Below are 56,995 nucleotides of genomic sequence, written 5' to 3'. Positions count from 1 at the left end.
TTGAAACGGGCAACATCTTCGACCGGATGCTGCCCGGTGTTGCCCAGCCAGAGCCCTATGTCTCGCATTGGCCATGGATCGTGGACCTGCCCTATGCCGCCTTCGCGCGTCTGCTGATGCCGTTTGCCGGCTTCGAGCCGGCGCTGACGATGGCAAGCTTTGCCGTGCCGCTGCTGCTGCTTGCGCCGGCGCTCTATTTCTACAATCGGCTGGTGATCGCAGTGGGCTTTGCCAACCCGGCCGTTGCATTGCCGCTGGCTCTGATCTTTGCCGCACGCAGCTTTTTCGAATATGCCCCGGGACGGATCGACTACCACAATCTGCAAATACTGCTTCTGCTCGCGGCCCTGGTCTTGATGTTGTCGCAGAACCGCTTCGCTGCCTTCATCAACGGGCTGCTGGCGGCCTTGGCGCTTGCGATCAGCGCCGAGTTCGCACCGTTCTATGCGCTGGTGATGGCGGTCTATGCCTTTGACTGGATCTTCGGCCGCGAACGGGGTGCCGACAGGATCGCTGGCTTCGGGCTGGCATTGGCCCTTGGCGGGCTCGGGCTGTTCGCCGCGATCGTGCCGCCTTCAGCCTATTCCGCCGTCAGGTGCGACACCTATTCGACACCGCATGTGACGGCACTCGTAGCGGCCGGGCTTTCATTTGCCGTGGTGCCTTTGCTTGTCGGCCGGCGCGGCGGATGGGCGACGCGGACGGCAATCTTGCTGGTGTTCGCGGCCGCCAGCGCGGCGGCGCTGGTGGTGTTGTTCCCGCAATGCCTGGACGGCCCTTATGCTTCGCTCGACGCCTATGTACGCGACAACATGCTCAACAGGATCCCTCAGGAACTGAGCTTGTTCCGGCGCCCTGATTTCGTTTTGTCGGACAGCTTTCCCAGCATGGCGTTGCTGTTCGTCGGCGCGCTCGCCCCGGCAGTCATCTGCCTCAATCCGCGGAGCCGGAGCCGGCCGCTGGTCATCCTGTCGCTGTTCTCGCTGCTCTCGCTGGCGCTGGCGATCGGCTACTTCCGCTACTTTCGCTATCTTCCGGTCTTTTCCGGCATCGGTCTGACCTTCGTGCTGGCGAGTTTCCTGCCACCAGATGCGGGACTGGGGCGCTATTTGAAATCACGCGTGCCGGTGGCATCGCCAAGATACGCGTTGATCCTGCCCGGTCTGGTTTTGTCCGCGGCGATGGCGCTGTACCAGCTGTCGGCAAGACCATCGCATGCAGCCATTCCAGCCGGCGAGTTCGCCGACAGCTGCGATCTCAGGCACATTGAGCCGCGACAGGGTTGGCCGGCAGGCGCCGTCGTTCTGACGCCACCGTTGATCGGAGCGCATTTTCTTGCTCTTGCCGAAGGTCCCAAGGTGGTGACAATCCCCAATCACCCGTCGGCTCAAGGGATCGAACGCAGCTATCGCTTCCTTGATCCCTCGACCGCCGACCCGCGCTCGTTTCTCGATGCGTCCAAGGCGACGCATGTCGCCCTTTGCGGGTGGAGAGGCCCACCGTCGCCAGATCTCGAAACCACCTATCCATTCGCGGCAGCGCTGATGGAGGGCCACCCGCCATCATGGCTCAAGGAGTGTCCGACGGATGCTTCCTCGCCGCTGCGGCTCTACAGCTACCGCAACGCCGACGGATCGGAGGCCACCTGCCCTGTTTCGACGGCTTCTGCTCAGGCCCTGCCGTAGAGCGGCACCAGCGTTCCGCTCATCGCTTGATTGGCTGGCGAGGCGAGATAGGCAATGGCTTCGGCGGCCGCTTCGAGACTGACCCATCTGGTGACGTCGGCATCCGGCATATCGGCGCGGTTTGCCGGCGTATCGAGCGTCGATGGCGCCACGGCATTGACCAGAATGCCCCTGCCTTTCAACTCCTCGGCCATCGCCACCGTCATCGCCGCTACCGCGGCCTTGCTGGCGGCGTAGGCAACCATGCCGCTGCCGCGCCGCGGGTCGAGCCCGGCGCGCGCCGTGACATTGACGATGCGGCCCGCGATGTCCGACGCCAGCATCGAGCGCACCGCCGCGCGGCAGCACAAGAAGGCGGTGCGTGCGTTGGTGTCCATCATCTCGGCAAAGGATGCCGACTCGATCTTTTCCACCGGTGCCGCGGTGAAGCCGCCGGCCAGGTGGATCGAGCCCCACAGACCTGGAACCTGGCTGTAGAACGCCTCTACCTTGGCGGAGTCCGAGAGATCGACATTGTGCACCAGCTTGACGCGGTCATGCTCGGCAAAGGGGAAATGCCCGGGTGCCGCGGCATGGGCATTGGGCACATGGCAGATCGCGCCCTCACTCAGCAGTTTGCCGACGACCGCACCACCGAGCGCCCCGGTGCCTCCGGTCACGACAATGTGCCTGCCTTCAAGTGTTTCCGTCATCCTGGACCGCTCCTGTTATTCTTTTGATTGTGTCGCTTGTTACGCCGCCCGACGCAGAGCGTCGCGCCTTTCGCACCATCACTCAACTGATATCTCGACATGGCAGTTGTTGCGTCTTTGCATGCATCGGCCTGTCGGCCAGCCGGGTCCATGCCGGCTGAGGCACATGAAGCACGTTGCGCCGCCACTCTTCAGTCGACAGTGATTTCGATGACGCGCGGCAGCCCGGTTGCCCGGGCGCGTTTCAACGCATCCGCCAAGGCGTCGATATCGGCAAGCCGTTCGGCGCCAAGGCCGTAGGCTTCGGCCAGCTTGCAGAAATCCGGCGGCGCCGGCGACACGCCGACCGGCTCGACGCCGACATCGAGCATCGAGGTTTCGATCTCGCGGTAACCGCGATTGTTCCAGACGACGAAGATGACCGGTGCCTGGGCATCAAGTGCGGCGCCCAGTTCCGGTAGCGTGAACTGGAAGCCGCCATCCCCCGTGAGACAGACGACCGGCGCATCGGGCACGGCAAGGGCGGCGCCGATCGCCGCCGGCGGGCCGTAGCCGAGCGCGCCGAAGCCGGTGGCGGCATTGAACCAGCCGCCGGGGCGATCATGGTCGTAGTAGAGATTGGCGGCATAGATCGGCTGCGTCGAATCGCCGACGATGAGCGCGCCGGGTAGTGCGTCGCGGATCACTTCCACGGCGCGCACCTGCGACTGCATCGTCGAACTGATCTCGGCAAAGGCCGCCTCTCGTGCTGCGGCGGCGCGTGATGGTCCGCCCTCGCTTGCCGGGACATGGCTGATTTCCGGCAGCAGCGCTTCGAGCGCCTCGGCGCAATCGGCTTGAATCGAAATCGTCGCCGGGCGGCGAGCCAATTGGTCCGCGCCGATATCGATGCGGATCAGATTGGCGGGCAGGACGAACCCACCATCGCTGTAGCCGTCATAGTCGGTGGGGCCGAATTCGGTGCCGGCGGCAATGACCAGATCCGCTTGCGCCATCAGCGCCCGCACTGCCTTGAGACTTGGACTGGCCGGCACGCAAAGCGGATGGGCATGCAGGAGGCCGCGCGCATTGGCTGTCTCGACGACCGGCGCGCCCAGCTGTTCGGCCAGACGCCGCAATGGCGCTTCGGCGCGTTTGGCGCCGCCGCCGGCCAGGATCAACGGAGCGCGCGCGGCGGCGATGAGTTTGGCCGCGCTGGCAATTGCCGCGCCGGACGGCGCAGGCGGTGCTGCATTGCTCAGCATGGCGGTGATGCCATCCGCCGGCTTGACCATGACGTCGGTCGGGATTTCGATATGCACCGGACCGGGCCGGGCCGATGAAAACAGCGCGAAGGCCTGCGCCAATGCGCCAGGCAATTCACTGGCCTCGGTGACCCTGAGCGAAGACAGCGCCACCTTCTCCATCATGCCGCGCTGGTCGGGCAGTTCATGCAGATGGCCCAGGCCCTTGCCGAGCGTCGGCGTTGCGTTGACGCCTGAGATCACCAGCATCGGCACCGAATCGGCACGCGCCTGCCCCATGGCGGTGATGGTGTTGGTGAGCCCCGGTCCGGTGATGACGAAGGCGACGCCCGGCCTACCGCTGGCGCGCGCATAGCCGTCGGCCATGAAGCCGGCGCCCTGCTCGTGACGCGGCGTGACATGGCGGATCTTCGAGCGCGCAAGCCCCCGGTAGAGTTCGACTGTGTGCACGCCGGGAATGCCGAAGACCGTGTCGACGCCATGGGCTTCGAGCAGCGAAATGAGCGCCTCGCCGACAGTCGTCCCTATGGTGTTCCCGGGGGTGGTCTCAGTCGTGGTCCCAATGGTGGTCATTGGCGCAGCACCGGTCGCGTCAGGCAGGTCGGGCCACCCTCGCAAGCGATGCACAGCGCATCCGCCTCGAAGGTGGAAACCGTGCAGCCAGCCGCCTGCATGGCAGCCGCCGTCCTGGGGAAGCCGGCGACGGCGATGACCTGGCGCGGGGCCGTCGGCAGCACATTGAGGCTGAGCCCGTTGGAGGCATAGAACTCTTCGGCATCGCCTTCGACCAGCGTGATGCCGCGGCCCTTCAGCATCTGGTAGAAGGCGGCCGGCAGCAGAGGCGCGTAGACCAGTGCCAGATCGTCGGCAAGCGGACTGATCACCGACATCAGGTGCAGGCAGGCTTCCTCGCCGTGCCAGAGCGGCAGATCGAAGCCAAAAACCGAAATGCCCCTGGGCGAAAGCAGGTTGGCGAGCTGCTGGATGCCGTCCTGGTTGGTGCGCACGCCACGGCCGACGGCCAGCGTGTTCGCATCCACCCAGACGCAGTCGCCGCCTTCCACCTGGCCCGGATCATCGATGCGGCCGAGGATGGGAATGCCCAGGCGCTTGTAGGCGGCTTCGTGCAGGCCGGGCTCAGTCCGGCGCAGCGCCTTGCCCATGGCAAGAATGATCGCGCCGTGATCAGTCATCAGCGAAGGATCATGGGTGAAGACCGAATCGGCCAGCCCGTCGTTGGCATCCGTCAGCCATTCGACCTCCGCGCCGGAGGCCGAAACCAGCTGCGTCAATCGCTCATGCTGGGCAGCGGCTCTTCCCGGCTCGAAGCCCGGGCCGTAGTGCCACTCCTGCGCCCTGGCATCACGCATGGCGCTGGCGGCGGACCGCATAAGCACGCGTTTCAGCGGTCCGGCCATGGACTGCGACCCGTATGATTTGCCCACTCAATTCTCCCGACACGTCCGTTGCCGCCACTAACCACTACGGCAAGCTGTGATCAATAGTCCAAAAACCATGGTTGACGGAGGCAAGCGGAACGGTCCATCTTGAGAACGGGAACTCTGTCTAGTGACGGGTAATGGGTAAAAGAATCCAGCAGCGACGGGCTCGACCACTCCTCGGAGCGTCGAAGGGATGATGGCGCAAAGCGCCGTCCCCATACTGAAACACACGGCGCAGGGCGGCGCCGCCGAAGCCATCCATGTCGAGAACCTGCACAAGCGGTTCGGTGAGCTGCATGTGCTGAAAGGCGTCTCGCTGTCGGCCCGCGACGGCGAGGTCATCGCCATTATCGGCGGCTCGGGCTCGGGCAAATCGACATTGCTGCGCTGCATCAACTGCCTGGAGAACCCAACCAGCGGCATCATCCGGGTCAATGGCGAGGAGATCAAGCTGAAGGCGGACAGCCACGGCCACACGGTTCCGGCCGACCGCAAGCAGATCGAGCGCATCCGCTCCAAGCTCGGCATGGTGTTCCAGAACTTCAACCTGTGGAGCCACATGACGCTGATCGAGAACGTCATCGAGGTTCCCGTGCACGTGCTTGGCATCCAGCGCGATGTGGCGATCCGCGAGGCTGAGAAGCTGCTCGCCCGCGTCGGCCTGGCCGAAAAGCGCGACGTCTATCCGGCCTATCTGTCGGGCGGCCAGCAGCAGCGTGCCGCGATCGCCCGGGCGCTGGCCATCAATCCGCGCGTCATGCTGTTCGACGAGCCGACTTCGGCGCTCGATCCCGAACTGGTCGGTGAAGTGCTGAAGGTGATCGGCGACCTGGCGCGCGAAGGCCGCACCATGGTGCTGGTCACCCACGAGATGAAGTTCGCCCGCGAGGTCGCGACGCATGTCGTCTATCTCTACAATGGATTGGTCGAGGAAGAAGGACCGCCGGAGCAGATCTTCGGCGCGCCCAGATCCGAAAGGCTCAAGCAGTTCATCCGCAACATCGGCTAGGACAGGCCGAGACGGAAGAAAACCGGGAACCAACAACAAACTGGGAGTCGTGAAATGAAGACTGTTCTGAAGACATTTGCCGCAGCGCTGCTGCTGGGCGTCGCCGCCATGGGCGTGGCCAAGGCCGATCCGGTCAAGATCGGCGTCGCCGCCGAGCCCTATCCACCCTTCACCTCGCCGGATGCTTCGGGCAAGTGGGTTGGCTGGGAGATCGATTTCATCGACGCCGTCTGCGCCGAAGAGAAGCTCGACTGCGTCATCACCCCGGTTGCCTGGGACGGCATCATCCCGGCGCTGACGACAAAGAAGATCGATGTCATCGCCAGCTCGATGTCGATCACCGCCGAGCGCCAGAAGACGATCGACTTCTCCGACAAATATTACAACACGCCAACCGCGATCATCGGTCCCAAGGACCAGAAATTCGGGCCCGCGCCCGCGGACCTCAAGGGCAAGGTGGTCGGGGTTCAGGTGTCGACCGTGCATGCCGTCTACGCCAAAAAGCACTTCACCGAGGCGGCCGAGATCAAGGAATACCAGACCCAGGACGAGGCCAACAACGATCTTGCCGCCGGCCGTCTCGACGCGGTGCAGGCCGATTCCATCGCGCTTGGCGAATTCCTCAAGTCGGATCAGGGCAAGGCGTGCTGCGACCTCAAGGGCATGGTGGCTCCGGACGATGAAGTGCTCGGACCGGGCGTCGGCGCGGGCGTGCGCAAGGAGGACACCGAGCTGAAGGACAAGATCAACGCCGGCATCAAGGCCATCCGCGCCAACGGCAAGTATGACGAAATCTCGAAGAAGTACTTCGATTTCGACATTTACGGCGGCCCGACGCAGTCGAACTGACGTCGTCCACGCATGAGCAACAACCGCACGGCATCGCGCCGTGCGGTTTCGCCGGAACCTGTCCACGCACGCTTTCCGCTGACGAGAATTGACAGCGGCTGACGCCAGCAATTCGGGGACGACGCTGATCGACGCACTTCTTTCGGCCTCCGCGGCCGGCATCATCGAGCTTCTCTCGCCCTACCCGCCGGGCTGGGGCGGAGCTCTCTTGGTTGGATTGCTCCATTCGATCGAGATCGCGCTGGGCGCCACGTGCCTCGGCCTTCTGATCGGCACCGGAGGCGCCTATGGCAAGCTCTATGGCGGGCCGGTGGTACGCGATCTCCTGGCCGTCTACACCACCATCGTGCGCGCCGTGCCCGAACTGGTGCTGATCCTGCTGCTGTATTATGCCGGAACCGACCTGATCAACCAGGCACTGACGGCAATGGGTTATCAGCGCGTCGACATCAGCGGCCTTGCCGCCGGCATCGCCGTGCTCGGATTTGTCCAGGGCGCTTATTCGACCGAAGTGATACGCGGCGCGATCCTGGCCATTCCGCAAGGCCAGATCGAAGCCGCCCGCGCCTATGGAATGTCTCCCGGCCTACTGCTGCGGCGCATCACCTTGCCGGCCATGCTGCCCTTCGCCATACCGGGCCTCGCCAATCTCTGGCTGATCGCCACCAAGGACACCGCGCTGCTGGCGGTCGTCGGCTTCTATGAACTGGCGCTGGCAACGCGGCAGGCCGCGGGCGTCACCAAAGCCTATTTCACCTTCTTTTTCGCCGCCGGCGTGCTCTATCTGCTGCTGTCGCTGTTTTCCAATCTGATCATCGGCCGTATCGAGGCCTGGTCGCGGCGCGGCATGCCTTCGCTCAAGGAGGCGCGCTGATGACCGGTGAAACGGCCATTATCAATATCGTCGCGCGAACGTCGCTGTGGTTGCAGCCGCACCGCATTGTGCTGATCCTTGTGGCGTTGGGGCTGGTTCTGGGAGCCACCTTTTTCATGCGGTGGGACTGGCTGCCGCAGTATTATGAAATGGGAATGCTGGGCATCTGGCGCTCGCTGTGGATCCTGGCCGTCACCTGCGTGCTGGGCTTCCTGCTCGCCGTGCCGCTCGGGCTGGCGCAAGCGACCGGCTCCTTCTGGTTCGCCGCACCGGCCAAGGTCTTCTGCACGGTAATCCGGGGCACGCCGCTGCTGATCCAGCTGTGGCTGCTCTACTACGGCCTGGGCTCGCTGTTTCCGCAATACCCGTGGATCCGCGAATCCTGGATGTGGCCGTATCTGCGGCAAGCCTGGCCTTATGGCGTCCTGGCATTGACCTTGTCTTTCGCCGGGTATGAGGGTGAGGTGATGCGCGGCGCCTTTGCCGGTGTTCCCAAGGGCCAGCTTGAGGCCGCCCGCGCCTTCGGCATGACCCGATGGAAGACATTTCGGCGCATCTGGCTGCCACAAGCGTTCTATCGTGCGCTGCCGACGCTGACCGGCGAAACCGTGCTGCAATTGAAGTCGACGCCGCTGGTGGCGACGATCAGCGTCATCGATATCTTCGCCGTCTCGTCCAAGGTGCGGCAGGACACCTACCTGACCTACGAACCCTTGCTGCTGCTGGCGCTGATCTACATGACGATCACCGGCATCCTGGTCTTCGCCTTCAGCAGGATCGAGGCGCGGATCCCCAACAAGATCGGCTAGCGAGCAGCCAGCAGCGAATAGCGGGTAGAAGCGGCGCGCCGCATCCTCTATTCACTAGCCACCACACCCTACTCGCTTAGAGGCAGCCATGATGCAACTCAGTCTCGACCAGGCAAAAGGACTTTGCCGGATGGCGGCGCTTGGCGCCGGAGCCAATGAGGAAGCGGCGCAATCGCTCACCGCTTCGATCATCGCCGCCGAGTCGGAAGGACTTTCGACCGTCGGGCTGTCGCATTTCATCGATTATCTCGAGGCGCTCGAAGCCGGACGCATCGACGGCAATGCCGACCCGGTGATCACCCGGCCGGCGCTGGCGGTCTATCTCTCCGACGCGCGCGGCGGGCTGGCGCATACCGGCTTCGATCGCACCATCGACGACCTCGCCAAGGCGGCAAAGCTGTTCGGCGTCGCCATCTTCTCGCAGAAGAACGCCTATACATGCGGCGCGCTCGGCTACTTCACCGGCAGGCTGGCCGAACTCGGGCTGGTGTCGTTCGCCGCCACCAATGGCCCGGCGGTGCTCGCCGGCTCAGGCTCGGTCAAGCCGGTCTACTGCACCAACCCGATGTCGTTTGCAGCACCTGCCGCCGACGGCGCGCCGCTGGTCATCGACCAGTCGTCGAGCGCTACCGCCTTCGTCAACATCCGCAAGGCGGCGGAAGACGGCAAAAAAATCCCCGAAGGCTGGGCGCTGGATGCGAGCGGCAACCCGACCACCGATCCGGCCGCCGCCATGAAGGGCGCCATGCTTGCCTTCGGCGGCCAGCGCGGCGCCAACATCGCGCTGATGGTCGAAGTGCTGGCGGCTGGCCTGTCGGGCGCCAACTGGTCGCTCGACGCGCCATGGTTCACCGGCGGGCCGGACAGTCCAGGAACCGGGCTGTTCGTGCTTGCCGTCGAGCCCAAGCTGCTCGATCCCGATTTCGAGCAGCGCATGAAGGACCAGCTCGACCGGCTGCGGCGGCGCTTCGGCGTGCATGTGCCAGGGCGTGCCCGGGCCGAAGCCGCCGAGAAGGCACAGGCGCGGGGCATCACCGCGCCAAAGGCGGTGGTGCAGCGCATTTCCGAATTCGCCGCACGTTATTCTTCCTGAATAATCCGCTTATTTATCAGCTAGTTATCTGAAGACTGCCCGCCCAAGGCGAGCTGCGGTGCAAATTTTCTTTGCGTGCTGCTGAACCTTTCAGCGCATCGCAGCGACCCAGCTATGTCCAGGGCAAGGCGAGCTTGCCCGATCCACACCGAGGGGAACAGCAAACCGAAAGCGAAAGCCTGTTTCACGCAGGGGATGTCCCTTTGCGCCTCGAAAACCCACCCAAAATCAAAAGGAAATTGCCATGACCAACACCAAGCTCACCATGCTGACCGCCGTCCTTCTTCTCGGCTCGTTCATGGGCGCCACACAGGCTGCCTCCTTGAAGGCCGCGCCGGTCAAGCCGTCCGCGCCCGGCGTCATCACCGCTCCGAGCGGCGGCGCCACCGAGGATCATTACTGCAAGAACGGCCATGCAAAATTCGCCAACTGCAGCGCCGATTTCATCGCGGCCTGCAAGAAGGTTGGCGGCACCATGTCGGATGTCCAGGGCTGGGGTGGGCGTACTTGCTTCACGCCCTCCTGATACCGTCTCAGGTCAGGCCGCTCCGTCGGCCCCTGGCTTCGCATGATGTCACCCGGAAAACCCCGCTGCGGCGGGGTTTTCTGTGTTTCGTTCTATGGCCCAAAACATGATGATGAAAGTTAACTTTTGTTAACTTGACTTGATGGAGCCATCGGGCGTTTGCAAGGGACTATCACAAAAACAGGAGCTACGATGTCCGTGACCACTAACGCCTCCCGCGGCAAGCTGATCGTTCCAGTGCTTGGCCGCCTGTATTCGTCGCTGCATGACGCCGGTGAAACCGTTCTTCGCGTCGTCGCCGGTGCGTTCCTGGCCATCCATGGCTCGCAGAAGATCACCAATCCTTTCGGCGCCGCCGAAATGGTCGAGGGCCTCGGCTTCTATCCCGGCGCCTTGTGGTCGTTGCTTCTGGCCTGCACGGAATTCTTCGGCGGCATCTTCATTGCCATCGGCCTTTTGACGCGGCCGGCCGCCTTTGCTGGCCTGTCTGTGCTGCTGGTCACGGTCTGGTTCCACTGGGTCACGATGAGCCAGGGCTTTTCGGGTGCCGAGAAGTCGCTTCTGTGGGCCGCGATCCTGCTCTTCTTCGTTATTCGTGGCGGCAACCGCCACTCGGTCGACGCCCGCATCGGCAAGGCGTTCTAACAGATCGAAACAAGGGCGGCAGCGACCACGCGTCGCCCTTTGCCTTTGGCGCGAAACGGATTATGAAACGGCTTCAGCCAAGCTTGCGAGCGCCGGAGCCAGCCATGACCGAAATCCTGCAGACCCCAAAGCTCGTCGTCGTATTTGGCGGCTCAGGCTTTGTCGGCCGCCATGTCGTGCGCGCGCTGGCCAAGCGCGGCTATCGCATCCGGGTCGCCTGCCGGCGGCCCGATCTCGCCGGCCATCTGCAGCCGCTCGGCAATGTTGGCCAGATCCAGCCGGTGCAGGCCAATGTGCGCGTCCGCTGGTCGGTCGACCGCGCCGTGCAAGGTGCCGATCATGTCGTCAATCTGGTCGCCATCCTGCATCAGAGCGGCCGGCAGAAATTCTCCACGGTGCATGAGTTCGGCGCCCGCGCGGTGGCTGAAGCGGCGCGCGCCGTCGGCGCCGGCCTCACCCATATTTCAGCGCTTGGTGCCGATCTAGACTCCGGATCGGACTACGCACGCACCAAGGCGCTTGGCGAAAAGGCCGTCCTGGAGACGATCAGGGACGCCGTGATCTTCCGGCCGTCGATCATTTTCGGGCCCGAGGACAGTTTCTTCAACCGCTTCGCCAACATGGCGCGCTATTCGCCGGTGCTGCCGCTGATCGGCGGCGGCCAGACCAAGTTCCAGCCGGTCTATGTCGGCGACGTCGCCGAAGCGGTGGCACGCTCCGTCGACGGCAAGGTCGATGGCGGCCATATCTACGAGCTTGGCGGCCCCAAGGTGCTGACCTTCAAGGAATGCATGGAAGAACTGCTTGAGGTCACCGAACGCAAGCGCCTGCTGGTGCCGGTGCCATGGTGGGTGGCGAATATGCAGGCCTCGATCCTCGGCCTCCTACCCAATCCGCTGCTGACCAAGGACCAGGTGATGCAGCTGCGCGAGCACAACGTCGTTTCGGACGCGGCGGCCAAGGCCAATCGGACATTGGCCGGGCTTGGCATCCAGCCGCAATCGATCGCCACGATCCTGCCCAGCTACCTCTGGCGCTTCCGCGCCGCCGGCCAGTTCCAGCAGCGCAAGCCCGCAGCATAAGTCAATGCACGCGCGTAGCGCTTTCCCTTAGGGAATTGCGTCAAAACAAAGAGTTAGAGCCGTTCGCCGTTTCCGTGAAACGGAGAGCTGCTCTAACGCGGCGTGACCTGCATCGGCAATCCGCCTTGCGGCTGGGTGGTCAGCTTCTGCACCGGCCAGGGTTTCGTCTCGGCCGTGGTGTCGAAGCGGAAGCGCGACAGCATGATGGCGAGCGCGATGATCGCCTCCTGCATGGCGAAGCTGGCGCCGATGCAGACGCGTGGGCCCGCGCCAAACGGCAGATACTGGAAGCGATCGATCTTCTCGCGGTTTCCCGGGTGGAAGCGCTCCGGCATAAAGGCGTCGGGCCGGTCCCACAGTTTCCTGTGGCGATGGACGACCCATGGCATGACCAGCACCGCAGCGTATTTCGGGATGTAAAGATCCTTCCACATTTCCGGCTCGATCGGCTCGCGGTTGATCGACGGCGCCGGCGGATAGAGCCTGAGCGCCTCGTCGAAAGCCGCACGTGTGAACGGCATGGCATCGAGCCATTTCGTCGAATCGGGCTCGCGCGCCAACACCCGGTCGATCTCCTGCTCGACCCTGTCGCGCTCCCATGGCGATTCCGCGAGACAGTAAAGCGTCCAGCCGAGTGCACGCGCCGTGGTCTCGTGGCCGGCGCCGATGAAGGTGATGATGTTGTCCTCGACCTCGGCCCGCGTCAGCCCGTCAGGCCCCTCGGCCTTGAGCAGGAGCGTCAGGAAATCCTGCGGCACGGCCTCGGGGTCGCGCTTGAATTTCTGTTCGCGCAGCTTGACCGTGTCGGTGACGATCTTGCGGAAATAGGCCATGGTCTTGCGACCACGGATGCGGGTGAGCCGTGGCAGCCAATCGGGCGCGCGCAACAGGTCGAGCGGATCGACGCGGCCCATGGTCTCGAACAGCCGGTCGATCTCATTGGCAAAACTGCCCGGCTGGCCAGCGATCTCGCCGGAAAATAGCGTCTCGGCCAGGATGTCATAGGTGAGCAGCGTCATGTCATGGGCGATGTCGGACGTGCCGCCACCCTCGTAGCGGGCGACGAACTCTTGCGTGCGCCTGAGCATCGGCTCGGCGAAGCCGAAGATGTGGCGCGGTGTGAACACCGGCGCCATCGCCTTGCGCGAACGCTTCCAGACCTCGCCCTCGGCGGTCAGCAGGCCGTCGCGCAGGATCGGCCGCAGGATCTTCTGGCGCACCGTCGCCATCTTGTAGTTCTTGGCATTGTCGACCAGCACGTGGCGGATGAGGCCGGGATCGTTGGCGACGACCAGATGTCCACCAATGCCATTCACCGAAATCCAGGGCTCGTTGTAGGTATGCTCGCCCCACAATTCGAGCGGATTGCGGTAGACGATGCGGATCATCTCCAGCGTCGAGGGCGGCGTCGTGCGCGGCTTTGGCGCCGGGGGAACGAAGGGGGCGGGCTGGACGTCCATCGGGTGCTCCGCTGATATCTCAATGTAGTGGCTGGCAATCCAGGCGTCCATGTGACCGAAGCGCAGCCTGAAATGCGAAGGCGGACAGTCTGTTCAGCCAATTGTGACCGTTCCCCCTGAGCTGCCGCCTTGTCCGCAGCGCTGCTCTGCCGTAGGTCGCAGTCACCAACAGATACTGCCCATCGAAGGAGCCCGCCTTGAAGCACCAGTTGAACATCATCATCGGCAGCACGCGGCCCGGCCGTGCCGGACCGGTTTTCGCCAAATGGCTGGAGGCATTCGCACGCAAGCACGGGAAATTCGAACCGGTGCTGACCGACATCGCCGCGTTCAATCTGCCGGTTCTGGACGAGCCGCATCACCCCAAGCTCGGCAACTATCAGAACGACCACACCAAGGCCTGGTCGAAGGCGATCGATGCCGCCGACGCCTTCGTCTTCGTGGCGCCGGAATACAATTATTTCGCCGCTCCGGCGATCATCAACGCGATCGACTATCTCGCACGCGAGTGGAAATACAAACCCGCCGCCATCTTCAGCTATGGTGGCGTCTCCGGCGGCCTGCGCGCGGCGCAAGCGCTCAAGCCGCTGCTGACTTCGGTGGGCGTAATGCCAATCTCCGAAGGGGTTTCCTTGCCGCTCTATCAGAAACTGCTCGAGCATGACGGCTCTTACCGGGCCAGCGAGCAGGTGCAGGGCGCAACCACGGCCATGCTGGACGAGCTGTTGCGCTGGAGTGAAGCCCTGAAGCCGATGCGGACGGCCTGAAGGAGCCGGTTTTCGGCCCAAAAACCCGGCTTGCTCGCGCCATAAAGAGGTGGAATGGTTGGCGAACGACTGCGCCGGGGGCGGTTCGACTTGCGCTTGCTGTTTGCCTTGCTGCTGATGCTTACGACCACCGCCACCGCGGTGGCGGAGCGGCGCGTGGCGCTGGTCATCGCCGACGACGACTACCGTCTGGTCCGGCCGCTCGCCAATCCCATCAATGACGGCGAGGCGATGGAAGCGTCGCTGAAGAAGCTCGGCTTCGAGGTCGTTCTCGAAACCAACCGCGATCTCCGACGCATGCGCCGCGCGCTCGACGATTTTCGCGAGGATGCGAAAGGCGCCGACGTGGTGCTGGTCTACTTCTCCGGCCATGGCGTCGAAATCTCAGGCGACAACCGGCTGCTGCCGATCGATGCCGACGCCTCTTCGCTCGATGCGCTGCAGAAGACCAGCCTGCCGCTGGAGGAAGTGCGCGACACGGTCGCCGCCACCGCAAGGGTCGGGCTGATCGTGCTCGACGCCTGCCGCAGCGATCCCTTCTCGGGAAGCAGCGGCCAGGGGCGCGGCGCGACCTCACTGGCAAAGGATGTTGCCGACAAGGTCAAGCCGGGACTTGGCCGCATTGGCCGCGCGGAAAACATCCTGTTCGCCTTCTCGGCCGCCCCCGGCGAGACGGCCGCCGACGGAACCGGCCAGAATTCGCCGTTCACGACGGCACTGACCAAATATCTCGGCACCGACGGTCTCGAGATCCGCTCGGTGCTGACTTTGGTGCAGCAGGAGGTCTATGACCTGTCGCGCGGAAAACAATTGCCTTACGTCGAGAGCGGCCTGCCCAAACTGTTCTTTGCCGCGGCGGCCAAGGAACAGCTGCCGGAGCGCGAACGCCTGCTGCTTGCCATGGCCGACGTGACGCCGGACATGCGCGGCCAGGTCGAGCAGATCGCCAGCGACGCCGACATGCCGCTGGCGCCGCTCTATGGCGCGCTGATCGGTTCCGACACTGGCAATTTGTCAGCGGACAGCCTGAATACCCGGCTGCGTGAAGCGGCCGACGCCTTCGTCAAGGTGCGCAGCGAGATGAAGACGCTCGCGGCCGATGATCCGCGAGTGACGGAATTGCGTCGGCAGGCCGAAGAGCAGCTGTCGCTCGGCGCCTTCGAGGCAGCGCAGGCAAAGCTGGCGGAAGCGGCCAATATCGACGAGGTGTCGCGCAACGCGCTGAAGGTGAATTTCGTCGACCGCACGCTGTCGCAGGCCGCAACGGTATTCCTGTCGGCAGGCGCGGCGCGCGCCGACCTGAACTATGCGGCAGCCATCAACGGCTACGAATTCGTGCTGGCGCTGTATGGCGAGGCCGGGCAGACCTCGCTCAGCCTGGAACAGGCCGACCGCCAGAGCCGCACGCTGGAGGAACTCGGAGTTCTCTATACGACGGTCGGCAATATCGACGCGGCCGGCCGCGCCTTTTCCGCACTGTTGGCCAACCTCGAGCAGCGATCGCTTCAGGAAACCGATCCCAGCGTCAAGCGCGATCTCGCCATCAGCCATATAAAGCTCGCCAACACAAGGATGGCGCAAGGCGACCTGCCAACCTCCCTGGAAAACTATGAGGCGGCCAGGGACATGCTGCAGGACCTGACCACAAGCGTGCCGGACAAGAAGGACTGGCTCGGCGATCTTGCCATGGCCAACGACAAGATCGGCAACGTTCTGGCGACGCAAGGCGATGTGAGCGCCGCGGCCCAAGCCTATCAGCAAAGCCTCTCGATCAAGCAACAGTTGGCCGATGCGGAGCCGGGCCGCGCCGATCTGCTCAATGATCTGACAATCACCTATGACGAAATCGGCGACCTTGCCCGTACTGCCGGTCAGTTGGATGGCGCCCAGACAGCGTTGGAAGAGAGCCTGAGAATTCGGTTGGCGCTGGCCGAGAACAAGCCCGATGACACGCGGCGCCAACGCGCTGTCTCAGTCAGCCAAACCAGGATCGGTGATCTGCTGCGGGAGCGCGGCGACGCCGCCGGTGCGCTCGTAGCCTTCAACAAGAGCCAGGCGATCGCCGAAGACTTGGCACGCCGCGACCCCAACAATACCGACTTGAAGCGCGACCTGTCGATTGGTTACTCCAAAATCGGAAATGCTTACAGCGACCAGAAGGATTGGCCGCTCGCGCTGGGGGCCCACCAGCAGGCGCTGGCCACGGCGCGCGACCTTGCCGCCATCGATCCCGGCAACACGGACTGGCAGCGCGACCTGTCGGTGTGCCTCGAGCGGGTCGCCGAGGTGCTTAGGGTGCAAGGCAATGCCAGCGGCGCCCTGCAAAACTATCAGGACAGCCTTGCTATTGCCGACCGGCTGGCCAAGCTGGATTCTGCCAATTTGAACTGGCAACGCGATATTTCGATCACCCTGCAGAAGATCGGGTATCTGGAAACCGACCGACGTCACTTTGAGGGTTCCAAGGCGGCCTTCGAGGCCAGCCTCGCTATTGCCCAGAAATTGGCCCAGTCCGATCCGAACAATGCGATCTGGCAAATCGATCTGGCGCGCGCCTACGTCGCCTATGCCTATGTGGCGAGGGATCCGAAGGCCGCGCTGACCACGGCGCTCAACCTAACGCTGGAGCTCGACCGCACGGGGCGGCTGGCGCCCGGAGACAAATTCATGATCAAACATTTGCGCAGCCTTCTCGCCAAATCCGGCGCTCGAAAAAAATAGCCGGCTGCCGGCTCGGGATTCACCCCGGAAATGCCTGCAAACCTTGGAAAAACCGCCTTTAGCGCCTATATCTAGACAATATCAGAGGCGCGATTCGGTGCCGATTTTCAGCACCGTGCAAGCGGCATCCAGACAACAGGTTTTCATGAGCGATCAGATCGACAACAACAACGGCGCTGAAGCCGAATACGGCGCCGATTCCATCAAGGTTTTGAAGGGGTTGGATGCTGTCCGCAAACGCCCCGGCATGTATATCGGCGACACCGACGACGGTTCCGGCCTGCATCACATGGTCTACGAGGTGGTCGACAACGCTATCGACGAGGCCCTGGCCGGTCATGCCGACCTCGTCACGGTGACGCTCAACCCCGATGGTTCGGTCACCGTGATCGACAATGGCCGCGGCATTCCGACCGATATCCACACCGGCGAAGGCATTTCCGCGGCCGAAGTGATCATGACGCAGCTGCATGCCGGCGGCAAGTTCGACCAGAATTCCTACAAGGTGTCGGGCGGACTGCATGGCGTCGGCGTCTCGGTGGTCAACGCGCTTTCGGCATGGCTGAAATTGAAGATCCGCCGCAACGGCCAGATCTTCGAGATGAGCTTCACGCACGGCAATGCCGACGCGCCGCTGAAGGCGACCGGCACCTACGAGCAGCACAAGGTTGCCGGCACCTACGAAGGGCGCAGCGGCAGCGAGATCACCTTCTTCCCGTCGGCCGAAACCTTCACCATGGTCGAATTCGACTTCGGCACGCTGGAACACCGGCTGCGCGAACTCGCCTTCCTCAATTCCGGCGTGCGCATCGTTTTGACCGATGCCCGCCATGCCGACATCGTGCGCCACGAGCTGCATTATGATGGCGGGCTGGAAGAGTTCGTCAAATATCTCGACCGCGTCAAGAAACCGCTGATCGACAAGCCGGTCGCCATCAAGGCCGAGCGCGACGGCATCACCGTCGAAGTGGCGATGTGGTGGAACGACAGCTACCACGAGAACGTGCTGGCCTTCACCAACAACATCCCGCAACGCGACGGCGGCACCCATCTGGCCGGTTTCCGCGGTGCGCTGACCCGTCAGATCACCGGCTATGGCGACTCCTCGGGCCTGACCAAGAAGGAAAAGGTCTCGCTGATCGGCGACGACTGCCGCGAGGGCCTGACAGCGGTGCTGTCGGTCAAGGTACCCGATCCAAAGTTCTCCTCGCAGACCAAGGACAAGCTGGTCTCTTCAGAGGTCCGTCCGGTGGTCGAAGGGCTGGTCAACGAAGCGCTCGGCACCTGGCTGGAAGAACACCCGAGCGAGGGCAAGGTGGTCATCGAGAAAGTGATCCAGGCCGCGGCTGCGCGCGAAGCCGCGCGCAAGGCGCGCGACATCACCCGCAAGAGCTCGCTCGGCGTCACCTCGCTGCCCGGCAAGCTGGCCGACTGCCAGGAACGCGACCCGGCGAAATCCGAAATCTTCATCGTCGAGGGCGATTCCGCCGGCGGCTCGGCCAAGGGCGGCCGTTCGCGCCAGAACCAGGCGATCCTGCCGCTGCGCGGCAAGATCCTCAATGTCGAACGGGCTCGCTTCGACCGCATGCTCGGCTCCGACATGATCGGCACGCTGATCACAGCGCTCGGCACCTCGATCGGCAAGGACGAGTTCAACGCCGACAAGCTGCGCTACCACAAGATCATCCTGATGACCGACGCCGACGTCGACGGCGCCCACATCCGCACCTTGCTGCTCACCTTCTTCTTCCGGCAGATGCCGGAACTGATCGAGCGCGGCCATCTCTACATCGCCCAGCCGCCGCTCTACAAAGTGACGCGCGGCAAGAGCTCGCAATACATCAAGGACGAGAGCGCCTTCGAGGAGTTCCTGATCGGTTCGGGGCTGGAGGAAGCATCGCTCTCGCTGGGCTCGGGCGAAGTTCGCACCGGACAGGATCTGCGCAGCGCCATCGACGATGCGCTGGCGGTGCGGCAGCTGATCAACGGGCTGCACACACGCTACAACAGAGGCGTGGTCGAACAGGCGGCGATCGCCGGCGGGCTCAACCCCGACGTCTTCACAGATCTCGGCCGCGCCGATGCCATGGCGGAGCGGATTGCAAAACGCCTCGACATCATCGCCGAGGATACCGAGCGCGGCTGGACCGGCCGCATGTCGACTTCGAACGAAGGCGTCGGCGGCTATGTGTTCGAGCGTACGGTGCGCAGCGTCAAGGAATACGCGCATCTCGACCTGGCGCTGATCAATTCGGCCGATGCCCGTCAGCTCGACCGCTACGCACAGCGCCTCAGCGAGGTCTACGGGACGCCGCCGGTGCTGCGCCGCAAGGATGTCGCCGAAACCATCTCGGGGCCGCTGGCGCTGCTCAACGCCGTCTTTGCGACCGGCCGCAAGGGGCTGACCATGCAGCGCTACAAGGGTCTCGGCGAGATGAACGCCGAGCAGCTCTGGGAAACCACGCTCGACCCGAACGTGCGCTCGCTGCTGCAGGTCAAGGTCAATGACGCCACCGACGCGGACAGTCTGTTCTCGCGGCTGATGGGCGACGAGGTCGAGCCCCGGCGCGAATTCATCCAAGACAACGCGCTGTCGGTCGCCAACCTGGATATTTGATCTCCCTGGATATTGATCTCCGGCCTTGGCGCGCTGCGGCGCGCCAATTTGTTCCATCCGAGGTAAACAAAATCATTTCATAACCCGCCGGAACGGAAGTTCCCGAGGGACATTGTGACAGTATCGATCACAATTTCTCACAGGAGGCCTTCATGGGACGCGGTATCTTGCTCTGGCTACTTGGAATCCCGATTCCAATCATCATTCTGATCATGCTTTTCGTACGGTAGGGGGAAATTCATGCAGTCCACCCTATCGGCTGTCGACGTTTCCGCTTCCACTGAATCCTCCACTCCTGCCGTCAGCTGGGGACCGATCATCGCCGGTGCCTTCGCGGCCTCGACGTTGACCTTGATCCTGATGCTGCTCGGCTCAGGGCTAGGTCTCACCATGGTGTCACCCTGGTCGGGCTCAGGCGCGTCGGTCACCACCTTCGCGGTGTCCACCGCGATCTGGCTGATCGTCGTGCAATGGCTGTCCTCGGGTGTCGGCGGCTACCTTGCAGGGCGCCTGCGCACCAAATGGGTCGGCATCCATACCGACGAGGTCTATTTCCGCGACACCGCCCACGGCTTCCTCGCCTGGGCGTTGGCCACCTTGCTCGTCGTCGGGGTGCTTGGCTCGGCCCTCTCCGCTGCGCTGGGGTCAGGCGTGCAGGCGGTCTCGACCGTCGCTTCGAGTGCCGCCATGGGCGCGTCGGCGGGTGCTTCCGCCGGCGGTGTTTCGACCGACAATGCGACATCGTATCTGGTGGATTCGCTGTTCCGCCCGGCCGATGCAAGCAAGCTTGCGGCGACCAATACAGAGAGCGATGCCGCTGCGGTCGGGCAAGCCTCGCGCATCCTGATCACCGGCGCTGCGGCAGGCGAGATTTCGGCCGACGACAAGACCTATCTGACGCAACTGGTCGCTGCCCGCACCGGCCTTTCGGAGGCAGATGCCAAGGCGCGGGTCGACGCGATCCTTGCCAAGGCTCAGGACGCCAAGGTCAAGGCGCAGCAGGCTGCCGACACCGCCAGGAAGGGGAGCGCGACCTTTGCGCTGCTTGGTGCGCTGTCGCTGGCCATCGGTGCCTTCATCGCAAGTGCTGCGGCGGCCCTCGGCGGCAGGCAGCGCGACGACGAGGAGGCGGTGTTTCTGACCGGCCGCTGATTCTGGGGCCGAAGCAAAATCAATCCACTCCGGGCCAAGCCCGGAGTGGATTTCTGTTTGAATTGCCATGCAGCGCGGTGGGACCTCTCTGTTCTTATCGTTTGGCAGTCGCCGGCGCTTGGCTTGGCTCCAGCTTACGGCCAAGATCCACAGCGTCGCGCAGCACGGCAAGATGCGTGCGCGGCACAACGCCGGCCGACGCGGCGACCTCGACGCCGGTTGCCGCCAGCGACCAATAGAGCGTGTGCGTGAAGATGCGGCCGAGGGAGCCGCGCAGCTCGACCTGGACGTTCTCCACGCCGGGGCCGAAATTCTCGGTCATCGGCCCGGAAATCGGGTCGCCGGTCAGCCAGCCATTGCCCCTGTCGAAGATGTTGGTCCATCGCGTTGCGGCAAACACCGCGCCATGATGCACCGCCCGTTCCGGTTTGCCTGACGGACTGCGCCCTTCCTGATAGAGGATAGTGCCTCCGGCTGCGGTCCCTTCGGCGATTGGCGGACAGGCTGAGAGCAGGCGCTCTGCGATGCCGCGCTGGAACTCGGTGAGGTCATACGTCACCAGAAACTCGCTGTGGGTCAGCGGACTGCCGAGCGTGACGAAATCGCTGATCTTCCATGGCAGCGGATGGTCGGCATCTTTCGCGCGCAGCTGTCGGTAGAGCTCCCACTGATCACGCCGCAAACCGGCGAGGTCGTCCAGCCTATCGGGCCACGCGGAACCGTCGGAACTGAGCGTCGCCTTGTCGATGGCGCGGATCGCTTTGAGTTTCGCCTTGTCGCGGATGGCCTCCAGTTTTCGGGGCCTGAAATCGGCCCACAATATCTGCAAGAGATCATAGGCGATCATCGATCCCAGACTGTGCGAGACGAGCACGATCCGGTCGTAGGTATCGTCCAACATCAGGCGCTTCAGCAGCCTGAGGCCACGCTCGCGGATCAGCGCGCGCTTCTCGACTGTCGCCGCTTCCGCGCGCACATAGGCGGCGACATCGCCGAAATAGGGAAGGCCGAACCGGTCGACCGACCAGATGACGAATGAGGCCAGGATCGTGACGAGCACGCCGGCGGCCCACGACATGTAGCCTTGCCAAACCGACGTCGCCAGCGCCAGCGTCGCGCACAGGACGACGATGACGGCAAAAAGGGTGACGAGATACAGCTTGCGGGCGTCGGCCGGTATGTCGGCGGGCTTGCGCCACAGCAGGTTCGTCACCCAGGCGGCAAGCCGGCCCCGTGTCGTGCCTTGCGTGATGTCGGCCCAGTAAAGCTCGTAGAAATCGGTGCGCCGGCCATCGACATCGTAAGGCGTCGTAATGCGGCGAAGTTCGTACGAATTTGTCCGGCTGTCGGGTGTGATCCAGCTCTGGTTGATCTTCGCGCCAGCGGGGTCGACCGGATCGGCGACATGGGCATAAAACGGCGCACGGGCGGGGTCATGGCTCCAGACCGCCTGAACAAAGCCCCGCAGCGTATCCATGGGCCGCTGTTCGCCCATGCCATGCACGATCACCACCGCCTGGCTGAGCTTGCGCGGCGCTTTTGGGGTGGCCTGCGATGCGATGGGGTCGGGCACCAACGTCTCCGTTGACGACAATCCCGTCGACGGGACGGGCATTCGTCATCGTAGCCCCGAAACCGCCGTCAAGCCAAGAAAAAGCCCGGCGCGAGGCCGGGCGTTTCTTGGCGCATCTCAGTGCTGATCCCCTGATCAGTGATCCATGGCCTTGACGATCTCCTCGGTCATCTTCTTGGCGTCGCCGAGCAGCATCATGGTGCCGTCCTTGTAGAACAGCGTGTTGTCGATGCCGGCATAGCCGGAGCCGAGCGAGCGCTTGACGAACAGGCAGGTGCGGGCCTTGTCGACGTCGAGGATCGGCATGCCGTAGATCGGCGACGACTTGTCGTCGCGGGCCGAAGGGTTGGTGACGTCGTTGGCACCGATGACGTAGGCGACGTCGGCCTGCGCGAATTCGGAGTTGATGTCCTCGAGTTCGAACACCTCGTCGTAGGGCACGTTGGCCTCGGCCAAGAGCACGTTCATGTGGCCAGGCATGCGGCCGGCGACAGGATGAATGGCGTACTTGACGTCGACGCCATTGGCCTTGAGCTTGTCGGCCATTTCGCGCAGCGCATGCTGCGCCTGGGCCACCGCCATGCCGTAGCCGGGCACGATGATGACCTTCTGCGCGTTCATCATCAGATAGGCCGCATCGTCGGCCGAACCCTGCTTGACCGTACGCTCGATGCCGTCATCCGCCGCTGCCGCCGTCTCGCCGCCGAAGCCGCCGAGGATGACCGAGATGAACGAGCGGTTCATGCCCTTGCACATGATGTAGGACAGGATCGCGCCGGACGAGCCGACCAGCGCGCCGGTGATGATCAGCGCCAGGTTGCCGAGCGTGAAGCCAAGGGCGGCCGCTGCCCAGCCGGAATAGGAGTTGAGCATCGAGACGACGACCGGCATGTCGGCGCCGCCGATCGGAATGATCAGCAGGATACCCAGCACCAGCGATGCGGCGACGATCAGCCAGAACACCAGCTTCGATTCTGTCGTGACCAGAAGCACGATCAGCACGATCAGCGCGATGCCGAGTGCGGCGTTGATGAAGTGGCGGCCGCCGATCATGATCGGCTTGCCCGACATGCGGCCGTCGAGCTTCAAGAAAGCGATGACCGAGCCGGTGAAGGTGATGGCGCCGATGGCAACACCAAGGCTCATCTCGATCAGGGCCTGGGCGTGGATGTCGCCATTGGTGCCGATGCCGAAGCTTTCCGGTGCATAGATGGCTGCGGCGGCCACCATGACGGCGGCAAGGCCGACCAGCGAGTGGAAGGCCGCGACCAACTGCGGCATCGAGGTCATGGCGATGCGGCGCGCGGTGATGGCGCCGACGCCGCCGCCGATGGCAAGGCCAAGCACGATCAAACCGAAACGGCCGGCCGACGGAGTTGCCAGCGCCAGCGTGGTGGCGATGGCGATGCCCATGCCGATCATGCCGTAGAGGTTGCCCTGGCGGCTGGTGGTCGGATGCGACAGGCCACGCAGCGCCATGATGAACAGGACGCCGGAGACCAGATAGAGGAAGGACGCGAAGTTGGCGTTCATGGCGCTCTACTTGTCCTTCTTCTTGTACATGGCCAGCATGCGCTGGGTGACGAGGAAGCCGCCGAAGATGTTGACCGACACCAGCATAAGCGCGACGAAGCCGAAGCCGGCGGCAATGCCGGAGGCGGCGATGCCGACGGCAAGCAAGGCGCCGACGACGATGACCGAGGAAATGGCGTTGGTAACGGCCATCAGCGGCGTGTGCAAAGCCGGGGTCACCGACCAGACGACGTAGTAGCCGACGAAGATCGCCAGCACGAAGATGGCGAAGCGGAAGACAAAGGGATCGATGGCACCACCCGACAGGGCGTGCGCGGCATCACCCGCAGCTTCAGCGCCGCCGGGCGCCGTCGCCATGTTCTGTACCGCCAGCCGAACGGCGGCGGAGGCCTGGTCGAGCTGGTCGAGGGCTTTCTGCAGGGTCTGATCCATCACGCAATGCCTTTCGACTTCGACGAGGGCGACTTGGGTGCGGCCGGTTTCTTGGGCGCGGCCTTCTTTGCAGCCGGCTTGGCCGAAGCATCGGCGACCATGGTGGTGGCCGGGATCGCGGCCGGCTCGACATGAGGCTGCTGGTCGGCCTTGGCGAAGGCCGGATGGACCACCTTGCCGCCATCGGTGAGCATCGTTGCCTTGACCAGGTCGTCATCGCGGTTGATCGCAAGCGTCTTCGTCGTCTTGTCGACCAGCGTCTCGAGGAAAGCGAACAGGTTCTTGGCGTAAAGCAGCGAGGCGGATGCGGCGACCCGGCCCGGCACGTTGAGATGGCCAACTATCTTGACGTTGTTGGCCGTGGTGACGACCTTGCCGGCTTCAGCGCCCTCGACATTGCCGCCGCGCTCAACCGCCAGATCGACGAGCACCGAGCCCGGCTTCATCGAGGCGACCATGGCCGCCGACACCAGCTTCGGCGCCGGCCGGCCGGGGATCAACGCCGTGGTGATGACGATGTCCTGCTTGGCGATGTGCTCGGCGGTGAGTGCCGCCTGCTTGGCCTGATATTCCTTCGACATTTCCTTGGCGTAGCCGCCTGCCGTCTCGGCCGCCTTGAATTCGTCGTCCTCGACCGCCAGGAATTTTGCGCCGAGCGAGGCGACCTGTTCCTTGGCGGCGGGACGCACGTCTGTGGCGGTGACGACCGCACCGAGGCGACGCGCGGTGGCGATCGCCTGCAGGCCGGCGACGCCGACGCCCATGATGAAGACCTTCGCCGCCGGCACCGTGCCCGCCGCCGTCATCATCATCGGCAAGGCGCGATCGTATTCCGAAGCGCCGTCGATCACCGCCTGGTAGCCGGCGAGATTGGCCTGCGAGGAAAGCACGTCCATCGACTGGGCGCGGGTGATGCGCGGCATGAACTCCATCGAAAAAGCGGTGACACCCGCTTTTGCCAGGGCCGCCACGGCGGCATCATTGCCATAGGGATCCATGATAGCGATGACAGCCGTACCGGGCTTGTAGCCCTTCAGCTCGGTATCCGTCGGCCGGCGGACCTTCAGCACCACATTGGCCTTGGCGACATCGCCGGCCTTGCCGATGGCGGCACCGGCCTTGGCGAATTCCTCGTCGGGGATGCGCGACCTCGTGCCGGCACCGGTCTCGACGACGACATCGAAGCCAAGCCCCGCCAATCTTTTCACGGTGTCGGGCGAAGCCGCTACGCGCGGCTCGTTGGCATCGAGTTCACGAGGGATGAAAACCGTCTGTCCCACCGCATGATCCTTTCGGCCGGAAGCTGTTTCCCGCAAGACGCCGACCGGCCTCGCGGCGGCGCCGTGGACAAGGTGTCGGAAAAATCTATCGGAGGATAAAGGCGCCGGCGGCCAGAATCAGAATGAACAGGATGGTCGCCGAAAAGAAGCCGCCCGCAAAGAAGCCGAAAGCCATCGCCAGGAGTATGGCGCCGCAAAAGAGCGATCCGTATTTGGCCAGCATGAGAAAGCCCGCATAGGTGCGGTCATGCTCGGCATAGTCCATCTTCGCGCCCAGTTCGACAGGACCGGTCGGCGTGTGATCAGCCATAGCAATACCCCTTCGAAGACATCTTTCAGGCACATAGCGAAAAGCCGGGCCGAGAGCAATGGCGCTATTGCCGCATCGCAGCCGACAACTGCCTCAAAGAAAAATTGAAGCCGGCTCCCCGGAGCCCGACCGCGATCGTCGCCGCGGCGCTGCGTTTCTTCGCCGGCTGACGGACCCTTCAGCCGGCAAGATGCGGGAAAAGCCCGAGCAGACCGACGACGATCAGATAGAGCGCGACAATGTAGTTCAACAGCCGAGGCATGATGAGTATCAGCACGCCGGCGATCAGCGAGATGAGCGGCGTGAGCGCGAGCTGCGAGATGTGCATGTCGGGTTCCTTCAAAGACTTCGCGGCGATGCCCGGGGCGCGGCAGCGCCCTTGACGTCATCCAGAACGCAGAAGTGGCCGGAAAGGTCCAGGCGCTTCGCGAAAATCGCGCGGTCTCAGGCGGCTTCGCGATAATATTTCGCTGTCGGCACGATGGACAAGGGTGTCAGTCGGTTGATGGCCGGATTGGCAAACATCAGCCGCTGTTCGGTCGGCGTCGACCTGAAGAATGGGAACCGTTCGAGTGTCAGGCGCATGTTTTCGCCGGCAGGGATTTCGAACAGTGCGATCGGAGTAAGAACGCCAGGAAACTCTTTGCCCTCAGTCCTCTGCACGGCATTGAAGTAACGGGCATAAAAATTGGAATGCTCGATCTTGACCGGCGTAAGGACCGAGTCCTGGCCAAAGTAGCGCGAGGCCACCATGGCAAGCCTGAGTGTCAGAAAAGGCAGCACTCCGGGCGCCGGCGCGCTATCGGGATCGGTTGCGAACCGGGTTCCGTCGATGAAGGTTTCTCCGCGGGCAAGTCGCTCGATCAGTATTTCCGGATAGGCATCGACGGAGGGCGAATACGGGTGCTCGCTGGAAATGTAATGGAAGCGGATCGTGCTGACCAATTCGCCATAGCAATAGACACCGAACCGGTAGGAATTGGGAAGATTGTCCCAGCGGTCCTCGAACATACCGCTGGCGATCGGACCGCACATGCCTGAGCGCAGGTAGGATTTATAGCGAAGTCGGTAGATCGCCTCCAGATCCTCGCCTCCTGTAATAAGGCGATAATCGACATGCTCCAGCAGTTGCATGATCGATCGGTTCAACACCGAATCCCCAGCCGTGCTGACCCCGCCAGACGCACTCCCTACAGCCCGTGCAGCATCCATTGTCTGTCCTCGAAAATCCCGCCTGCGGATAGGCTATTCGAGCTGAAATGAGACACAAGCTGAAATTCCGATATTGTTCATTTACCTTCTGTTAACGTTAACGGCCGGGCGTCCGTTTGGAAATGTCTACTGATGAATAACTCGAGTGAGGAGGAGGCTGCCAAGAGCCAACTTCGAAAAGCAGGATACTAACTGGCTGTCCGCTTGCCGGTGAGACGCAGATCAGCGACGAATGGCCAGGTGGCACTCGACATCGTCTCGATACCCGACGCACTAAGCGCGGCGCCGAAGAGGAAGCCTTGCACGAGATCCGGTTTGACCTGCAAAGCCAGGATCTTGAGCTGTTCGAAGGTCTCGACACCTTCGACGGTCACGGAAAGTCCGAGCGGCCGTGACAGATTGACAATGCCCTTGAGCAGTTCGAGCGAGCGGCTGTTCTGAGTGACGTCTATCAGGAACGAACGGTCGATCTTGATCTTGTCGAGCGGCAGCTTGTGCAGGTAGCTCAGGCTCGAATAGCCGGTGCCGAAATCGTCGAGCGCAATGCGCACGCCAAGCTGCTTCAGCTCCTCGATGTACTGGCGTGTCAGCGACTTGTCGTCGAGCAGCGCCGTTTCAGTGACCTCGATCTCCAGCCGGCCGGCGGCGAGGCCGGAGCTGGTCAACGCATCACGAACCTTCTGGACGACGTCGCGGCTGCGGAAATCCTTGGCGGAGAGATTGACCGAGACGGTCGTCTGGTCCGGCCATTTGGCGCATTCGGTGCAGGCCGCCTGCAGCACGAAGGTGCTGATCTCGGAAATGATGCCCATTTCCTCGGCCAGCGGAATGAAGATGCTGGGCGAGATCGGCCCGAGATCTGGATGATCCCACCGGCACAGCGCCTCGCAGCTGGCGATACGCATGGTGTTCATCGCCACGATCGGCTGATAGACCACGCGCAGGACCTTGCTTTCCACGGCAGTGCGCAGATCCGCCTTCATCAGCTGACGGTTGCGGAAGGCGGCATCCATCGAGGCCTCGAACAGCCGCCAGCTGTTCTTGCCGAGCTCCTTGGCCTTGTAGAGCGCCAGGTCCGCCTTGACGATCATGGCGTCGACATCGGTATCCTTGACCCGCGACAGCACCGCGCCGCCGCTGGCCTGGATGCGCAGTCCGTGACCGGCGACGTCGACCTCTCCCTGCAGGCCGGCGAAAATCTCGTCGAGCTGGCCGGTCAGATGGCTCTCGTCCTCGACGCGGTCGAAGAAGACCATGAATTCGTCGCCGCCGAAACGGCTGACCGTGATGCCTTGCCCGGCAATGGCCGCAAGGCGCTCGGCGACGGCGTAGATCAACCCGTCGCCGATCGGGTGCCCAAGCGTGTCGTTGACGCTCTTGAAATCGTCGAGATCCAGCACTGCCAGCCCGCAGAGACGGTCGCCGTCGCCGGACGCCATGGCCTCGCCGACCAGTTCGTGGAAATAGGCGCGGTTGGGCAGGCCGGTGAGGTTGTCGTAGCGGGCCATGAAGCGGATCTTGTCTTCCGCCTCGACGCGGGCGGTGACGTCCTCGAAGGTGATGACGCCCAGCTCCTGGCTGCCCTCGCGAGCCGAGAATTCATAGTGCTGGCCGTTGGCGAGGGAAACCAGCACCTTGCGGTCGCGGCCCTCGCGCAGGGCGCGCGTCAACTGGGCCTCGATATAGCGGCAATCCTTCGGCGCTAGCATACCGCCTGCGACACCGCGCATCAACAGACCGTGGATCGACCGCCCGAGCAGCGCATCCGGCGACTTGAGCGACATCAAATGCGCGGCCTCGGCATTGGCCACCGCCACGCGGCCGTTGGGGCCGAGCATGACAAGGCCGTGCGACATGGTGTTGAGGGCGCGATCGAACCTGAGGGCGAGCTTCCTCGCTTCCTTGTGGCCAATGACGGCCGAGAAAAGCACGTTGCGGACGTGATCGGCGCTGTTGATGGTGATGAAAGTCAACGGGATGATCATCAACCCGAGAACGACCGAAGGGACATCCATGCGCAGCAAGAGTGCAAGTGCCGCCGGACCAATGAAGGTCACGGAAAAAATCCGCACCATGCGCGGAGATCCGTAGTTCCGGCCAACAACCGTGACCAGGGTAGCAATGGCCAGCGACGTCGCGGCCAGTTCGGCAAAGGGATCAGGGTACACATAGATCGAAATGAAGCATAGCGCGCCCAACCCGAGGCCCTGCAGGCTGCCCTTGAGGATGTAGTTGCGCTCCCACCGCCGCGCCTCGTCGACATTGGCTATGACACCGCCCGCCTTGCGGAAGGCGCGAATGCCGAAGTAACGGAAAAGACTGATGGACAGTAGAGTAAAAGAGAAAGCCAGGAACAACGGATTGTGCGTGCGAAAGTAGATCATGAATCCGAGGATCCAGTAGCACACGCCGCCAATCACCAGCATGTGGGCGTTGTCGAACAACGACCGCACAAACTGGATATAAACATCCGGTGGGATGTTTTCGGTCTTTGTCCTGCCCATATTGTCGGCCCAACGCTAAGCCCTGTCATGCCACGTCCGCCTTAAGAAAGGCTTAGAACAGTGGTTTCGGCTCGGTTGCCGAGGGCGCGCAGATGCAGGATCGGCTGGGAAACCAGACTTCAGGTAAACAAGGCGTATCGATCATTCGGCAGCTTGAAGTTTCGGCTGTGCCGGCGTGTTCGACAGACGTTCGAGCAGCCTTTTGCGTTCGCCGGCCGCCTTTTCGGCGCTGGCCCGGCGGACGTGGCCATAACCGCGAATGAGAGCCGGCACCGAGGCAAGGGCAATTGCCGCATCGACCACGGCCGGCGCCAGCGATCTGGCGACGAGGTCCAGATCCACCTCGTACTGCGCAAGAAGCTGCCGCTCCATGCGCCGCTCGGCCGTGTAGCCGAACAGGTCGAAGGCGGTGCCGCGCACGCCTTTCATCGCCGCCAGCAGGCGAAAACCCTTCATCATCCAGGGGCCGAAGCTCGATTTCCTCGGTGTGCCGTCATTGCCGCGGCGGCCCATGATCGGCGGGGCGAGATGGAATTCGAGTTTCTCGTAACTCTGGAACTGCTTGCCCAATTCGGCGGCAAAGGAGCCATCGGTATAGAGCCGCGCCACCTCGTACTCGTCCTTGATGGCCATCAGCTTGAACAGGTTCCTGGCGGCAGCCTCCGACACCGCGGTCGAACCGGGCACGGCCTTGGCTTCGGCGGCGCGCAGGACGGCGATCCTTTCGGCATAACGCCTGCCGTAGGCGGCATTCTGGTAGGCGGTCAGGAAAGCAACGCGGCGGGCAATGATGTCATCCAGCGTCTCGGCGATCGCAGCGGCCTGCCCGGTCTTGCCCGGCTGGGCGACGAGGCCGCGCACGAAATCCGGCTGATGGGCGGCACGGCGGCCCCAGCGGAAGGCGGCGATGTTCATCGCCACGGCTTCGCCATTGAGCTCGATCGCCTTCTCGACAGCTTCGGCCGAAAGCGGCAAGCCGCCGTGCTGGAAGGCAAAGCCGAGCATGAACATGTTGGCGCCGAGCGAATTGCCGAACAGCGCGGTGGCGGTGCGCGTGGCGTCGAAGAAATGCGCCTTGCCGTCGCCGGCGGCGGCGCGGATTGCCTTCTTCAGGCGCTCGATCGGCAACGAGAAATCGGCCGACCGGGCAAATTCGCCGGGCATGATCTCGGCGGTGTTGGCGAGAAAGATGGTGTGGCCCTCGCGCACCGCCGTCAGCACTTTCTTGGCGCCCGACACGACGAGATCGCAGCCAAGCACGAGATCGGCCTTACCGGCCGAGACGCGGATGGCATGGATGTCGTCCGGGGTGCGGGCGATGCGGACATGGGTGAACACCGAGCCGCCTTTCTGGGCAAGGCCGGCCATGTCGATCATGCCGCAGCCCTTGTCCTCGAGATGGGCCGCCATGCCGAGCACGGCACCGACGGTGACGACGCCGGTGCCGCCGACGCCATCGATGATCGCCGCCCAGCCCTGCTCGCCAAGCGGGAACTCGGCGGGCGTCGGCACGCCGTCGAGCGGGTCGGCCTTGCCGGCCGTCCCCTCGGCCTTGCGGATCTTGGCGCCGTGCACGGTGACGAAGGACGGGCAAAAGCCGTTGACGCAGGAGAAATCCTTGTTGCAGCTCGACTGGTCGATCCTGCGCTTGCGGCCGAACTCGGTCTCGACCGGCTGGATCGAAACGCAGTTCGACTGCACGCCGCAATCGCCGCAGCCTTCGCAGACCAGTTCGTTGATGAAGACCCGCTTGTCGGGATCGGGAAAGGTGCCGCGCTTGCGGCGGCGGCGCTTTTCGGCCGCACAGGTCTGGTCGTAGAGCAGCACCGACACACCTTTGACGCCGCGCAGCTCGCGCTGGACGAGATCGAGGTCGTCGCGGTGATGGATGGTGGCGCCGACCGGGAATTCGGCCTTGCCGGCATATTTGTCCGGCTCATCGGTGACGATGGCGATGCGGTCGATTCCTTCGGCGCGCACTTGCCTAGCGATCATGTCGACGGTCAGGCCGCCTTCGTGCGGCTGGCCGCCGGTCATGGCGACGGCGTCGTTGTAGAGGATCTTGTAGGTGATGTTGGCGTCGGTCGAGAGTGCGAAGCGGATCGCCAGAGTGCCGGAATGGTTATAGGTGCCGTCGCCGAGATTCTGGAAGATGTGGTCGCGCTTCGAGAACGGCGCCTGCCCGACCCATTGCGCGCCCTCGCCGCCCATCGCGGTGAAGCCGAGGGTGTTGCGGTCCATCCACAGCGCCATGAAGTGGCAACCGATGCCGGCAGCGGCGATCGAGCCGTCCGGCACCTTGGTCGAGGAATTGTGCGGGCAGCCGGAACAGAAGAACGGCGTGCGCGAGCCGATGTCGGTGGCATCCGCCAACATCGCCTGGAACTGGCGTAGCTTTGCCACCCGCGCCGAAATCTCTTCAGACGGACCGATGGTCCGCACGATCCTCTCGCCAAGCGCGATGGCGATCTCGTTGGGGTCGAGCGCGCCCTTGGCCGGAAACAGCCAGTCGCCGCGCTCGTTCTTCTTGCCGACGATGACCGGCTGCGAGGCGGTGCCGTAAAGGCTTTCACGCAGTTGCACCTCGATCAGCGAGCGCTTCTCCTCGACGACGACGATGGTGTCGAGACCGCGGGCAAAGTCGGCGATATGCTGCAGGTCGAGCGGCCAGGGGCAGCCGACCTTGAACAGCCGCACGCCAATGCGGTTGGCGGCCGCCTCGTCGATGCCGATGTCCTCCAGCGCCTGGCGGACATCGAGATAGCTCTTGCCCAGCGTGATGATGCCGAGCTTCGGGTTGCGGCCGCCCGAATAGACGATGCGGTTCAGCCCGTTGGCATGGATAAAGGCGGAGGCAGCGGCGCGCTTGTATTCATGCAGCCGCTCTTCCTGGCCGAGCATGTCGATCTCGTGGCGGATATTGAGACCGCCGGGCGGCATGTCGAAATCGGGCACGACGATGTTCAGCCGTTCGAGCGAGGCATCGACCGAAGCCGTCGATTCGATGTTGTCCTTGACGCATTTGATGGCCGCCCAAGTGCCGGCAAAGCGCGACATGGCAAAGCCGTAGAGGCCGTAATCGATGATCTCCTGGACGCCGGCCGGATTGAGGATCGGCACCATGGTGTCGACGAACAGGAATTCGGTGGCGTGCGCGTTGGTCGATGATTCGGCCATGTGGTCGTCGCCCATCAGGGCGAGCACACCGCCATGTTTGGACGAGCCGGCGAGATTGGCGTGGCGGAACACGTCACCCGAACGATCCACGCCCGGCCCCTTGCCGTACCAGACCGAAAAGACGCCATCATGGGTGCCCTCGCCCAGCAGTTCCGTCTGCTGCGATCCCCAGCAAGCGGTGGCGGCAAGCTCCTCGTTGAGGCCGGGCTGGAAGACGATATCGGCTTGGCCGAGCTGCTTCTTGGCCTTCCACAACTGCATGTCGAGGCCGCCGAGCGGCGAGCCGCGATAGCCGGAAACGAACCCCGCCGTGTTGAGGCCGGCGCGACGGTCGCGCTCGCGCTGCATCAGAAGCATGCGGATGACCGCCTGCGCACCGGACAGGAAGATGCGGTCCTTTGCGAGGTCGAACTTGTCGTCGAGCGCGACATCGTGCAGCGTCATCAGGCATTTCCTCTGCGGAGGCCGCGTGGGAGCAGGCAGCCAACGTTCGGAGTCGGATGACGCATCCTTTCTCCCCTTGCAAGGCAGGTCAAACAAAATCGAAGGTGCCAGGCAACGCGCAACGAACGGTCCGAGGCGATCTCGGATCGGGTGTGGAACCACTCTACGGACGCTGCCTAGCGCACTAAAATTTCTGCGCGTCAGATGCCATTGGAGCAATTCGGCTTCGGTTCGCCCGGCAACTTGCCGTCGGGATGGCCGACGAGATCGGGATTGGCCGTGTAGAGCTGATCGATGACCAGCGGCCGGTCGGGCAGCACCGACTGGTCCTCCGTCGACATCAAGGTGGTGTCGATCTTTTGCAGGATGGCGCCATCGGCGCCCTTGATGCTGATGGCGATCGCATAGGGTTTGTTCTTGACGACGCAGGTCAGGGCCGGGCTCTCAAGGGTCACCTTGTCGAGCTTCGGCCAGACCTTCTGCTCGACCACCAAAGGCGCGCCGCCGGCGGGATCCTGGAAGCTGGCGACAGCCACCTGGCCGTCTCCCATCGGCTGCAGTGGCCGTAGCGTGACGACATAGGTTGCCCTGGCGAGACGGTAGTTGAAGACGAATATCTTGCCGGAAATCTCGAACAGCTTGCCTTCGTCGTTGCCGGTATCGCGGCAGGCCCCGAGCGCAACGGCGGCAATCAATGCAGCGCCGACAACGATCGAGCGGGAAAGACTTCTAAGCATCCTTGACCTCATTGGCCGCCATGCGGCGGCGACGATAATGACGACTTGCCTTCTGACGGTTGCCGCATACCGCCATGTCGCACCAAAGACGGCTGGAATTGCGGCTTCTGTCGACGAACAGCCAGGTGCAGTTGGGACAGATCCTCAGCCTTGCGACGGTGTCGTCGCGCAGCAGCGACAGGGCGGAAACCGCCAGCGCCGCCTCGAAGGCGATCGGCGTCACCGGGTCCCCGAACGGCCTTCCCGGCGCCCCGATTTCGGTCCGGCTGCCAGCCAGCCCCTCGGCGCAGGCGCTCAGGAACCCGGGAAGATCGGCGGTGGCAACCGCGCCTTTCGACACCGCGCCACGAAACAGCCGGTCAGTCGCCTCGCGGATCGACAGCACGACGGGCGCGATTGCCACGGGCGACGATACGGCCAGTTGCCGGTCGCCCAGCTCTGCGGCGCGAAAGGCGCTCGCCGCGTCGGCAAAGCGGGCGATCTCGGCCGGATCATCGAAGCGGTCGAACGTTTTCTCCAGATCGCCGCGCAGCACCACGGTGTTCGCCGTGTCGAGCGCAAGCAGGCCGCCGGTGAAGCGGTGCGGGGTCCAGGATACCGTCATGCCTGAAATCTAACCGATAAATCGCATTTGACAAGTTAGATTCCGCGATGCAAACCTTCGCAGGGATGCGGCCCCCCGCAGCCTTTTTGAACATGTCGTCGTCAAAACCGTTGCTTCGGGACGGCATGATCCGAGGGTTTTGCATGCTCTATTTCTTCCAGCAGGTGCTGAACGGGCTGCATTCGGGGGCGCTCTACGCGCTGCTCGCCTTCGGCTACGTGCTGACCAACGGTATCCTGCACCGCACCAATCTTGCTTATGGCGCGCTGTTCGCGTTTTGCGGCCAGACGATGATCCTCACCGCGGCTTTCGGCTATCAGGTGCTGTGGCTGACGCTGCTGGCTGCGGTGACACTCGGCGTCGCCGCGGCTTTCCTCTATTCCGCGCTGGTCAGCTACGTGCTGTCGCGCAGCGTCTTCGAACCGTTGGCCGACCGCTCGCCCAATGCGATCGTGGTGACGACGCTCGGCATCCTGCTTTTGTTGTCGGAGGCGAGCCGTATCGCCGCCGACACGCATGATCTGTGGCTGCCGCCGATGCTGGCGCAGCCCGTCGTTTTCGCGCAGGACGCAACCTTCAAGGCAACGCTGACGCTCATCCAGCTCATCGACTGCGCGGTGGTGCTGGCGGCAATCGTGCTGGCTGCGTGGGCTTTTGCCCGCTCGAGCTTCGGCCGGCGCTGGCGCGCCGTCTCCGACGACCCCAAGGCGGCCGCCATGTGCGGTGTCGACGTGCGCGCGGTGTTCCGGCATGCGGTGCTGTTCGGCGGTTTCTGCGCTGCACTGGCCGGCGTCATGGCCGGCCTCTATTACGGCAACGTCAGCTTCGGGTCAGGCCTGGTCTACGGCTTGAAGATCCTGTTCGTGACCGCGGTCGGCGGCTATCTCTCGCCGCCGCGCGCAGCGCTCGGCGCGGCCGCCTTCGGCATGGCCGAATCGCTGTGGGCCGGCTATTTCCCGGTCGAATGGCGCGACGCCTGGATGTATCTGTTCCTGGTCGCCATCCTGGTGCTGATCGGTGCCGGCCGCGACACCGCCAAAATCGCCTGAAACCATCAGACTTTGGTTGCATGACGCCGGGGCAGACGGCCAGTATCCGGACCTGCCCGCCGATGCGATGACCTTTGCTGCCTCCATCCTTGTTGACCCGTCAATCCACGCGCGGCATACCGTTGGACCACACGGCGTGACGGACCTGAGGGGGAAGCCGGAACGCCTCCGGCACAGGGAGGAATGCATGGCAGGGCTTCTCGCTCTATCCAGGACCATTGATCGCGCTAACGAATTCATCGGCAAATGGGTGTCGTGGCTGATCCTGCTGGCGATCCTGGTTAGCGCCGCCAACGCCATCATCCGCAAGATCTTCGACATATCCTCGAACGCCTGGCTGGAGCTGCAGTGGTATCTGTTCGGCGCAGCCTTCATGCTGGCTGCCGCCTATACGCTGAAGCAGAACGAACATATCCGCATCGACATCGTCTACGGCATGTTTTCGCGCCGCGTGCAGCACTGGATCGACCTGCTCGGCCACATCCTCTTCCTGATGCCGTTCGTGACGCTGATGGTGATCTATTTCGTTCCCTACGTGTCGCTGTCGTTTCGCAGCGGCGAGATGTCCAACAACTCCGGCGGACTGATCATCTGGCCGGCCAAGGCCATCCTGCTGGTCGGCTTTTTCCTGCTCGCTCTGCAGGGCATCTCCGAGATCATCAAGAAGATCGCCATCATGCGCGGCGATATGGACGACCCCAATCCGTTCATATCGGCACATGAGCAGGCCGAACTCGAAGCCAAGGCGCTGGCCGAAGAGGTGCGTTCATGATGGAGTTGATCGCCCAGAACATGGCGCCGATCATGTTCGCCTCGCTGATCATCTTCCTGCTGATCGGCTACCCCGTCGCGTTTTCGCTGGCCGCCAACGGCTTGATGTTCTTCTTCATCGGCGTGCTTCTCTCGCCCTATTCCGGTGGATCGATCAATCTCGCCTGGCCGCTTCTGCACGCCCTGCCGGATAATTTCTACGGCAGCCGGGTGATGTCGAACGACACGCTGCTTGCCATTCCGTTCTTCACCTTCATGGGCATCGTGCTCGAGCGATCGGGCATGGCCGAAGACCTGCTCGACACGATCGGCCAGCTGTTCGGACCGATCCGCGGCGGCCTTGCCTATGCGGTGATCTTCGTCGGCGCGCTGCTGGCAGCAACCACCGGTGTGGTGGCGGCATCCGTCATCGCCATGGGCCTGATCTCGCTGCCGATCATGCTGCGCTACGGCTATGACCGCCGGCTGGCATCCGGTGTCATCGCCGCATCCGGCACGCTCGCCCAGATCATCCCGCCGTCGCTGGTGCTGATCGTGCTGGCCGACCAGCTCGGCCGCTCGGTCGGCGACATGTATGCGGGCGCGCTGATCCCGGGCCTGGTGCTGACCGGCCTTTACGCGCTCTACATCCTGATCATGTCGATCGTCCGGCCGGCATCGGTGCCGGCGCTGCCGCTGGAGGCCCGCACGCTCGGCCACGGCGTTCTGTCGCTGCTGGCGGCATTGCTGGTCACGTTGGCGGTTTCCTACGCGGCGTATCGCTATCTCGCGCCGGCGCATGGCGACAATGCCGACATTCTCGGCGCCACCGCCGGCGTGCTCTTCATCTACGTCGTGGCAATTGCCGACAAACGCCTGAACTTCAACATGATGTCCAGGCTGGCGCAGCAGGTGATCATCGTGCTGATCCCGCCATTGGCGCTGATCTTCCTGGTGCTCGGCACCATCTTCCTCGGCATCGCCACCCCAACGGAGGGCGGCGCCATGGGTTCTGTCGGCGCCTTGATCATGGCGGCGGCAAAGGGGCGGCTGTCGCTGGACGTGGTCAAGCAGGCCTTGACCTCGACGACGCGGCTGTCGTCCTTCGTCCTGTTCATCCTGATCGGCGCGCGGGTGTTCTCGCTCACCTTCTACGGCGTCAACGGCCACATCTGGGTCGAGCACCTGCTGACCTCGCTGCCGGGTGGCGAAGTCGGCTTCCTGATCGGCGTCAACATGCTGGTCTTCTTCCTGGCGTTCTTCCTCGACTTCTTCGAACTCGCCTTCATCATCGTGCCACTGCTGGCGCCGGCCGCAGACAAGCTCGGCATCGACCTGATCTGGTTCGGCGTGCTTCTGGGCGTCAACATGCAGACCAGCTTCATGCACCCGCCCTTCGGCTTCGCGCTGTTCTACCTGCGCTCGGTCGCTGCGCGCGTGCCCTATCTCGACCGCATCACCGGCAAACAGATCGCACCGGTCACCACCGGGCAGATCTATTGGGGCGCGGTGCCCTTCGTCTGCATCCAGGTGATCATGATCGGGCTGACCATCGCCTTCCCGCAGATGGTGATGCATTACAAGGGCACGGTGGTCGATCCCGGCACGATCGACTACAAGGTGCCGGAAGTCCCCGGCCTGTCGCCGCTTGGCACACCGCCGGCCGACGGCGGCTCGGCGCCGGTCGCTCCTGCCGCCCCTGATCTGTCGCAACCACCGAGTTTCGGCGACACGCCGCCGGCCAAACCGGCGGCACCCCAGCCGGACCTGTCGCAACCGCCAAGCTTCAACTGAACCCGGCATGGCCACGATCATGAAAGCGGTTCGGCTGGAAGCGGTGGGCAGCATCGCGCTGCGCGAGGTCGACAAGCCCAGCATCGGGCCTGATGAGCTTCTGGTGCGCGTTGAAGCCTGCGGCGTCTGCGGCACGGACCGGCATCTGTTCCACGGCGAATTCCCGTGCACGCCACCGGTGACGCCCGGGCATGAATTCTCCGGCATCGTCGAGGCGCTCGGAGAATCCGTCTCCGGCTTTGCCGTGGGCGACCGCGTCACCGGCGACCCCAACATCGCCTGCGGGCGTTGCGCGCACTGTCATGCAGGGCGGGTCAACCTCTGCAGCAACCTGCGTGCCATCGGCATTCATCGCGATGGCGGCTTTGCCGAATACCTTGCCTTGCCGCAGAAGCAAGCCTTCATCCTGCCTGCCGACCTGAAGCCGACGCATGGTGCCTTCTGCGAACCGCTCGGCTGTTGCCTGCATGGCGTGGATCTGGCCGAAATCAGGCCAGGCAGCTCGGTGGCCGTGCTTGGCGGCGGCGTGATCGGCCTGCTCACGGTGCAGCTGGCGCGCTTGGCCGGGGCCACGACCATCATCTTGTCGACCAGGCAGGCCTCGCGGCGCGGCCTTGCCGAAGATCTCGGGGCCACGGCGACGGTCGATCCGACCGCCGCCGATGTCATCAATGCCGTCGCCGGACCAACGGGCCTGGCGCCAGGCGGTGTCGACGTCGTCTTCGAATGCGCGGGCGTGCGGGAGACCGTCGAGCAGTCGATGCGGCTGGCCCGCGCCGGCGGCAAGGTCGTCATCGTCGGCGTGACGCCGCAAGGCATGAAAGCGGAATTCGAGCCTTTCGACCTGCTGTTCCGGGAATTGAAAGTGCTCGGCTCCTTCCTCAATCCCTACACGCATCGCCGCGCCGCCGAACTCATTGCATCGGGCGCAATCGAGATCGACCGGCTGATCTCCAGGCAAGTGGCGCTCGAAGACGCGGCAGCGGTGATCGCCAATCCGCCGGCCCCCGGCGAGGTCAAGGTGCTGGTGGTGCCGCGCGCGGGCTGAGCGGCTGCGGCTTGGCCGTGCGCGCTTGCCGGCAACCCATCGATCGGTTATTGGGTGCGCGCCGAAAAAGACATGACCGGTTCGGTAGTCCGGTCTCTTCCGTTGTTGAACGGAGGCCCGTTCACCGCATGATTTGCGGGAGAACCCACGGCCGGCAAGCGAGGCCAAAGCCCGCGAGCCGGTTGGGTCATGTCCGGATTTCCTGATGCCACGGCCCGCCGGTTCACAGTCTGCAGCCACGCCTGTCCGCGCTTCAATCAACGACAGGACAAAGGACCATGAAACTGAACCATGCCAATCTCATTGCCACCGAAGTCGCGGCTCTTGCCGGCTTCTTCACCAGCCATTTCGGCTTCGAGCTTGTCGCTATGCGCGGCAAGGATGCCTTCGCGGTTCTACGCGGCACCGACGGTTTTTCCCTCAACCTGATGACACCAGGCAAGGGACGGGCAGCCAGCTATCCCGATGGTTTTCACGTCGGCTTCTTCGTCGGCAAACCGGACATTGTGCACGCAAAGCAGGCCGAGCTTGCCGATGCGGGCCTCGCGCCTGGCGAAGTCCAGGAGCTGACGCGAGGCGGCGTCAATTCGACCACCTTCTACTGCCTTGCGCCAGGCGGAATACTGATCGAGGTGAGTTCCTCGCCAGCCTGAAAAGAAAGACCCCGGGCGAACAGGCCCGGGGTCCTTGAATGAATACATTGGAGTGGTTTACAGGGGCTAAAGCTTGCCGTTGCGCTGCTGGACCATCATGAAGGTGTCGTAATTGTATTCGGCCACCTGCGCCCAAAGATAGTGCTCCTTGCGGAAGCCCTTGATCGATTCCCAGATCTTCTTGAACGGCGCATTGGAGGCTTCCATTTCGGCATAGACCTCGTTGGCCTTTTCGAAGCAGGCGGACATGATCTCCTGGCTGAATGGGCGCAGCTTCGCACCACCGGCGACAAGCCGCTTCACCGCTGCCGGGTTCAGATAATCGTACTTCTGCAGCATGTTGGCATCGGTAGCCTGGGCGGCGGTGCGCAGCAGTGACTTGTAAGCCGGCGAAAGCTCGTCGTATTTCGCCTTGTTGAACATCAGGTGGACGGTCGGACCGCCTTCCCACCAGCCGGGGTAGTAGTAGTAGGGCGCCACCTTGTAGAAGCCGAGCTTCTCGTCGTCATACGGGCCGACCCATTCGGCGGCGTCGATGGTGCCTTTTTCCAGCGCCGGATAGATGTCGCCGCCGGCGATCTGCTGCGGCACGACGCCGAGCTTCTGCACCACCTTGCCGGCAAAGCCGCCGATGCGCATCTTGAGGCCGGACAGGTCGGCAACCGTGTTGATCTCCTTGCGGAACCAGCCACCCATCTGCACGCCGGTGTTGCCGCCCGGCAGGCCGAAAAGGCCCTGCGTGGCGAGAAACTCGTTGAACAGGTCGATGCCGCCGCCATGGTAGTGCCAGGCGTTCATGCCGCGCGCGTTGAGCGAAAAGGGAACCGCCGCACCGAGCGCCCATGTCGGGTCCTTGCCCCAGTAATAATATGCCACCGTGTGGCAGGCCTCGACCGTGCCGGCCGTGGTGGCGTCGGCGGCCTGCAGGCCGGGCACGAGCTCGCCGGCGGCAAAGACCTGGACCTGGAAGTTGCCATCGGTGGCTTCCGACAGCATTTTGGAGAACACCTCGGCGCCGCCATAGATGGTGTCGAGCGACTTCGGGAAGGACGACGCAAGCCGCCACGTCACCTTGGGATTGGACTGGGCTATTGCCGGCGCCGCGAGCGTGGCCGCCGCCGCCGCAGCACCGACGCCAGTAACACCAGCCTTGCGAATGAATGAACGACGATCCATGAAGTTCCTCCCTTTTGGACCAGACAGACCGACGTTCGGAAAATCCTCGCTTCCGTGTCGGTTGGCGCGAAACAATACACAGGCAAGAGGTCGAGTCCAGCGCGGCGGCCCGATTTGACGGCGAAGCCCAGCCGCCTTGCAACTATAGTCTAACAGGCTGTTTCGTGGCCCATGCGACACGTGAAACTTGTCATGGAAAAATGGCGGCGGATCGCCTATTTTGGAGGCAGGACATCCTTTGCAGATGGAAAACAGAGCCAAAATGCATCAGCCGCTCGTCGCCATATCGACCGACGTACGTCAGTTCGACAACTACACCTGGCATGCCGCCCCGCAGCAATATCTGGAGGCGGCGATTGCCGGTGCCGGCGTGTTTCCGGTGCTGGTGCCATCGTTCGGCGACAGGCTCGACTTCGACGAACTTCTCTCGTCGGTCGACGGGGTCATGGTCACCGGGTCGAAATCCAATGTGCACCCCTCGCTCTATGGCGGCGACGCCAGCGAGGCCAATGGCCCCTACGACCCGGCGCGCGACGCCACCACGCTCCCGCTGATTCGCAGGGCGATAGAGCGCGGCGTACCGCTGCTCGCCATCTGCCGCGGTATCCAGGAAATGAACGTGGCGCTCGGCGGCACGCTGGGCACCGAAATCCAGGAGCGCGAGGGTTCGTTCGACCACCGCGCGCCGGTGAGCGACAATCAGGATGAGCGCTTCGCCATCCATCAGACCATTTCGATCAAGCCGGGCAGCTGCCTGGCCGGCGTGTTCGGCGCCGGAGACATCAAGGTCAATTCGTTGCACCGCCAGGCGATCGACCGGCTGGGCTCGAAACTGCAGATCGAGGCGGTCGCCGGCGACGGCACGGTCGAGGCGGTTTCGGTGCGCGACTCCCGCGCCTTCGCCGTCGGCGTGCAATGGCATCCGGAATATTGGGTCAACTCGGACAGCAACTCGGTCAAGATTTTCCGTGCCTTCGGCGATGCCGTGCGGCTGCACGCCGTGGCGAAAGCCGGTGCGCGCGCCGCAGCGGAATAATCAGTCCCTAAAATCACCTGTCGCCGCCAGCGACAGCAATGGTGCGGCCGGCGCATAGGATTCGTAGCCGTCACCGTCAGCAACCGCGAAGGTGACGATCGGATCGACGCCATTGGCGCTGAAGGCGACCGTGCCGTCCTGTTCCTGGCGCCAGAACTTTGCCCGCTCGATGCCGGGCAAGAGCCGGCGGCAGTTCAGCCCCATCGTCAACAGCGACAGGTCATCCGAAACCGACGCACCGCGCGTGACCGCGCAGTTGCCTTGGTCGCCATTGGCCACCAGCCTGTAGCTATTGGATGGTGCGACCGCATCGGCGGCACTTTCACCGCCGCCGTCGTGAAGCAGATGAAAGCTCCCAAACAGCGCGGCGGTAGCTGTCACGAGGGAAAGCGTTTTTATCATTCTTCATCCTCGAACACGGACAGGATGAAGAATGATTTCAGATGGTTAAGCGGACGTTAATAAGTGTGGCAACCTGCCGCCTGTCCGGACGGAAAGGCGCTTCACGCTTTTCCTGGAATAGCTTTGGCCTTCACATTCACAGTCTCCGGCACCGGCGTCAGCGGCCGCCGTTCGGTGAACCAGGAGACCAGATTGTCGACGCACAGATCCGCCATTGCGCGCCGTGTATGGTCCGAGGCCGAGCCGACATGCGGCAACAGCGAGGTGTTCGGTGCGTGGAGCAGCGCCTTGGGCACGTTCGGCTCGTCGGCAAAGACATCGAGCCCTGCGGCGGCGATGGTGCCATTGGCGAGCGCTGCCGCCAGCGCTGTCTCGTCGACCGTGCTGCCGCGGCCGATGTTGACGAAGACGCCGTTGGCGCCGAGCGCCGACAGGATTTCGGCATTGACCGCCTTCTCCGTCGAGGCGCCGCCGGGCGCCACCGAAATCAGCGTGTCGACCGCTTCGGCGAGGCCCTTCAATGTCGGGTGGTACTGGTAGCTCAAGCCTTCGACCCGGCGCCGATTGTGATAGGCGACCGACAGGCCAAAAGCTTCCAGCCGCCGGGCAACCGCTTGGCCGATGCGGCCCATGCCGAAAATACCGACCTTGCGGCCACGCAAGGTCAGCCGGCTCAGCGGATAGTTGCCCTTGCGCAGCCAGCTGCCGTCACGCAGCCAGGTCTCGGCGCGCGGCAGGTCGCGGATGGTGTTGATCAGCAGCCCGATGGTGGTGTCGGCAACCTCTTCGGTCAACACGTCGGGCGTGTTGGTGACCATGATGTTTTTGGCGGCCGCATATCCGACATCAACCGAATCATAGCCGACGCCGAAGGAGGCGATGAGTTCGAGATTGGGCAATGCATCCATAATCGCCGCATTGATGCCGGCGAACGAGGCAATGCCACGCACGTTGCTGCGCATCTCGTCGGTGACCAGCGCCGGATCGGCTCGTTCGATCTTGACTCGCTTGAAGGTGCTGTCGATGCGCTTGATGGCATGATCGTTGAAATCGCCCGGCACCAGAATGGCGACGGTCTGCAATTGCTCGGCCTTGGTCATGCACGCTCCACCGGCTTGCCGGTCGACTGGCGCACATGCAGTTCCGGCTTGATCAGTTCCTGCGACGGCCGCACCGTCTGCCCGTTCAACTTGTCCAGCAGCGCGCTGGCGGCGCGGCGTCCAACCTCGCGCTGGCCGTTCCAGACGGTGGTCAGCGCAGGCGTCGCAATTGCCGCCTCTTCGAGATCGTCATAGCCGGTGACCGAGATGTCGACGCCCGGCACCAGGCCGGCACGCGCGATGCCGTTCATCAGGCCGATGGCGACAAGGTCGTTCCAGCAGCAGGCGGCCGTCGGCTTGTCCTTCAGCGCTAGGAACTGCCCGGCGGCCTCGAAGCCGGCTTGCTTGGTGCGTGGGCCGGCGATGCGCCAGGACGGCCTGACCTCAAGCCCGGCCGCCTCCATGGCGTTGACATAGCCCTGGTAGCGATCGCGGCCGGTCGAGGTCTGGTCGGTGCCGCCGATCATGGCGATGCGCTTGTGGCCGAGCGAGATCAGATGGTTGGTGGCGAGCCCGGTGCCATAGGCATCGTCGCCGCGAAAGACCGGCACATCGGCACCCTCGACCGTGCGTGCGATCAGCACCGCCGGCAGGCCGTTCTCCTCGGCCATCAGGATGTCGGAAGCCGGCGTGCCGATGGCCGGCGACATGATGACGCCGTCGGCGCCCAGCTGCAGCAGCGTATCGATGAAGGTGCGCTGCTTCTCGAGCTGGTCATAATGGTTGGACAGGATGAAGGTCTGGCGGCTGCGGTCGAGTTCGCTTTCGATCGAGCGCAGGATCTCGGCGAAGAACGGATTCATGATGTCGTGGACGACGACCCCGACAATGCCCGAACGCGAGGTGCGCAGGCTGGCGGCGCGCCGGTTATAGATATAGCCGATGGTGCGGGCATGTTCCTTGATGCGGTCGCGGGTGGTGCCGGCGACCAGCGGACTGTCGCGCAGCGCCAGTGACACCGTGGCCGTGGAGACGCCGAGCGCATCCGCGATCGTCGAAAGCTTGATTTTCTGTGCCAGCGACCTGTGCTCCCCGACCGGCTTCAGTCCCTATGCATGTCGTTGTCCCGAAACCGGTTCCCACATGCATTAAACAGTTTAAAGGCGGCGTTATGCCATCGATCGGCAGTAAATCAAAGTTTTTTTGCCAACGCCTCCGCTTCGACATCGGAGGCCGCGCGGCTCTGCAGCCGAAGCCGATGCTCGCGATGAACGATGTAGAGGCCGCTGGCGACGATGATCGCGGCGCCGACCAATGTCCAACGGTCGGGAAACTGCTTGAAGACGATCCAGCCGGAAATGATCATCCACACCATCTGCGAATAGGGATAGGGCGCCAATGCGGTGGTCGTCGCAAGCCGGTAGGCCTGGACCAGCAGCCAGTGGCCGACGCCGCCGAACACGCCAAGCATGAGCAGGACGAACCAGTGCCAGCCATCATGCGGCAGGGAAAACGAAAACGGCAGCAGGGGCAAAAGTAGCACCGCCGGCGCCAGTGCCGAAAACAGGATCAGGCTTTCCGACGTCTCCCTCGCCGACATGCGGCGCGTCATGATGACGTAAAAGCAGTTCGACAGCATCGAGCCGAGCGCGAAGAGATGTCCGATGCCGAAAACGCCGACGCCTGGCCGGGTGATGATCAGAACCCCGGCGAAAGCGGTCAGGATCGCCAGCCAGCGCCGCCAGCCGGCCCATTCGCCAAGCAGCGGGCCGGCAAGTGCGGTGATCACCATCGGCCCGAAGAAATAGATCGAGGTGGTTTCGGCCAGTTGCAGGGAGCGTAGCGCCAGGATGTTGAACATGGTCGAGCCGAACAGGAACAGACCGCGCAGGACATGGGCCGGCAGGTTGACCGGGCGAAACCGTACCGGTTGGCGCCAGCCGCGCAAAAGCGTGCCGACCAGCACCACATGCACGGCAAATCGCACCCAGGCGACGATCAGTACGGATACGCCGGCCAGGACGAGATATTTGCTGCTGGTGTCGAGGAAGGTGAAGAAGATGTAGGTGGAAAGCATGCAGAGGATCGCCACCGGGGGCGTTGCGCTTTCTGGATGTCTTTGGGAAGCACTCACTTGCAGGCCGGATGGGAAGCTGGGCTGGAGCCCACCTTTGCGGGAAATGCCGCTTGCCGGCAAGCCAATTGTCGGCTGCCACCACGCCAAAGCCGGCTGGCACAACAACAGCGCCCGGCAGGCTTAGTCTTTTGGAGCGAAGGTGCGTCGAAACCCCCGATCAGGCCGGCATATTCAGCGCACCCTAGTCGTGCATCCGGGCGCCCTTGGTGATCTTGTCGACCACCTTCTTCTCGGCGCGAAGCGCGATACCGACCACCTTTGCGTCTTCAGGTGCGAATTCGGCAAAGACTGCACGGTTGGCCGCGTCGTGGCCGGTCGCGAACATCTCCTCGACATAGAGCGAGGTTGTCACGCCACGCTCCAGCGTGCGCCGGTTGATTGCGGCCAGCGTTGCCTGGTCGGCGGACAGCACGATGACCGGCTGGATCGACAGCGGATTGTAGAGATTGCCGGCGCGGTCGCGGTAGGGTTCGCCGATGATGTCCGGGAATTGGGCGACGATGCCGCTGGTCAGGAAGGCGGTGACGTTGAGTTTCTGCCAGACCGGCAGATCCTGCCGGAGCACGATTGCAAATTTCGTATCGAACATGAGACATTGACCATTCGAGCTGTGCCCCGATACGAGGCTGAAGGAGAAGATGTCGCACGATCTAAACAGCCAGGCCTTCGAGGGTCTTGGACGTTTGTGCGTTGACGCGGCGGAGAACCGCATCATCTCCGCCTCCGACCCTGCCGGCATGGAGCGGATCGAGGCGCGGTTCCATGGCAGCGCCTTCGACCTGCATCGCCACGACACCTATGCGATCGGGGTGACGCTGCACGGCGTACAGCGGTTTCGCTACCTCGGCGCGACGCGCCACAGCCTGCCTGGCCAGATCATCGTGCTGCATCCCGACGAATTGCATGACGGTGGTGCCGGCACCGAGGACGGATTGCGCTACAGGATGCTCTACCTGGAACCGTCGTTGATGCTCGACTGCCTTGGCGGCGCGTCTTTGCCCTTTGTCAGGGACGGCGTGCTGACGGACGATAGCTTCTGCACGACGCTGCTTTCGGCGCTGGGGCCGCTGGAGGAGGAACTCGACGAGCTGTTCGTTGCCGACTTCCTCACCCAGTTGATGCAAAGCCTGACCCGGCATGCCGGCCAGCCGGCGAAGCCGATTGCCAGGACGGCGTGGCGGGCGGCTGCGCTGGCCCGCGACTATCTCACGGAGAATTTCGGCCGCCCCGTCTGCTCGGGCGAACTGGAGGCGATCACTGGGCTCGACCGCTATGCCTTGTCACGGCATTTCCGGGCCGCCTTCTGCACCAGCCCGCATCGCTTCCTGGTGATGCGCCGGCTTCAGAGCGCGCGGCGGATGATTGCCGCCGGCGAGCCCTTGGCGCAGATCGCCATCGAGGCCGGCTTTAGCGACCAAAGCCATTTCATCAGGCAATTCAAGAAGGCGTATGGCATGACGCCGGGACGCTGGTCGTCGCTGATCCAAGGCACTGCAACGGAGGCGGCTTGATTGTTGCGCCGGGACCAGGCGATCAGTCGTCCGTCTCGGCGTCGTCGTCGATCAACACCAATTCCTCATTCGAGAGGTTGGCCTCGATACGGGCAAGCAGCTTGAACAGTGCCTTCTGGTCCTTCTTGTCGAGGCCCTTCAGCGCCTGCTTTTCGGTCTTCTTCACCGATTTCTCGATAGCGTGGATGATGTCGCGGCCCGTGTCGGTGAGGAAAATATGGGCCTGGCGAGCATCGGCCGAGGAGGCGCGCTTTTCCAGAAAGCCCTGCGCCTGCAGGCGGTTGATGGTTTTGGTGATGGTTGGCGGGCGCACGCCGAGGCGTCCGGCGAGATTACCCGGCGTCTGGCCGTCTTCACGGTCGAGCGCCAGCATGATCTGGTCCTGGCCGGCATAGAAGCCGTGTGCCAGAAGCCGCGCCGCAAGCGCGGTTCTTGCCAGCCTTGCTGCCGAATGCAGCCGGCTCATTGTTGCAGTCTTGTCCGCCTTGGCCATGGTCATCCCTCTTCGGCCGTACCGGTGCGGTCAGCATAGACTCAGCCGGCCGGTTGGCAATCGACTATCAAAAAGATTCCGGCGCTCCAAACAGCTTTGCCGGCAAGCATTGCGGTGTCCGCGGTGGCTAATGCCAGATGTTTATTTCAGTTAGATGACAAACGACTTTTCGCGAGCGGAGTTTTCGCCGCGGACCAGATGCGTGAGGGAATGTCGCTCAGCCGGGCTTCACTGCCACGATCATCAGTGCTTGATAGGCATCCTCCACCTCGTGCAGTGCGGCCCGCGACAGCGGTCCGGCCTGCCTGGCGATGCCGTCGCCGGCGTTCGAGGTGTCACGCTTGCCGGGCCTGTCGTTGTATGGCGCGACAGTGGTGAAGATCTGGTCGCTGACGCTGTCGGGGAAGAACAACTGCCCGGTCATCACCGAATTCTCATCAGGGAAGACCTTGAAATGGATATGGGTGGTGCGGCCGTGATACCAGCCGGGATAGATGGTGGCGAAGGAAACGATGCCGCTTGCATCGGTCTTCTGCCAGCCACGCAGGAACGTCTGGCCCGACGTGTCGACATCACGGCCGTCACCTTGTCCCGGGTAGCCCGAATAGGCACCTTGCGCATCGCAATGCCAGATGTCGACGCGGGCGCCGGCAAGCGGGCGGCAGGTCGCGTCGACAACCTGCAGCCTTACAGTGAGGGCAACGCCCTTTTTGCCTTCAGTGACATCGGCACGTTCGAGTTTCGGGTCGAAATAGAACGGCCCTTCGGTCACCTCGGGCGTGATGGCACAAACGCCGGCGCCGGATTGGAACAGGGTCAGCCCGGCATAGGACGAAGACTGGGCGGCGATTGCCGCGGCCGGCAGGAAGGCACCACCTCCGGCAGTCACCGCGATCAAGCCGAGCGCCTTGCGCCGGCTCAATGAGATGGAGAATGGCTTTCCGGACATATCGTGCCTCTCGAATTGGCCCCCGTCTCCTGATCTAGGCTGTGACGGCGGCTCCCGCCAATGAAAATTCGGCAATGCCGGCAAGCCGGTTTGGCCCATCGGTTTGCCTCGTGCAAAAGCCCGGCACACGTCCTATATGGAGCCGACAATCCCTTTTCGAGGCCTTTCAAGGCCCAGATTTTTCGAGGCAAGTCATGAGCGACGCACAGACGCAGATCCCCGTAACCGTTCTCACCGGCTATCTCGGCGCCGGCAAGACGACGCTGCTCAACCGCATCCTGTCGGAAAACCACGGCAAGCGCTACGCCGTCATCGTCAACGAGTTCGGCGAAATCGGCATCGACAACGAACTGATCGTCGAATCCGACGAGGAAATCTACGAGATGAACAATGGCTGCGTCTGCTGCACGGTGCGCGGCGACCTGATCCGCGTCGTCGAAGGCCTGATGCGCCGGCCCGGCCGTTTCGACGCCATCGTGGTCGAGACCACCGGCCTCGCCGATCCGGTGCCGGTGGCGCAGACCTTCTTCATGGACGACGATGTGCGCTCCAAGACCAGGCTCGACGCGGTGGTGGCGCTGGTCGATGCCAAGCATCTGCCGCTGCGGCTCAAGGATTCCAGGGAAGCCGAGGACCAGATCGCCTTCGCCGACGTCGTCGTGCTCAACAAGACCGACCTCGTCACCCCCGAAGAACTCGCCAAGGTCGAAGCGACGATCCGTGCCATCAATCCGGCGGCGAAGATCCATCGCACGACGCGCGCCGGCGTCGCCTTGACGGAAGTGCTTGACCGCGGCGCCTTCGACCTTTCAAGGGCGCTGGAAAACGATCCGCATTTCCTCGAGGCGCATGACGATCACGACCACGACCACGACCACGACCATCATGATCATGACCATAATGGGCATGACCACCACCATCACGCGCATCCTTCCGACATCCATGACGTGACGGTGCAGTCGGTGTCGCTGCGCGGCGGCGAGATGGACCCGAAAAAGTTCTTCCCGTGGATCGAGAAGATCACCCAGATGGAAGGCCCCAACATCCTGCGCCTGAAGGGCATCATCGCGCTCAAGGGCGATGACGAGCGCTATGTCATCCAGGGCGTGCACATGATCATCGAGGGTGACCACCAGCGCGCCTGGAAAGACGGCGAGAAGCATGAGAGCCGGCTGGTGTTCATCGGCCGCGAACTCGATGCCGAGCGGCTGAAGAAGAGCTTTGACGCCTGCCAGGCTGCCTGATTTCCTAATCAGTTTCTGGCGCTAGCGCTGGCCTTCCTTCTCCCCTTGTGGGAGAAGGAAGCCGGGCGAAGCTCGGTCGGATGAGGGGTGTTCCAGCTTGGCAAACCGCAATCCGTCCAGCACCCCTCAACCGTCTTGGCGCTGCGCGCCAATCCACCTTCTCCCACAAGGGGAGAAGGAAACGAGCGCGGTCGCCCGTGATTGAGACGGAAGAGGCCCAAACAGAAATCTCGAATGGAATAGTTGTAGATGCCCACCGTCGCCCCGCTTGATCTCGAAGGCCATTGCGTCGCCGCCGTCTTCCTCGGCGACGTGCCGCATTTCGCGCTGGCCGATGGTGCCGTCCATCGGCTCGACCATGGTCACAAGACCATTGAGGCCAATGACGGGCTGCTCGCCGCCTTCCACGATGCGGCCAATGACCGGCTGATCACAGGCGGCGAGGATGGCAAGATTTCCTCTGTCACCGCGGGCGGCGACGTCCAGGAACTGGCCAGCGCCGGGAAAAAATGGATCACCAGCGTCGCAGCCGGACCGCAGGGCGCGGTTGCCTATGCGACGGGCAAGACCGCCTTCGTGCGCTTCGCCGACGGCAAGACCAGGGAATTTGCCCATCCGCGTTCGGTCGAGGGGTTGGCGTTCTCGCCCAAGGGCATGCGCTTCGGTGTTGCCCGCTACAATGGCGCGACGCTGCATTTCCCGGCCACCGAAGGTAAGCCGGCGGAGCTCGAATGGGCCGGCGCCCATACCGGCATCACCTTCTCGCCCGACGGTGCGTTCCTAGTCACCACGATGCAGGAGAACGCCCTGCACGGCTGGAAGCTTGCCGACGGCAAACACATGCGTATGAGCGGCTATCCCGGCAAGGTCAAAAGCCTGTCATGGAGCGCGAAAGGCAAGTGGCTGGCGAGTTCCGGTGCACCGGCGGCGATCGTCTGGCCGTTTTCAGGCAAGGACGGCCCGATGGGCAAGGCGCCCCTGGAACTCGGCACGCGCGGCAACGCCATGGTGACGGCAGTCGCCTGCCACCCGAGCCAGGATGTCGTCGCCGTCGGCTATGATGACGGCATGGTGATGGCGGTACGCTTTTCCGATGCCAAGGAAGTGCTGTTGCGGCGACAGGGCAAGGGCGCCATCACCTCGATGATGTGGGACAAGGAAGAGCGCCGCGTCGCCTTCGGCAGTGCGGCCGGCGATTGCGGCGTCATCGACATCACGGCGTAAGGTGTGCTGAAATTCAGGTGAGGCCGGCCTGCAAACGACAGCTCTCTGCGCTTCCGGTGCTCACGGACCCGAACGTCCGCTCCGCTCCGGTTCTCGAAAGCCATCATTTTCGGCTCGGCCTGACCTGAATCTCAACACACCCTGGTCTGGGATCACTCGGCGCCGCAGGATACCTTGCCGGTCAGATCGGTGGTCTTGCCATCGCCGTCCTTGTCGGCGGTGCTGTCATAGACGGCAAGCGTGTACTGCCCGTCATAGACACCTTCATCGCTGGCCTTGGTCAGGATCGTCAGTTCGACGGAGCTGAAGGTCTGGGCCACCTCGTGCTCATGATAGATGTTCAGCCGCAGATCCTTGTCGTCGAGCCAGTATTGGGTGAGGTTGGCATCCTCGAACACGGTCTTGCGCAGATGGTCGTCAGCGGGCCTTGCCTTGATTTCGAGGTCGCCGCGAAAGTTGAAAGTCGGGCCGCCCATGCCTCTGGTGACACCGGCGCCGACCTCGAATGCCACCGCCGCATCGTCGACATTGCACCAGATGCCACCGGAGGCGCGGGCCATATTGGCCGACAGGAACAGCGCTGCCGCGCAGATGATCGTTCGCATTTTTCCCCCCGCGTAGGCCCAATGCCGTCCACATTGGCGCTGACTTCCGGATCAGCGTCAAGCGTTGCCACCAGCGGCTGAGCCAATGCAGGACAGACGCGCGGCCGATTGCGGTCGCGGACATGGATTGGCTAAGAGGGACGACCAGGGGGGTTTTCATGCATAGCGGCAGTTCAAGGACGTCCATCGGCGGCATCGATCGTGATCGCATTGCCGACCTGCGCGAGACCGAGGCGGCAGCCTTCCGCAAGGCGCGGCCGAAATCACAGGCGAAGGTCGGCAATGGCCTGCCTGGCTTCTTCGGCGGCGTGCCGATGCACTGGATGAACGACTGGCCGACGCCGTTTCCGATCCTGGTCGACAGAGCCAGGGGCGCCACCATCACCGATATCGACGGTATCAGGCTCGACGATTTCTGCCTTGGCGACACAGGCTCGATGTTCGGTCATTCGCCGCCGCCGGTGGCGCGCGCCATCCGCCGCCAGGCCGGACGTGGCCTGACCTATATGCTGCCCTCCGAAGACGCACTCGCCATCGGCCCGCTGCTGCAGCAGCATTTCGGCCTGCCGTTCTGGCAGATCGCGACGACGGCGACCGATGCCAACCGCTTTGCGCTACGGGTCGCCCGCGCCGTCACCGGACGCGAAAAGATCCTGGTCTTCAACGGCTGCTATCACGGCTCGGTCGATGAGACGATGGTGCGGCTGGTGGATGGTGTTCCGGTCAACCGGCCGGGACTGGCGGGCGAATTCCGCGACCTGACCCGCACGGCGAAGGTGATCGAATTCAACGATGTCGCCGCACTGGGGGCCGCGCTTGGGGACAAGGATGTCGCCTGCGTCATTGCCGAGCCGGTGCTGACCAACTCCTGCATGGTGCTGGCCGATCCGGGCTTCCATGACGCGTTGCGCAGGCTGACGCGTGAAGCCGGTACGCTGCTGCTGATCGACGAGACGCACACCATCTCGACAGGCCTGGGCGGTTACACCAGGAAATACGGGCTGGACCCGGACTTCTTCGTGCTGGGCAAGCCGATCGCCGGCGGTGTGCCCGCCAGTGTGTGGGGCATGAGCGACGGTGTCGCCTCGCGCTATGCGGCCTACAACAGGGAAAAGGAGCCGGGCTATTCCGGCATGGGCACGACGCTCTCGGCCAATCCGCTGCAGTTTGCGGCGATGCGCGCCACGCTCGAAGAGGTGATGACCGAAGACAATTATGCCCGCATGGACCATCTGGCGCGGCGGCTCGACGCCGGGCTGACCGGCGTCATCGACCGTTATCGCTTGCCCTGGCATGTTGCCCGCGTCGGCGCCCGCGTCGAGTTCATCTGCGCGCCCGGCCCGCTGCGGAATGGCGGCGAGGCCGAGACGGCGCATGCGCCGGAACTGGAAGCCGCCATCCATGTCGCGCTGGTCAATCGCGGCGTGCTGATTGCGCCCTTCCACAACATGATGCTGATCTCGCCGGCGACCACCGGCGCCCAGGTCAACCGGCTGATCTCCGCCTTCGGCGCGGTTGCGGCGAAGCTTGCGGCATGAGACAAGCGGCTAACACATGGGCGCGCCAAGCAAAGCCGGACAGATCATGACCTCACCTTCGGGCTCGACGCCCACCGAGGCGCAAGCCTTCCTCGAGGCCCATCCCGAGATCGAGGCCTTCGATATCGTGCTGACCGACGCCAATGGCGTCGGCCGCGGCAAGATCGTGCGCCGGCATGAGCTGAAAAGCATCTTCGAGGGCGGCCGGCACATGCCGATCTCGATCCTCGGCCTCGATATCACCGGCGAGGATGTGCACGAAACCGGGCTGATCTGGACAACCGGTGACGGCGACCTCAGGGCCTGGCCTATCCCCGGCACGCTGGTGCCGCTCTACGGCACGAACCCGCCACGCGGCCAGTTGCTGATGGAGATGTATCACCTCGACGGCCAGCCGATGTCGTCGGATCCGCGCCTGGCGCTGGCACGGCAAGTGGCGATCCTGGCCGCCAAGGGTCTTCATCCCGCCGGCGCCTTCGAGCTGGAATTTTTTCTCCTGGCCAACGAGCGCGATGCCGACGGCAAGGTGCAGCCGGCGCGCGCCGTGCTCGACGGCCGCGTCTCGGGCAAGACAGAAGTCTATTCCGTCGATCACCTGCACGGCATGGAGCCGCTGTTCTCCGACATCTATGCGGCTGCCAAGGCACAAGGCATTCCGGCCGAGACGGTGATTTCCGAATATGCGCCTGGCCAGTACGAATTGACGCTGAATTACCGCAAGGACGTGATGCGGGCGGCAGACGACTTGGTCATGCTGAAGCGGCTGGTGCGGGCACAGGCGCGCCGACACGGCGTCACCGCCTGTTTCATGGCCAAGCCAATCGAAAAATATGCCGGCTCAGGCATGCATTTCCACGTCTCGCTGCAGGACAGAGCGGGCCGAAACGTCTTTGCCGAAGCCGGCGGCGAGAGCTGGTCGCTGCCGCTGCTGCGCGGCCTTGGCGGCCTGATCCAGACGATGGCCGAATCGATGCTGGTGTTTGCGCCGCATGCCAATTCCTGGCGGCGCTTCGTCTCGCAATCCTATGCGCCGGTGGCGCCGACCTGGGGCGTCAACAACCGCTCGGTGGCGCTGCGCGTGCCGGCCGGCGACGCGAAGAACCGGCGCATCGAGCACCGGCCCTCGGGCGTCGACGCCAACCCCTATCTGATCGCCGCTACAGTGCTCGCCGGCATCATCAAAGGTCTCGACGAAGGTCTCGATCCCGGCCCGGAAACCACCGGCAACGGCTATGAGGCAGCGGTGACGCGCACGACCATGCCGGTCGACTGGCGCGCCGCCATCGAGGCCGCGCGAGCATCCAGCTTCCTGAAGGGCGCGCTCGGCGAAGACCTGCACCGCACCTTCGTGGCGATCAAGCAGTCCGAGTACCTGCGCGTGGCGCGCACGGTGAGCGAACTGGATTATCACCTCTACCTGCACGAGGTCTGAGAGCTTTTTGATCAGGCGGCGATCACTTTTTCGCCGCCTCCATCAAATGAGGTGGCGCGCCCGCCTTCAAGAACATATCATGAACATATGAGCGCACTTACCGTCCGCGAAAAGCTAGCGATCCTGTCCGATGCCGCCAAGTACGACGCCTCCTGCGCCTCATCGGGCGCGGCGAAAAAGGATTCCCTGAAATCCGGCGGGATCGGCTCCACCGAAGGCATGGGCATCTGCCATTCCTATGCGCCGGATGGGCGCTGCATTTCACTGCTGAAAATCCTGCTGACCAATTTCTGCATCTACGATTGCAGCTATTGCATCAACCGCTCGTCGTCGAATGTGCGGCGCACCCGTTTCACCGTTGACGAGGTGGTGAAGCTGACCATGGATTTCTACCGGCGCAACTACATCGAGGGCCTTTTCCTGTCCTCAGGCGTCATCCGCTCGCCCGACGAGACGATGGGCGAGATGGTCGAGGTGGCGCGAAGGCTGCGACTGGAAGAGAAGTTCTCCGGCTATATCCATTTGAAGACCATTCCGGAAAGTTCGGCGGAACTGGTCGAGAAAGCAGGCCTCTACGCCGACCGGCTGTCGATCAATGTCGAACTGCCCACCGATGAGGGCGTCAAAAAACTGGCGCCGGAAAAGAAGCCGGAAACGATCCGGCTTTCGATGGCCAGGCTGCGCGAGAAGATGGAGGAAAAGGCCGAGCCGACGCTGAGGACCAAAAAGCGCGAACGCTTCGCGCCGGGTGGGCAGTCGACGCAGATGATCGTCGGCGCCGACAGCACCACCGATGACGGCATCCTTCATACCAGCGCGCGGCTCTATGGCAGTTACCATCTGCGGCGCGTCTATTATTCCGCGTTCAGCCCGATCCCGGATTCGTCGTCGTCCCTGCCCTTGCAGAAACCGCCGCTGATGCGCGAACACCGGCTCTACCAAGCCGACTGGCTGATGCGGTTTTACGGATTTTCGCAGCCGGAGATCCTGGCCGGCAGCAGCGACGGCATGCTCGACCTCGCCATCGATCCGAAACTGGCGTGGGCGCTGCGCAACCGGGGACGGTTCCCCGTGGATATCAACCGCGCTGATCGAGAGGCATTGTTGCGCGTGCCCGGTCTCGGCACCAAGGTGATCGCCAAAATCCTGGAGACCCGACGTCACCGGCGGCTGCGGCTGGAAGATATCGGCCGTCTCTGCCAGTCGATCGCCAAGCTCAGGCCATTCATCGTCGCCGAAGGCTGGTCGCCGGGCGCGCTCACCGACAAAGCCGGTTTGCGCGGCAAGATCGTGCGTTCCTGCGAACAACTGTCCCTGTTTTGACCATGCGACCGGCACAGCTCGATCTTGCCAGATATACGGTTCGGCTCGACGCGGAGACCGACTTTTCCGGCTGGCGCGACGCGGCACGCCGGCTGGCCCTGAATGAAGTCGGGCCCGATGACATCAGCTGGCATGTCGAGCCGGGCTCCAATCAAACCGATTTGCCCGACCTGCCTGCGGGCGTGCAACTGGTGGTGCCGCGCGACTTCGTCGAGCATGCCGAAATCGCCTTCTGCCATTCAGACCCCGGCCGGTTCGCTTTTCTCTACCGGTTGCTCTGGCGGCTGCGCACAGAGCCGAAGCTGCTGGCAATTGCATCGGATCCAGACATCAGGCGTCTCGAAACCATGGAGAAAGCGGTGCGGCGCGACATCCACAAGATGCGCGCCTTCGTACGCTTCCGGAAGATCGGCGACGGTGACGAGGAGCGCTATGTTGCCTGGTTCGAGCCGGATCATTTCATCGTCGAGCGCAACGCGGCTTTCTTCGTCAGGCGCTTCACCGGCATGCGCTGGACCATTTTGACGCCGCATGCCTCTGCCGACTGGGATGGCGACAGGCTGGCGATCGGGCCTGGCGCCGTCAAGGGCGATGCGCCGGCGCAGGACGATACCGAAGCCCTGTGGCGCACCTATTTCGAGAACATCTTCAACCCGGCGCGGCTGAAGGTGAAAGCCATGCAGAAGGAGATGCCTAAGAAATATTGGCGGAACCTTCCCGAGGCCTCGCTCATTCCAGAACTGATCTCGGGAGCGGACAAGGCCGCTAAGGACATGATTGCCAGAATGCCAACGACACCCGCGCCGCACCACGCCAGGCTGCAGGCAAAGCATTGGCCGAAGAATGAGCCGGCTGAGGCCCTGGAAGATCAGGCCGCCAACACCATTTCCGAATTGCGAGAGGCGGCAAAAGGTTGCCGGCGCTGCCCGCTTTGGCGCGACGCCACGCAGACCGTGTTCGGCGAAGGGCCTGACGGCGCCAAGGTGATCTTCGTCGGCGAACAGCCCGGCGACCAGGAGGATCTGGCCGGCAAACCTTTTGTCGGCCCGGCGGGCAAGGTGTTCGATGCGATCCTCGACGACGCGGGGGTTGACCGCCAGAAGGTCTACGTCACCAAT

Annotated in this window: 50 protein-coding genes (2 of these 50 running past the window's edge); 26 read left to right on the top strand and 24 right to left on the bottom strand. The window is 63.5% G+C overall.

What is annotated here, in order from left to right; genetic code table 11:
- Nucleotides 1-1,685, top strand: partial view of a hypothetical protein gene (locus tag AC1D08_RS02695; RefSeq protein WP_457150108.1) — the 3' portion only. It extends 82 nt beyond the left edge of the window; only the last 1,685 of its 1,767 coding nucleotides appear in the window; its start codon lies beyond the left edge, outside the window; it ends in the stop codon at nt 1,683-1,685.
- Here AC1D08_RS02695 and AC1D08_RS02690 read toward each other — a convergent pair.
- The 3 genes from AC1D08_RS02690 to AC1D08_RS02680 form a co-directional block, all read right to left on the bottom strand.
- The gene (locus tag AC1D08_RS02690) at nt 1,670-2,377 is read right to left on the bottom strand and encodes an SDR family NAD(P)-dependent oxidoreductase (protein WP_457150107.1); all 708 of its coding nucleotides are present in this window, start codon (nt 2,375-2,377) and stop codon (nt 1,670-1,672) included. The genes AC1D08_RS02695 and AC1D08_RS02690 overlap by 16 nt on opposite strands.
- Before the next feature lie 191 nt (nt 2,378-2,568).
- Entirely contained in the window at nt 2,569-4,194 is a 1,626-nt protein-coding gene (locus tag AC1D08_RS02685; protein ID WP_457150106.1) for a 5-guanidino-2-oxopentanoate decarboxylase, read from the bottom strand.
- Entirely contained in the window at nt 4,191-5,039 is an 849-nt protein-coding gene (locus tag AC1D08_RS02680) for a dimethylarginine dimethylaminohydrolase family protein (protein WP_457150145.1), read from the bottom strand. The genes AC1D08_RS02685 and AC1D08_RS02680 overlap by 4 nt, the downstream gene beginning before the upstream one ends.
- A 220-nt stretch (nt 5,040-5,259) precedes the next feature.
- On the opposite strand from AC1D08_RS02680, the gene AC1D08_RS02675 reads away from it, so the two are divergent.
- From AC1D08_RS02675 to AC1D08_RS02640, 8 genes are all read left to right on the top strand, one after another.
- Complete coding sequence (locus AC1D08_RS02675) at nt 5,260-6,072, top strand: ABC transporter ATP-binding protein (protein ID WP_477422639.1); 813 nt, start codon at nt 5,260-5,262, stop codon at nt 6,070-6,072.
- Nucleotides 6,073-6,126: 54 nt separating this feature from the next.
- Complete coding sequence (locus tag AC1D08_RS02670) at nt 6,127-6,921, top strand: transporter substrate-binding domain-containing protein (RefSeq protein WP_095082937.1); 795 nt, start codon at nt 6,127-6,129, stop codon at nt 6,919-6,921.
- 160 nt (nt 6,922-7,081) lie between these two features.
- Nucleotides 7,082-7,795: an ABC transporter permease gene (locus tag AC1D08_RS02665; protein ID WP_206073704.1), complete on the top strand. Its 714-nt coding sequence runs from the start codon at nt 7,082-7,084 to the stop codon at nt 7,793-7,795.
- Nucleotides 7,795-8,604, top strand: coding sequence for an ABC transporter permease (locus AC1D08_RS02660; protein ID WP_457153317.1), 810 nt, complete (start codon nt 7,795-7,797; stop codon nt 8,602-8,604). Before AC1D08_RS02665 ends, AC1D08_RS02660 begins: the two co-directional genes overlap by 1 nt.
- A gap of 91 nt (nt 8,605-8,695) precedes the next feature.
- On the top strand, nt 8,696-9,697 hold the full coding sequence (locus AC1D08_RS02655; RefSeq protein ID WP_167392072.1) for an Ldh family oxidoreductase: 1,002 nt from the start codon (nt 8,696-8,698) through the stop codon (nt 9,695-9,697).
- Nucleotides 9,698-9,941: 244 nt separating this feature from the next.
- A complete protein-coding gene (locus AC1D08_RS02650) occupies nt 9,942-10,223 on the top strand; it encodes a hypothetical protein (RefSeq protein ID WP_095082943.1) in 282 nt (93 codons plus the stop codon).
- A gap of 192 nt (nt 10,224-10,415) precedes the next feature.
- Nucleotides 10,416-10,868, top strand: coding sequence for a DoxX family protein (locus AC1D08_RS02645; RefSeq protein WP_457153316.1), 453 nt, complete (start codon nt 10,416-10,418; stop codon nt 10,866-10,868).
- Nucleotides 10,869-10,972: 104 nt separating this feature from the next.
- On the top strand, nt 10,973-11,950 hold the full coding sequence (locus AC1D08_RS02640; protein WP_457153315.1) for a complex I NDUFA9 subunit family protein: 978 nt from the start codon (nt 10,973-10,975) through the stop codon (nt 11,948-11,950).
- A gap of 92 nt (nt 11,951-12,042) precedes the next feature.
- Here AC1D08_RS02640 and AC1D08_RS02635 read toward each other — a convergent pair whose 3' ends face one another.
- Complete coding sequence (locus AC1D08_RS02635) at nt 12,043-13,410, bottom strand: cytochrome P450 (protein WP_457153314.1); 1,368 nt, start codon at nt 13,408-13,410, stop codon at nt 12,043-12,045.
- A 197-nt stretch (nt 13,411-13,607) separates the two neighbouring features.
- On the opposite strand from AC1D08_RS02635, the gene AC1D08_RS02630 reads away from it, so the two are divergent.
- The 4 genes from AC1D08_RS02630 (at nt 13,608) to AC1D08_RS02615 (ending at nt 20,667) form a co-directional block, all read left to right on the top strand.
- Nucleotides 13,608-14,177 carry an NADPH-dependent FMN reductase gene (locus AC1D08_RS02630; RefSeq protein ID WP_477422507.1) on the top strand — a complete coding sequence of 190 codons (570 nt, stop codon included), beginning with the start codon at nt 13,608-13,610 and terminating at the stop codon, nt 14,175-14,177.
- A gap of 54 nt (nt 14,178-14,231) precedes the next feature.
- Nucleotides 14,232-16,898: a caspase family protein gene (locus AC1D08_RS02625; protein ID WP_477422505.1), complete on the top strand. Its 2,667-nt coding sequence runs from the start codon at nt 14,232-14,234 to the stop codon at nt 16,896-16,898.
- A 145-nt stretch (nt 16,899-17,043) separates the two neighbouring features.
- A complete protein-coding gene (gyrB, locus tag AC1D08_RS02620) occupies nt 17,044-19,515 on the top strand; it encodes a DNA topoisomerase (ATP-hydrolyzing) subunit B (protein ID WP_477225164.1) in 2,472 nt (823 codons plus the stop codon).
- Between the two features lie 240 nt (nt 19,516-19,755).
- The gene (locus tag AC1D08_RS02615; protein ID WP_457152752.1) at nt 19,756-20,667 is read left to right on the top strand and encodes a hypothetical protein; all 912 of its coding nucleotides are present in this window, start codon (nt 19,756-19,758) and stop codon (nt 20,665-20,667) included.
- Between the two features lie 94 nt (nt 20,668-20,761).
- Here AC1D08_RS02615 and AC1D08_RS02610 read toward each other — a convergent pair whose 3' ends face one another.
- From AC1D08_RS02610 to AC1D08_RS02560, 11 genes are all read right to left on the bottom strand, one after another.
- The gene (locus AC1D08_RS02610; protein ID WP_457152753.1) at nt 20,762-22,240 is read right to left on the bottom strand and encodes a hypothetical protein; all 1,479 of its coding nucleotides are present in this window, start codon (nt 22,238-22,240) and stop codon (nt 20,762-20,764) included.
- A gap of 135 nt (nt 22,241-22,375) precedes the next feature.
- The gene (locus tag AC1D08_RS02605; RefSeq protein ID WP_457152754.1) at nt 22,376-23,773 is read right to left on the bottom strand and encodes an NAD(P)(+) transhydrogenase (Re/Si-specific) subunit beta; all 1,398 of its coding nucleotides are present in this window, start codon (nt 23,771-23,773) and stop codon (nt 22,376-22,378) included.
- 6 nt (nt 23,774-23,779) lie between these two features.
- Complete coding sequence (locus AC1D08_RS02600) at nt 23,780-24,205, bottom strand: proton-translocating transhydrogenase family protein (RefSeq protein ID WP_091581083.1); 426 nt, start codon at nt 24,203-24,205, stop codon at nt 23,780-23,782.
- Nucleotides 24,205-25,485 carry a Re/Si-specific NAD(P)(+) transhydrogenase subunit alpha gene (locus AC1D08_RS02595; RefSeq protein WP_457152755.1) on the bottom strand — a complete coding sequence of 427 codons (1,281 nt, stop codon included), beginning with the start codon at nt 25,483-25,485 and terminating at the stop codon, nt 24,205-24,207. Before AC1D08_RS02595 ends, AC1D08_RS02600 begins: the two co-directional genes overlap by 1 nt.
- A gap of 85 nt (nt 25,486-25,570) precedes the next feature.
- Nucleotides 25,571-25,795, bottom strand: a complete 225-nt coding sequence (locus AC1D08_RS02590) for an aa3-type cytochrome c oxidase subunit IV (protein WP_095082965.1) — start codon at nt 25,793-25,795, stop codon at nt 25,571-25,573.
- Nucleotides 25,796-25,973: 178 nt separating this feature from the next.
- On the bottom strand, nt 25,974-26,123 hold the full coding sequence (locus AC1D08_RS02585; RefSeq protein ID WP_019862764.1) for a DUF3096 domain-containing protein: 150 nt from the start codon (nt 26,121-26,123) through the stop codon (nt 25,974-25,976).
- A 116-nt stretch (nt 26,124-26,239) separates the two neighbouring features.
- Nucleotides 26,240-26,947, bottom strand: a complete 708-nt coding sequence (locus AC1D08_RS02580; RefSeq protein WP_477225572.1) for an N-acyl amino acid synthase FeeM domain-containing protein — start codon at nt 26,945-26,947, stop codon at nt 26,240-26,242.
- A gap of 248 nt (nt 26,948-27,195) precedes the next feature.
- Nucleotides 27,196-29,511 carry a putative bifunctional diguanylate cyclase/phosphodiesterase gene (locus tag AC1D08_RS02575; protein ID WP_477413000.1) on the bottom strand — a complete coding sequence of 772 codons (2,316 nt, stop codon included), beginning with the start codon at nt 29,509-29,511 and terminating at the stop codon, nt 27,196-27,198.
- A gap of 141 nt (nt 29,512-29,652) precedes the next feature.
- Nucleotides 29,653-33,132, bottom strand: a complete 3,480-nt coding sequence (locus AC1D08_RS02570; protein ID WP_477422502.1) for an indolepyruvate ferredoxin oxidoreductase family protein — start codon at nt 33,130-33,132, stop codon at nt 29,653-29,655.
- A gap of 200 nt (nt 33,133-33,332) precedes the next feature.
- A complete protein-coding gene (locus tag AC1D08_RS02565) occupies nt 33,333-33,869 on the bottom strand; it encodes a hypothetical protein (protein ID WP_457150955.1) in 537 nt (178 codons plus the stop codon).
- On the bottom strand, nt 33,862-34,473 hold the full coding sequence (locus AC1D08_RS02560; RefSeq protein WP_457150954.1) for a CGNR zinc finger domain-containing protein: 612 nt from the start codon (nt 34,471-34,473) through the stop codon (nt 33,862-33,864). Before AC1D08_RS02560 ends, AC1D08_RS02565 begins: the two co-directional genes overlap by 8 nt.
- A 143-nt stretch (nt 34,474-34,616) precedes the next feature.
- On the opposite strand from AC1D08_RS02560, the gene AC1D08_RS02555 reads away from it, so the two are divergent.
- The 5 genes from AC1D08_RS02555 (at nt 34,617) to AC1D08_RS02535 (ending at nt 39,767) form a co-directional block, all read left to right on the top strand.
- Nucleotides 34,617-35,522, top strand: coding sequence for a branched-chain amino acid ABC transporter permease (locus tag AC1D08_RS02555; RefSeq protein WP_457150953.1), 906 nt, complete (start codon nt 34,617-34,619; stop codon nt 35,520-35,522).
- Between the two features lie 187 nt (nt 35,523-35,709).
- A complete protein-coding gene (locus AC1D08_RS02550; RefSeq protein WP_477302375.1) occupies nt 35,710-36,294 on the top strand; it encodes a TRAP transporter small permease subunit in 585 nt (194 codons plus the stop codon).
- On the top strand, nt 36,291-38,066 hold the full coding sequence (locus tag AC1D08_RS02545) for a TRAP transporter large permease (protein ID WP_477302377.1): 1,776 nt from the start codon (nt 36,291-36,293) through the stop codon (nt 38,064-38,066). The genes AC1D08_RS02550 and AC1D08_RS02545 overlap by 4 nt, the downstream gene beginning before the upstream one ends.
- Nucleotides 38,067-38,085: 19 nt before the next feature.
- Nucleotides 38,086-39,114, top strand: a complete 1,029-nt coding sequence (locus AC1D08_RS02540) for a zinc-dependent alcohol dehydrogenase family protein (RefSeq protein WP_457150959.1) — start codon at nt 38,086-38,088, stop codon at nt 39,112-39,114.
- Nucleotides 39,115-39,392: 278 nt separating this feature from the next.
- Nucleotides 39,393-39,767 (top strand): VOC family protein, encoded by a 375-nt coding sequence (locus tag AC1D08_RS02535; protein WP_457150950.1) that lies wholly within the window; start codon nt 39,393-39,395, stop codon nt 39,765-39,767.
- A gap of 66 nt (nt 39,768-39,833) precedes the next feature.
- On the opposite strand, the gene AC1D08_RS02530 is transcribed toward AC1D08_RS02535, so the two are convergent.
- Nucleotides 39,834-40,943 carry a TRAP transporter substrate-binding protein gene (locus tag AC1D08_RS02530; RefSeq protein ID WP_457150949.1) on the bottom strand — a complete coding sequence of 370 codons (1,110 nt, stop codon included), beginning with the start codon at nt 40,941-40,943 and terminating at the stop codon, nt 39,834-39,836.
- Nucleotides 40,944-41,205: 262 nt separating this feature from the next.
- Here AC1D08_RS02530 and AC1D08_RS02525 point away from each other — a divergent pair, with 262 nt between their 5' ends.
- Nucleotides 41,206-41,979 carry a gamma-glutamyl-gamma-aminobutyrate hydrolase family protein gene (locus AC1D08_RS02525; RefSeq protein WP_095084310.1) on the top strand — a complete coding sequence of 258 codons (774 nt, stop codon included), beginning with the start codon at nt 41,206-41,208 and terminating at the stop codon, nt 41,977-41,979.
- On the opposite strand, the gene AC1D08_RS02520 is transcribed toward AC1D08_RS02525, so the two are convergent.
- From AC1D08_RS02520 to AC1D08_RS02500, 5 genes are all read right to left on the bottom strand, one after another.
- Nucleotides 41,980-42,381, bottom strand: coding sequence for a hypothetical protein (locus AC1D08_RS02520; RefSeq protein ID WP_457150948.1), 402 nt, complete (start codon nt 42,379-42,381; stop codon nt 41,980-41,982).
- Nucleotides 42,382-42,482: 101 nt separating this feature from the next.
- Nucleotides 42,483-43,481: a 2-hydroxyacid dehydrogenase gene (locus AC1D08_RS02515; RefSeq protein WP_457150947.1), complete on the bottom strand. Its 999-nt coding sequence runs from the start codon at nt 43,479-43,481 to the stop codon at nt 42,483-42,485.
- The gene (locus AC1D08_RS02510) at nt 43,478-44,500 is read right to left on the bottom strand and encodes a LacI family DNA-binding transcriptional regulator (RefSeq protein ID WP_457150958.1); all 1,023 of its coding nucleotides are present in this window, start codon (nt 44,498-44,500) and stop codon (nt 43,478-43,480) included. The genes AC1D08_RS02515 and AC1D08_RS02510 overlap by 4 nt, the downstream gene beginning before the upstream one ends.
- Before the next feature lie 113 nt (nt 44,501-44,613).
- Nucleotides 44,614-45,498, bottom strand: coding sequence for a DMT family transporter (locus AC1D08_RS02505; RefSeq protein WP_457150946.1), 885 nt, complete (start codon nt 45,496-45,498; stop codon nt 44,614-44,616).
- A 241-nt stretch (nt 45,499-45,739) separates the two neighbouring features.
- Entirely contained in the window at nt 45,740-46,147 is a 408-nt protein-coding gene (locus tag AC1D08_RS02500) for a DUF2000 family protein (protein WP_457150945.1), read from the bottom strand.
- Between the two features lie 49 nt (nt 46,148-46,196).
- Here AC1D08_RS02500 and AC1D08_RS02495 point away from each other — a divergent pair, with 49 nt between their 5' ends.
- The gene (locus tag AC1D08_RS02495) at nt 46,197-47,069 is read left to right on the top strand and encodes an AraC family transcriptional regulator (RefSeq protein ID WP_457150944.1); all 873 of its coding nucleotides are present in this window, start codon (nt 46,197-46,199) and stop codon (nt 47,067-47,069) included.
- Nucleotides 47,070-47,091: 22 nt separating this feature from the next.
- Here AC1D08_RS02495 and AC1D08_RS02490 read toward each other — a convergent pair whose 3' ends face one another.
- Complete coding sequence (locus AC1D08_RS02490) at nt 47,092-47,562, bottom strand: MarR family winged helix-turn-helix transcriptional regulator (RefSeq protein WP_095084311.1); 471 nt, start codon at nt 47,560-47,562, stop codon at nt 47,092-47,094.
- Nucleotides 47,563-47,779: 217 nt separating this feature from the next.
- Nucleotides 47,780-48,511, bottom strand: a complete 732-nt coding sequence (locus tag AC1D08_RS02485) for an intradiol ring-cleavage dioxygenase (protein ID WP_457150943.1) — start codon at nt 48,509-48,511, stop codon at nt 47,780-47,782.
- A gap of 194 nt (nt 48,512-48,705) precedes the next feature.
- On the opposite strand from AC1D08_RS02485, the gene AC1D08_RS02480 reads away from it, so the two are divergent.
- On the top strand, nt 48,706-49,755 hold the full coding sequence (locus AC1D08_RS02480; RefSeq protein ID WP_477422498.1) for a CobW family GTP-binding protein: 1,050 nt from the start codon (nt 48,706-48,708) through the stop codon (nt 49,753-49,755).
- Between the two features lie 249 nt (nt 49,756-50,004).
- Nucleotides 50,005-50,979, top strand: coding sequence for a WD40 repeat domain-containing protein (locus AC1D08_RS02475; protein WP_457150429.1), 975 nt, complete (start codon nt 50,005-50,007; stop codon nt 50,977-50,979).
- A gap of 152 nt (nt 50,980-51,131) precedes the next feature.
- Here the strand turns inward: AC1D08_RS02475 and AC1D08_RS02470 are convergent, their stop codons facing one another.
- Nucleotides 51,132-51,584: a hypothetical protein gene (locus tag AC1D08_RS02470; protein WP_457150430.1), complete on the bottom strand. Its 453-nt coding sequence runs from the start codon at nt 51,582-51,584 to the stop codon at nt 51,132-51,134.
- Between the two features lie 158 nt (nt 51,585-51,742).
- Between AC1D08_RS02470 and AC1D08_RS02465 the strand changes: the two genes are divergently transcribed.
- The 4 genes from AC1D08_RS02465 to AC1D08_RS02450 all read left to right on the top strand — a co-directional run.
- A complete protein-coding gene (locus AC1D08_RS02465; protein WP_457150431.1) occupies nt 51,743-53,122 on the top strand; it encodes an aspartate aminotransferase family protein in 1,380 nt (459 codons plus the stop codon).
- 46 nt (nt 53,123-53,168) lie between these two features.
- Complete coding sequence (locus AC1D08_RS02460; protein WP_457150432.1) at nt 53,169-54,554, top strand: glutamine synthetase family protein; 1,386 nt, start codon at nt 53,169-53,171, stop codon at nt 54,552-54,554.
- Nucleotides 54,555-54,641: 87 nt separating this feature from the next.
- Nucleotides 54,642-55,877: a putative DNA modification/repair radical SAM protein gene (locus tag AC1D08_RS02455; protein ID WP_457150433.1), complete on the top strand. Its 1,236-nt coding sequence runs from the start codon at nt 54,642-54,644 to the stop codon at nt 55,875-55,877.
- A gap of 2 nt (nt 55,878-55,879) precedes the next feature.
- Nucleotides 55,880-56,995: the 5' portion of a UdgX family uracil-DNA binding protein gene (locus AC1D08_RS02450; RefSeq protein ID WP_477225148.1), read on the top strand. It continues 348 nt past the right edge of the window; 1,116 of the gene's 1,464 nt are visible here — the first part of the coding sequence; it begins with the start codon at nt 55,880-55,882; the stop codon falls past the right edge of the window.

The sequence above is a fragment of the Mesorhizobium sp. P2_E6 genome, assembly GCF_056403835.1.
The sequence above is the reverse complement of the archived record's forward strand: the minus strand, read 5'-3'. Positions and strand labels throughout refer to the sequence as shown.

What these genes read in the sequence shown, in the direction of transcription:
- AC1D08_RS02490 (WP_095084311.1), bottom strand. Translation starts at nt 47,562, where the DNA reads ATGGCCAAGGCGGACAAGACTGCAACAATGAGCCGGCTGCATTCGGCA.
- AC1D08_RS02640 (WP_457153315.1), top strand. Translation starts at nt 10,973, where the DNA reads ATGACCGAAATCCTGCAGACCCCAAAGCTCGTCGTCGTATTTGGCGGC.
- AC1D08_RS02535 (WP_457150950.1), top strand. Translation starts at nt 39,393, where the DNA reads ATGAAACTGAACCATGCCAATCTCATTGCCACCGAAGTCGCGGCTCTT.
- AC1D08_RS02645 (WP_457153316.1), top strand. Translation starts at nt 10,416, where the DNA reads ATGTCCGTGACCACTAACGCCTCCCGCGGCAAGCTGATCGTTCCAGTG.
- AC1D08_RS02690 (WP_457150107.1), bottom strand. Translation starts at nt 2,377, where the DNA reads ATGACGGAAACACTTGAAGGCAGGCACATTGTCGTGACCGGAGGCACC.
- AC1D08_RS02545 (WP_477302377.1), top strand. Translation starts at nt 36,291, where the DNA reads ATGATGGAGTTGATCGCCCAGAACATGGCGCCGATCATGTTCGCCTCG.
- AC1D08_RS02515 (WP_457150947.1), bottom strand. Translation starts at nt 43,481, where the DNA reads ATGACCAAGGCCGAGCAATTGCAGACCGTCGCCATTCTGGTGCCGGGC.
- AC1D08_RS02660 (WP_457153317.1), top strand. Translation starts at nt 7,795, where the DNA reads ATGACCGGTGAAACGGCCATTATCAATATCGTCGCGCGAACGTCGCTG.
- AC1D08_RS02675 (WP_477422639.1), top strand. Translation starts at nt 5,260, where the DNA reads ATGGCGCAAAGCGCCGTCCCCATACTGAAACACACGGCGCAGGGCGGC.
- AC1D08_RS02460 (WP_457150432.1), top strand. Translation starts at nt 53,169, where the DNA reads ATGACCTCACCTTCGGGCTCGACGCCCACCGAGGCGCAAGCCTTCCTC.
- AC1D08_RS02670 (WP_095082937.1), top strand. Translation starts at nt 6,127, where the DNA reads ATGAAGACTGTTCTGAAGACATTTGCCGCAGCGCTGCTGCTGGGCGTC.
- AC1D08_RS02480 (WP_477422498.1), top strand. Translation starts at nt 48,706, where the DNA reads ATGAGCGACGCACAGACGCAGATCCCCGTAACCGTTCTCACCGGCTAT.
- AC1D08_RS02615 (WP_457152752.1), top strand. Translation starts at nt 19,756, where the DNA reads ATGCAGTCCACCCTATCGGCTGTCGACGTTTCCGCTTCCACTGAATCC.
- AC1D08_RS02465 (WP_457150431.1), top strand. Translation starts at nt 51,743, where the DNA reads ATGCATAGCGGCAGTTCAAGGACGTCCATCGGCGGCATCGATCGTGAT.
- AC1D08_RS02525 (WP_095084310.1), top strand. Translation starts at nt 41,206, where the DNA reads ATGCATCAGCCGCTCGTCGCCATATCGACCGACGTACGTCAGTTCGAC.
- AC1D08_RS02590 (WP_095082965.1), bottom strand. Translation starts at nt 25,795, where the DNA reads ATGGCTGATCACACGCCGACCGGTCCTGTCGAACTGGGCGCGAAGATG.
- AC1D08_RS02550 (WP_477302375.1), top strand. Translation starts at nt 35,710, where the DNA reads ATGGCAGGGCTTCTCGCTCTATCCAGGACCATTGATCGCGCTAACGAA.
- AC1D08_RS02605 (WP_457152754.1), bottom strand. Translation starts at nt 23,773, where the DNA reads ATGAACGCCAACTTCGCGTCCTTCCTCTATCTGGTCTCCGGCGTCCTG.
- AC1D08_RS02520 (WP_457150948.1), bottom strand. Translation starts at nt 42,381, where the DNA reads ATGATAAAAACGCTTTCCCTCGTGACAGCTACCGCCGCGCTGTTTGGG.
- AC1D08_RS02530 (WP_457150949.1), bottom strand. Translation starts at nt 40,943, where the DNA reads ATGGATCGTCGTTCATTCATTCGCAAGGCTGGTGTTACTGGCGTCGGT.
- AC1D08_RS02635 (WP_457153314.1), bottom strand. Translation starts at nt 13,410, where the DNA reads ATGGACGTCCAGCCCGCCCCCTTCGTTCCCCCGGCGCCAAAGCCGCGC.
- AC1D08_RS02570 (WP_477422502.1), bottom strand. Translation starts at nt 33,132, where the DNA reads ATGACGCTGCACGATGTCGCGCTCGACGACAAGTTCGACCTCGCAAAG.
- AC1D08_RS02585 (WP_019862764.1), bottom strand. Translation starts at nt 26,123, where the DNA reads ATGCACATCTCGCAGCTCGCGCTCACGCCGCTCATCTCGCTGATCGCC.
- AC1D08_RS02500 (WP_457150945.1), bottom strand. Translation starts at nt 46,147, where the DNA reads ATGTTCGATACGAAATTTGCAATCGTGCTCCGGCAGGATCTGCCGGTC.
- gyrB (WP_477225164.1), top strand. Translation starts at nt 17,044, where the DNA reads ATGAGCGATCAGATCGACAACAACAACGGCGCTGAAGCCGAATACGGC.
- AC1D08_RS02555 (WP_457150953.1), top strand. Translation starts at nt 34,617, where the DNA reads ATGCTCTATTTCTTCCAGCAGGTGCTGAACGGGCTGCATTCGGGGGCG.
- AC1D08_RS02475 (WP_457150429.1), top strand. Translation starts at nt 50,005, where the DNA reads ATGCCCACCGTCGCCCCGCTTGATCTCGAAGGCCATTGCGTCGCCGCC.
- AC1D08_RS02455 (WP_457150433.1), top strand. Translation starts at nt 54,642, where the DNA reads ATGAGCGCACTTACCGTCCGCGAAAAGCTAGCGATCCTGTCCGATGCC.
- AC1D08_RS02470 (WP_457150430.1), bottom strand. Translation starts at nt 51,584, where the DNA reads ATGCGAACGATCATCTGCGCGGCAGCGCTGTTCCTGTCGGCCAATATG.
- AC1D08_RS02540 (WP_457150959.1), top strand. Translation starts at nt 38,086, where the DNA reads ATGAAAGCGGTTCGGCTGGAAGCGGTGGGCAGCATCGCGCTGCGCGAG.
- AC1D08_RS02575 (WP_477413000.1), bottom strand. Translation starts at nt 29,511, where the DNA reads ATGGGCAGGACAAAGACCGAAAACATCCCACCGGATGTTTATATCCAG.
- AC1D08_RS02655 (WP_167392072.1), top strand. Translation starts at nt 8,696, where the DNA reads ATGCAACTCAGTCTCGACCAGGCAAAAGGACTTTGCCGGATGGCGGCG.
- AC1D08_RS02625 (WP_477422505.1), top strand. Translation starts at nt 14,232, where the DNA reads ATGGTTGGCGAACGACTGCGCCGGGGGCGGTTCGACTTGCGCTTGCTG.
- AC1D08_RS02600 (WP_091581083.1), bottom strand. Translation starts at nt 24,205, where the DNA reads ATGGATCAGACCCTGCAGAAAGCCCTCGACCAGCTCGACCAGGCCTCC.
- AC1D08_RS02565 (WP_457150955.1), bottom strand. Translation starts at nt 33,869, where the DNA reads ATGCTTAGAAGTCTTTCCCGCTCGATCGTTGTCGGCGCTGCATTGATT.
- AC1D08_RS02505 (WP_457150946.1), bottom strand. Translation starts at nt 45,498, where the DNA reads ATGCTTTCCACCTACATCTTCTTCACCTTCCTCGACACCAGCAGCAAA.
- AC1D08_RS02650 (WP_095082943.1), top strand. Translation starts at nt 9,942, where the DNA reads ATGACCAACACCAAGCTCACCATGCTGACCGCCGTCCTTCTTCTCGGC.
- AC1D08_RS02685 (WP_457150106.1), bottom strand. Translation starts at nt 4,194, where the DNA reads ATGACCACCATTGGGACCACGACTGAGACCACCCCCGGGAACACCATA.
- AC1D08_RS02680 (WP_457150145.1), bottom strand. Translation starts at nt 5,039, where the DNA reads ATGGCCGGACCGCTGAAACGCGTGCTTATGCGGTCCGCCGCCAGCGCC.
- AC1D08_RS02495 (WP_457150944.1), top strand. Translation starts at nt 46,197, where the DNA reads ATGTCGCACGATCTAAACAGCCAGGCCTTCGAGGGTCTTGGACGTTTG.
- AC1D08_RS02560 (WP_457150954.1), bottom strand. Translation starts at nt 34,473, where the DNA reads ATGACGGTATCCTGGACCCCGCACCGCTTCACCGGCGGCCTGCTTGCG.
- AC1D08_RS02485 (WP_457150943.1), bottom strand. Translation starts at nt 48,511, where the DNA reads ATGTCCGGAAAGCCATTCTCCATCTCATTGAGCCGGCGCAAGGCGCTC.